The following is a 57671-nucleotide window of genomic DNA, read 5'->3' as shown; positions in this document are numbered from 1 at the left end:
TCTGATCGCGCCGGATCAGGCTGGGGATTTCTGAAAAGTAGTTGGGAATGAAGTCGACCCAACCGGCCTGCCCGCCCGCTCGGGTGGCCGCACCGTAAAACAGGGCCACGTGGCGGATGTGGTCCATGGTGTCGGGGTCCAGATAGGCGTATTTGCGAATCGCCAGAATCTGGGCCACCTTCACATCCAGCAGACTGCGCCTGATCTCCGACAGCGCAGTCAACAGCGCGGGCGGCTCGCCCACGCCAGTTGGCACCACAATCATGTCACCGTTTTTGACCAGCCGGACCGCATCGCTGGCGGCCATCTTTTTCTGTGCATACAGCTGCTGAACACTCATGTTGTCTCCCGTTGAAGGCTTAGGTGAACGAAACGTGCTGGCCACGACGCCTGTGTGCCAGGGCGTGTGTTGGGGCTGCCGATGCGGACATCGGGAGCTATATCTTACATAGCAATATACCCTTACTAAAATTGGGCTAGAATCCTATTTCTTACTCAAGTAGCTCAACACGCCCTGCCCCGCCTTGGCGCCACTGGCCAGGCAAGCAGTCAGCAGGTAACCACCGGTGGGAGCCTCCCAATCCAACATTTCACCTGCGCAGAACACACCTGGCAACGCTTCGAGCATCAAGTGGTCGTCAGCGGCCTCGAACAACACACCTCCAGCGGTGCTAATGGCCTCGTCTATCGGCCGGGTTGCCTGCAGCGTGATGGGCAAGGCCTTGATGGTTTGCGCCAGCACAGCCGGGTCGTGCATCTGCTCTTTGGACAGGGTTTCGTGCAACAACGCCGCCTTGATACCTTCGATATGCAGGCGGCTCTTGAGGTGGCTGGAGAGTGATCGGGTGCCACGCGGGTAAGCCGCCTGCGCCAACACCCACTCGGGCGAGCGATCCGGCAACAAGTCCAGGTGAAACGTGGCTTGGCCGCTGGCAATGATCTCGTCTCGCAACAGATGGGATGCGGCGTAGATCAGGCTGCCTTCCACCCCGGTGGCCGTAGCGACAAACTCGCCCCGTCGCTGGAACTGCACACCTTGCGAGGTGGTCAGCGAGATCGCCACCGACTTGAACGGCTGCCCGGCAAAATGGCTGGCAAAGTGGTCGCTCCAGCCACCCAACACGTCAAAACCACAGTTGGCAGGCAACAGCGGCGCCACCGCCACACCCCGGTCGCGCAACCAGGGCACCCAGGCGCCGTTGGAGCCGAGCCGCGCCCAACTGCCGCCCCCCAGCGCCAACACCACTGCGTCGGCCTGCACCTGCACCGGGCCGTGAGGCGTGTCAAAGTGCAGGTTGCTCAAGGCGTCCTCGCCAGTGTTCCAGCCCGTCCAGCGGTGGCGCATCTGAAACTGCACCGCCGGGCCGTTCGCCGGATGGCGCAGACGGCGCAGCCAGGCCCGCAACAAGGGCGCAGCTTTCATATCGACCGGAAAAACGCGGCCCGAACTGCCCACAAAGGTCTCAATCCCGAGTGAACTGGCCCAGCTGCGCACGTCGCCCGAGTCAAAGGTCTCAAAAATCGCCTCAATCTGCTGGCGACGTTGCCCATAACGAGAGGCAAAAATATCCGCGGGTTCGGAGTGGGTCAGATTCAGCCCCCCTTTGCCCGCCAACAGGAATTTGCGCCCCACGCTGGGCATGGCGTCATACAGGCAAACCGCCACGCCAGCCCGTGACAAGACCTCGGCCGCCATCAACCCGGCCGGACCGGCGCCAATCACACATACATTTTTCATAGAGACCTTAACTTTCTTTTGCGGATATTTACAGGCCTGCTAGCCACATGGCTAAGGCAGGCGGTGACGGTGAGCCGGGGATATTTCTGTCACAATTTCGCTATTAATTATTTTTTTAAAAATCTGTAACAGGAACAAACATGGCTAGTGAACTGATCAAACATGTGTCCGATGCCTCTTTCGAGACCGATGTCCTCCAATCCGGCGTACCGGTGCTGGTCGATTACTGGGCTGAATGGTGTGGCCCCTGCAAAATGATCGCGCCGATTCTGGACGAAGTATCGACGGCTTACGAAGGCAAAGTGCAGATTGCCAAAATGAATGTGGATGAAAACCGTGACATCCCGGCCAAGTTTGGCATTCGTGGCATCCCGACCCTGATGCTGTTCAAAAACGGCCAGCTGGCAGCCACCAAGGTGGGCGCCCTGAGCAAGGCCCAACTGACCGCTTTTATTGACCAGCAACTCGCCTGAGTTAACGTGGTAGCGGGCCGCGCTGCGCCCGCGTTTTCCTGCAGCGCAAAACCCGGTTTTTTCCTGTCATAATCCGAGCACTCGCCAATCGCCCCAGTGGGTTGGTCAGAGTCTCCGGCAGAGGCTAACGCGACTTCTCACAACAAGTCCGGCCGTCAAATCCTCCCCCACATTTGCTTTTCACATTGATTGCGTCAATCCATGCATTTAAACGAACTCAAGGCACTGCACGTGTCAGAAGTCCTCAAGCAAGCCGAAGATCTTGAGATTGAAAACACCGGGCGCATGCGCAAACAGGAGCTGATGTTTGCGATCATCAAGAAACGCGCCCGCGCCGGGGAACAGATTTTTGCCGACGGCGTGCTTGAAATTCTGCCCGATGGCTTTGGCTTTTTGCGCAGCCCGGACACCAGCTACACCGCTTCGACAGACGACATTTACATCAGCCCAAGCCAGGTGCGGCGCTTCAACCTGCACACCGGCGACATGATTGAAGGCGAAGTGCGCACACCCAAAGATGGTGAGCGCTACTTTGCCCTGAACAAGCTCGAAAAGGTCAACGGCGGTGGCCCCGAAGAAAACAAACACAAGGTGATGTTTGAAAACCTGACGCCGCTGTTTCCCAAAGAGCAGATGCGTCTTGAGCGCGACATCAAGGGTGAAGAAAACATCACCGGTCGCATCATTGACATCATCGCCCCCATCGGCAAAGGCCAGCGCGCCCTGCTGGTGGCCCCGCCCAAGAGCGGCAAGACGGTGATGATGCAGCACATCGCCCACGCCATTTCGGCCAACTACCCCAACAGCCACATGATGGTGCTGCTGGTGGATGAACGCCCTGAAGAAGTGACCGAAATGCAACGAACCGTCAAGGGCGAGGTGATTGCCTCCACCTTTGACGAACCCGCTGCCCGTCACGTGCATGTGGCTGAAATGGTGATTGAGCGCGCCAAGCGCTTGGTCGAACTGAAAAAGGACGTGGTGATTCTGCTGGACTCGATCACCCGTCTGGCACGTGCCTACAACAACGTGGTGCCCTCCTCAGGCAAGGTGTTGACCGGTGGTGTCGACGCCAATGCACTGCAACGCCCCAAACGCTTTTTGGGCGCCGCCCGCAATGTGGAAGAAGGAGGCTCACTTACCATCATCGCCACCGCGCTGGTGGACACTGGCAGCCGCATGGACGAAGTGATTTTCGAAGAGTTCAAAGGCACCGGCAACTCGGAAATCCACTTGGACCGCCGTCTCTACGAAAAGCGGGTGTTCCCGTCGATCCAGCTCAACCGCAGTGGCACACGCCGCGAAGAGTTGCTGCTGCAGCCAGAAATTTTGCAAAAAACCCGCATCCTGCGCCAATTTCTCTACAACATGGACGAGATCGAATCGATGGAGATGGTCTTGAAACAGATGAAAGCCACCAAGAACAATTCCGAGTTCTTCGACATGATGCGTCGGGGTGGCTAAGCTCAGCTGGTCTATAATCCAAGGCTTTTCGCGAAAAGTACGAGCGGCTTTGAATTGCACATCGGGTTTGTGCAAGGGCTGACGCGGCTAACGCAACTGATGGAGAACATATGAAAAAAGGCATTCACCCCAATTACCGCGAAATTTGCTTCCAGGACATGTCCAATGGTTTCAAATTCGTCACCCGCTCTTGTGCCAGCACCAAGGAAATGATCACTTTGGAAGATGGTCGCGAATTGCCTTTGTACAAGCTCGATACCACCAGTGAATCGCATCCGTTCTACACCGGTACACAAAAGTCGGTGGACAACATGGGTGGCCGTGTCGAGCGTTTCCGCAACCGCTTCGGCAAAACCGCTGCCAAATAAGCATTTCTTGCGTTCTGCCAAAGGCAGCCGGGTCATTCCGCGCTGCCTTTTTCTTTGCGCAAAACATCCATTCCATCTGAGCTGGCCCCTACTGTGAATCTCCCCACCCCGGCCATTGTTGCCCAGGATGCCGTACGCCGCCTGCCGCGAGTGGCACTGTGGTTGTTTTGTTTGGCCTATGTGTTACCCGGGTTCCTGGGGCGTGGACCCTGGAAGCGCGAAGACATCACCACACTGGGCTACATGGCCGAACTGGCCAAAGGCTCAGCAGACTGGTTACATCCCTCGCTGGGCGGTCTGGCCCCCGAAGTGCATGCCTTGCTTCCCTACTGGTTGGGGGCTTGGGCCATGCAGTTGGCACCCGCCTGGGTATCGGCGGACTGGGCAGCACGTTTGCCCTTTGTGTTGCTACTGGTCGCCACGCTGCTGGCCACCTGGTACGGCACCTATTACCTGGCACGCAGTCCACTGGCACAGCCGGTGGCGTTTGCCTTTGGTGGTGAAGCCAAACCCACGGACTACGCCCGCGCCGTGGCAGATGGCGGCTTGCTGGCCTTCATCGCCTGCCTGGGTTTGGCCCAACTCGCTCACGAAACCACACCGGCACTGACGCAGCTGTGTTTCACCGCACTGGTGTTTTACGCCACGGCGGCCCTGCCCTACCGTGTTTTGATGCCGGGCATCGCAGCGGTGGCCGGACTGCTAGGCATGACCCTCTCAGGTGCACCGAGCATGGCCTTGGCGCTGGGCGTGGGTTGTGCTGCCATTTACCTGCTGGAATCCAGCCACAACAGCAATGAAACCGGTACCCGCAAACTCAGGGCGGCTGGTCTGCTGGTCATCACTCTCGTGTGCGCAGCGCTGTCGACCTGGCTCAGTCTCTGGCAATGGCGGATCGACTTGCCACACGCCAGCTGGCACGAGTGGCAAAGCCTGGGGCGGCTGTTTTTGTGGTTCACCTGGCCAGCCTGGCCGCTGGCACTGTGGACACTTTGGCGTTGGCGCCACATGCTGCTGGGTGAGCGTTTTGCCAGCCGACATCTGTGGCTGCCTCTGTGTTTTGCTCTGGTGGCCAGCGCAGCGACCTTGACCACCCATGCGGCGGACCGATCGCTGCTGTTGGGTTTGCCAGCCCTGGCGGCACTGTCGGCATTTGCCTTGCCGACGCTGGGGCGCAGTGTGGCGGCCTTGATTGACTGGTTCACACTGATCTTTTTCAGCGGCTGTGCGTTGATCATCTGGGTGGTGTGGATCTCCATGCAGACCGGATTCCCCGCACGACCAGCGATGAATGTGGCAAAACTGGCACCAGGGTTTGTGCACAGCTTCTCAGCAGTTCCTTTTTTGATAGCAATAGGTGCAAGCTTGACATGGGCTTGGCTCGTCTACTGGCGTGTAGGTCGGCACCGCGCGGCGCTATGGAAGAGTGTTGTCCTGCCGGCGGGTGGTGCTGCCTTGTGCTGGCTGTTGTTGATGACACTGTGGTTGCCCTTGCTCGACTTTGCCCGCAGTTACGTTCCGATGGTGCAACAAGCCACCAGGTTGCTGCCTGACAGCCCAGGCTGCGTGTCTACGCTGGGTCTGAGCCGCAGCCAGACCGCCGCCTTGCAGCTGCATGGTCAGCTCACCCTCATGCCCTCCAGCTCTGGGGTCAAATGCGCCTGGCTGATCGCCAACGGAGAGAATCCCAGCACCACGGCGGGCTTTGTACCCGGCAAACCCTGGCTGCTGCGCGGCAGCATCCACCACCCGGCCACCCCTGACGAAAAGATCTATATCTTTGAACGTCAAGCTCACTGATGTGTGACACGCAGGCGGGTCGCCGGGAAAGTGATGCGAAATCGTGCCCCCTGACCCAGCTTGCTCTCGATCACCAGATGGGCGCCGTGGCGTTGAGCAACGTGTTTCACAATCGCCAAGCCCAGACCGGTGCCACCGGTTTCGCGAGAACGACTGCGATCAACACGGTAAAACCGTTCGGTTAAACGCGGAATGTGTTCGGGTGCGATACCTGGACCCGCATCCACCACCTCAAACTCGGCCTGCCCATCTGGCAACTGCCTGAAGCTGACCCCGATGTGACCACCCGGCGGTGTGTAGCGAATGGCGTTGCTGACCAGATTACCCATGGCACTGTGTAACTCAGTGGCCACGCCGGCGATCTCGCCTTCAAAGGCACAGTGAAAGTCCAATGCATGCACCTGCTGCTCATTGAGGTTGACCACCGCTGTCAGGGCACGCGCGTCTTGTTCCAGTTGCCGCATCAAGGTCGGCACAGAGCTCCAGGTGTCCACACTGGGTGCCGGACTGCCCTCGAGTCGCGACAGCATCAACAAATCACTGACCAGGCTTTGCATACGCATCGATTGCTGCGCCATCAGCGTCAGGTAACTGTCACGCTCTTCAGCGGCCAGCTCCAGGGTTTGCAAGGTTTCCACAAAACCAGCCAACACCGTCAGGGGTGTGCGAATTTCATGGGACACATTGGCCACAAAGTCACGCCGCATGGCTTCGGCCTGTTCAACCGCGGTGACGTCACGCGACAACAACAAGAGACGCCCCCCACCATAGTGATAGAGCTGTACCGAGAGGCGAACCGGGCGTGTTGCCGTGCTCTCGCGCCCGGCCATCAGCAATTCATGGTCAAAAGCCCGCCCGGACAGGTAAGCCGCAAAGGCTGGGTCACGCACCAGATTGACCATGTATTGCTGCAGATCACGCTGCGCATCGAGACCAAAGTGCACCGCAGCTGTCTGGTTGCACCATTCGATGCGAGATTGGTTGTCCAGCAGCATCACGCCGTTGGGAGACGCCTGCAGCGCGGACAGAAAATCATGGAGGCGGTTTTCACCCTCTTCAATAGTCCTGCGTTGCGAGCGCAACAGCCGCTGCGCCCGCTCCAGGACTTCGCCCCACAACCCCCATTTGATCGGGGGCGAGTCTGCGCGCTCTGGGCTCAACCAGTGCAGCGCCTGGGCAGCGCGGGTGGTGTCAAGCACCAGCCACAACGCCGAACCACCCAGGGCGCCCAGCAAGGCATCCACCAGCTGACTCAGCCCCGTCAGGCCAAGAAACCAACCCAGAACCGCGCCTGCCAACTGGAAGGCGACAAAGCCGCAGATTCGCAAAAACATCAATAATTCTTCTCGGCAGACTATGCCACAGCAGAGGAGGTACCAGTGCTCTGATTCTGGGTGGTGATGCGGTAGCCGGCACCGCGCACGGTTTCGATCATCGCAGCCGCGCGTTCGCCCAGCGCTTCACGCAGCCGCTTGACGTGGACATCCACGGTGCGTTCTTCGATAAACACATGGTCACCCCAGACCTGGTCCAGCAGCTGCGAGCGGCTGTGCACACGTTCGGCGTGGGTCATCAGGTAATGCAACAGTTTGAATTCCGTCGGACCCAGCTTGAGCGCCTGGTCGCCAAAGCTCACCCGGTAGGTGGCGGCATCCAGACTGAGCTGACCCATGGTGACCAGCGTGGCTTCCTGCTCGGGGGCACGGCGGCGTAGCACGGCGCGAATCCGGGCCAACAACTCCCGTGTTGAAAACGGTTTGCTGATGTAATCATCAGCACCAGCATCCAGACCAGCCACGCGGTCTGGCTCATCACCACGCGCGGTCAACATGATGATGGGCACATCTTTGGTGCGAGGATGGGCACGCCAACGTTTGGCCAGGGTCAACCCTGACTCACCGGGCAGCATCCAGTCCAACAGGATCACATCTGGCAACACCGAGTCGAGTTCGGCCTGAGCCGTTGCGCTGTCCATCGCCCAAATCGGACGGAACCCACTGTGGCGCAAATTCACCGAAATCAGCTCGGCGATGGCGGGCTCATCCTCGACGATCAGCACACAGGGGACTCGCCTCATTTCACCACCGACTCAATCTCGTCCATGGCCGCGTGCCGCACATCAGCCCCTTTGACGATGTAGATGATCAGCTCGGCGATGTTTTTGGCGTGGTCACCAATACGCTCAATGGCCTTGGCCAAAAACAGCAGATCCAGACTTGGCGAGATCATGCGCGGGTCTTCCATCATGTAGGTGATGAGTTTGCGCACAAAGCCGTCGAACTCCTTGTCAATCAAGTCATCTTCCTTGAGGATGGACAAGGCAGCCGAGGTGTCCAGACGGGCAAAAGCGTCCAATGCTTTTCTGAGCAGGCCGGAGGCCAGATCAGAGGCTACCCGCAGCTCCAAGGAAGGCAATGCGCGCGGTGCACCACTGCTGATGATGGACAACACCATACGCGCAATTTTTTCCGCCTCATCACCCACACGCTCCAGGTTGGCGGTGGCTTTGGAAATGGCGATCAGCAGTCGCAAGTCACGGGCTGTCGGTTGACGCCTGGCGATGATGCTGGAGAGTTCCCGGTCAATATCGACCTCCATCGCATTGACCTTGGCCTCAGACGTGACCACCTGCTGGGCAACTTCCACACTGAACTGCGACAAGGCATAAATGGCTTGGCGGATTTGCGATTCCACCAGCCCCCCGAGTTCCATGACACGGGTGGAAACGGTACCCAGCTCGCTGTCAAATTGGGACGATAAATGTTTTTCAGGCATGAGATTCCTCGGTGTTGACTAACCAAACCGGCCAGTGATGTAGTCTTCAGTTTCCTGACGGTTGGGCTTGAAGAAGATTTGCTCGGTGGCGCCAAACTCGACCAGGTCACCGAGGTACATATACGCCGTGTAGTCGCTACAACGTGCAGCCTGCTGCATGTTGTGGGTGACGATGACCACGGTGTAATCCTGTTTGAGTTCGATGATCAGCTCCTCGACCTTGGCGGTAGAGATCGGGTCCAGCGCAGAACAGGGTTCATCGAGCAGGATCACCTCGGGCTTGATGGCCACACCACGGGCGATACACAGCCGCTGTTGCTGACCACCCGACAGGCTGGAGCCACTTTGCTTGAGCTTGTCCTTGACTTCATTCCACAGCGCCGATTTGCGCAGTGCCCACTCCACCCGCTCTTCCATATCGGTGGGGCTCAACTTCTCGAACAGTTTGACACCAAAAGCGATGTTGTCATAGATGGACATGGGAAAAGGCGTGGGTTTCTGGAACACCATACCGACTTTGGCGCGCAGCAGTGCCACATCTTGTTTACTGGTCAACAGGTTTTCACCGTCGAGCACAACCTCACCCTGGGCGCGTTGTTCCGGGTACAGCTCGAACATGCGGTTGAACACCCGCAGCAGCGTAGACTTTCCGCAACCAGAGGGGCCGATGAAGGCCGTGACCTTCTTCTCGGGAATGTCGAGGTTGATGTTCTTGAGTGCGTGAAATTTGCCGTAGAAGAAATCCAGGTTCTTCACCGCAATCTTGGCGGACTGTGTTTTTTCAGTAGTCATGGTCATGAAGTTGTTTGAGGTGTGTCTACGGGTCTAGTTCTTTTGCCGTGTCAACACACGCGCCAGAATATTGAGGCCCAGAACCGCCAGGGTGATCAAAAACACGCCAGCCCAAGCCAAGTTCTGCCAGTTTTCATAAGGGCTCATGGCAAATTTGAAGATGGTGACTGGCAAGCTGGCCATGGGTTCACTCAGGCTCGATGTCCAGAACTGGTTGCTCAAAGCCGTGAACAACAAAGGTGCGGTCTCACCAGCAATGCGCGCCACCGCCAACAAAATCCCTGTCACCACACCGGCCCGTGCCGAACGCATGGTGATGCTCAGAATCACTTTCCATTTGGGTGCACCGAGTGCATAAGCCGCCTCACGCAGGCCCGGTGGCACCAGTTGCAACATGTTTTCGGTGGTGCGGATCACCACCGGAATCACAATCAGGGTCAGTGCCATGATGCCCGCATAGGCTGAGAACGATTTGAAGCGTGTCACCACCACCGCATACACAAACAGGCCAATCACAATCGACGGTGCCGACAGCAAGATGTCGTTGACAAACCGTGTCACATTGGCCAGCCAGCCCTTGGTATCGAACTCGGCCAGGTAAATGCCGGCCATGATGCCAATGGGTGTGCCCACAAAGGTGGCCAACATCACCATCAGGAACGATCCGTAGATGGCGTTGAGCAAGCCCCCTTCGTCATTGGGTGGCGGTGTCATCTGGGTCAACGCGGCCCAATTCAACCCGGCAGTCCCGAGCCGAACGGTTTCAAACAAAATCCAGAACAACCAGAACAAACCAAAAGCCATGGCCATCATCGACAAGATCAAGGCGATGATGTTGACCCGTTTGCGCGCGGCATAACGGGTGGCCCGCATCTCGTTGAGCTCTTTGGCTCGGAGCAGAGTTTCAGCGGTGCTCATGACTTGGTTCCTTCGCTCTTCTTAAGTTGTGAAAGCAACAGCTTGGACAACGAGAGCACCACAAAAGTAATAAAAAACAAGACCAGCCCCAGGTACATCAGCGACGCCTGATGCAAACCTTCACCCGCTTCGGCAAACTCATTTGCCAAGGCCGAGGTGATGCTGTTGGCCGCCTGGAACAGGCTCAGCGAATCCAATTGGTTGAAATTGCCGATGACAAAGGTCACGGCCATGGTCTCGCCAATGGCGCGACCCAAGCCGAGCATGATGCCACCCACCACACCCGCTTTGGTATAGGGCAACACCACGGTGGAGACCACTTCCCAGGTGGTGGCGCCCAGGCCGTAGGCCGACTCTTTGAGCAAGGTGGGAGTCACCTCAAACACATCACGCATCACCGCCGCAATGAACGGGATGATCATGATGGCCAGAATGATGCCGGCCGACAAGATGCCAATACCCACCGGAGGGCCAGAGAACAGCGCCTCGAAGTAAGGCACACCCTTGAACAGTTTTTGCAAGGGTTGCTGCACATAGGTCGCCAAAATGGGACCAAACACCAGCAAGCCCCACATGCCGTACACAATCGACGGGATGGCTGCCAGCAGCTCAATCGCAGTCCCCAGAGGGCGCTTGAGCCACGCTGGCGAGAGCTCCGTCAAAAACAGGGCGATGCCAAAACTGACCGGCACCGCAATCAGCAGCGCGATGAACGAGGTCATCAGCGTGCCGTAAATCATCACTAGGCCGCCAAACTCTTCCTTGACGGGGTCCCAGGTGGTAGAGGCCAAAAAGCCCAAGCCGTATTTGCTGATGGCAGGCCAAGCACTGACCGTCAGGGACAGCAGAATGGCGATCAGCAAGCCCAGCGTCAACCAGGCCGCACCCTGGGCCAACCAGCCAAAAAGGCGGTCAGCCAAGGGTCCCGAACGTGCTGTCTTGACAGGAGGAAGTCTGTTCATATCACGCGCGTCAGTGGTAGATGAAGGGATGGTGTCATCCCGCGCAGAAAGTGTAGCTGACACGTGTGGCTCTCCTGCTGTCAAATAAACGGGCTGGGACGGTGATTTACTTCAATGCCACAGGTTTGCCGGAGGCATCCTTGACGTTGGCCCATGACTTCTCGATGGTCGAAATCACCGCATCAGGCAGCGCCACGTAATCCAGGTCGGCAGCCGCTTTGTCACCGTTTTTGAAGGCCCAGTTGAAGAACTTGAAGGTCTCGGTGGCGTTGGCCGGTTTGTCCTGCACGTTGTGCATCAGGATGAAGGTGGCGGTAGAAATAGGCCAAGTGCCTTTGCCTGGCTGGTCAGTGATCAGCTGGTAAAAGGATTTGTTCCAGTCAGCGCCGGCAGCTGCGGCCTTGAAAGCATCTTCGCTGGGTTCCACAAAAACGCCGTCCTTGTTTTTCATCAAGGTGTAGGTCATCTTGTTTTGTTTGACATAAGAGTACTCAACATAACCAATCGAGTTGGGCAGGCGGTTCACAAACGAGGCCACACCTTCGTTGCCTTTACCACCCGCACCCACTGGCCAGTTGACCGCTGTGCCCTCACCGACCTTGGCTTTCCATTCGGCATGCACACGACTCAGGTAATTGGTGAAATTGAAAGTGGTGCCAGAACCGTCAGCGCGGCGCACCGGGGCGATGTCTGCGTCCGGCAAAGCCAGACCAGGGTTCAGTGCCTTGATGGCAGCATCGTTCCATTTGGTGATCTTGCCCAGATAAATGTCACCCAACACTTGGCCGTCAAGCTTCATCTGGCCCGGACCAATGCCCTTGATGTTGATCACTGGCACCGTGCCACCAATCACAGTGGGAAACTGGAACTGGTTTTTGGCTTTCAAAACATCGTCAGTCAACGGCATGTCGGAAGCACCAAAATCCACGGTTTTGGCATCGATTTGTTTGATGCCTGCGCCAGAACCCACCGACTGGTAGTTCACCTTGACACCGGTGGCTTTGTTGTAGTCGGCTGCCCATTTGGCATACAGTGGTGCGGGGAAGCTGGCGCCCGCGCCAGTGATTTCTTGTGCACTGGCGGCGCCCATGCCGATAAACGCGAAGGCGGTGGTGGTCAAAATGGTTTTGAACGTGTTGGTCATCATGTAGAACCCTTTCAAGGTTGAAGCAGAAAAACGGGAATGCCTGCTGAACGAACCGTAATTTAAGACATGAATATGTCAGTACCGTGACAACCACTGTGACAGCTTGTGGCCATTGGCCTGGTTTGCGCGACTGTCACACGACCGTCATCAAAATCAACCCCTCACTGAGATACCCTAGAAGCTGAGCCATGCGCTGGGCGCTGGCGACGACATCAAGCGGGCCGCCAACAGCGGCCCGCATTCACTCTACCTACGGAAAGAAGCTACATGCTTGCGATCAAGAAAGCCCGCAAACTCATCGAAACCAACCCCAGTGATCCGGCTGCGCAAATCATTGCCCGCCTGGTGCTGGCGTTGGAAAGTGCAACCAGCATTTCGGTGGCGCAGCTTTACCAACTCGACGACAAACGGTTCGAACTGGCGCTGGAAATACTCGACGAATGGCGGCTTGACCGGCATTACGCCAGCAAACTTCGCCTGCTCGACTCCAGCAACCTGGCGCAGGAACTGGAAGCCTCTGCGATCAATCCACAACTGGCCCCGACCGCGTAAGCGCGTGCAAGCAGCGGCAGACTGACCCTGCCACAGGCCTCACACAGCGGCGCAAACAGCCCGCTGTGCGAGGCAAGTCCGGACCTCCAGCATCAATATTGATAGCTGTCAGCCCTTATGAATCGAGGGCTAGAGGCCAAATATCCTTAAAAGCCAAACAACCGGATTGACCGGTCGCTGTGCGTGGCCCTGCCGACCTGCAGCCCTCCGCCAAATAGCAGCTGACAACACAATTCAGAGTCACTGAAATGTCTTGTACTTGCCATCAACACGTCACATGCTGGCGTCACCATCACGTATCCAAACTGCGGAGCGTGACATGCAAGCACTGCCTCAACCCACTTTGTTCCCGGCAGAGCAGGCGCTCTTTGAAGCCTTGCGACGTGTTGACAACGGTCTGATACCTCCCTCCCCCCTGCCTCTTGGCCACGAACCTACAGAGCCCGGCCACACCCATTACCGCGCCATTTTTATTTCTGACCTGCATCTGGGCACACCGGGCTGCCAGGCCCAGGCTTTGCTGAGCTTCATCAAGGCCAACCGCAGTGACTACCTGTACCTGGTGGGTGACATCGTGGACGGGTGGCAGCTGCGGCGGCGCTGGTACTGGCCGGAATCACACAACGATGTGGTGCAAAAGCTGCTGCGCCGGGCGCGTAAAGGCTGCCGCATCATTTATGTACCCGGCAACCATGACGAGTTTGCGCGCGGCTTTTTTGGCCACCAGTTTGGTGGCATCGAGGTTTCTGACGACACCATCCACACCACTGCCGACGGCCAGCGGCTTTGGGTGACACACGGTGACGCCTTTGACGGTGTGATCCAGTGCGCCAAATGGCTGGCCTACCTGGGTGACAACCTGTACGAGTTCACCCTCAAACTCAACCGCTATCTCAACCATTGGCGTACCAAGCTGGGTCTGCCCTACTGGTCCTTGTCGGCCTACCTCAAACACAAGGTCAAAAAAGCCATGATGTATGTGGCCGATTTTGAAGAAGCTCTGGCCCACGAGGCCAAACGCCGTGGTCACCACGGCGTGGTGTGCGGCCATATCCACCGTGCCGAAATGCGTCAGATTGATGGCATCCTGTATTGCAACGACGGCGACTGGGTGGAGAGCTGCACCGCCCTGGTGGAACACCACAACGGACGGCTGGAACTGGTGCACTGGGCGCCCTCGGCGGTGTCTCAGAGCCAAGCGGATACAACAACGGCCTGCCAAACCGTGTAAGCCTTTGGCCAAATCGTCACAGAAATGTCATGCGCGTTTCATAAACTGCGCCGCTGGCCCACGGCTCCTCCATCTTGATGAACGACTTACACGTATTGACGTCTTTTTTGCCACCTGTCGCACAGTTCCATGCGAGGGGAAGCCGCTGTGCCGCCTCTGAGCCTCTGACGCCTGTTCTGAGTTCCAACGCGGTACGGCGTGGTCGTGGCACCCTGGCGACTTTGCTGCGGCGCAAAATGCTGTACCCGGTGTTTCAGCCAATCGCCTCTCTCGAAGACGGCAGCATCTATGCCCATGAGGCGCTGATCCGGGGGCCCGAAGGCTCTGCGGTGCACACCCCAGACAAACTCTTGCATGCGGCTGAGCTGGAAAACTTGAACTTCGAGTTCGAGAACCAATGTGTGCTGACCGCCATGGCACGCTGGGGCAGTTTGCGTGAGGCTGGACGCCTGTTCCTCAACATCAGCGCGGACGCACTGATCCAGGCACTGGCGCAATGTGAGTTTGAGGGTCTGATGACCATGGCCAACACACTGGGCATCTCGCCACGCATGCTGGTGCTCGAGATCACCGAGTACGAGCGGGTGGCAGACATGGACCAACTGGCCGTGGCGGTGCGCCAGATCCGCGCTGCGGGTGTGAGCCTGGCGCTGGACGATTTTGGGGATGGCCGTTCGAGCTTGCGCTTGTGGTCCCAGATCAAGCCTGAGTTTGTCAAGATTGACAAATACTTCACCAAGGACATCAGCCAGTACGCCGACAAACTCAAAACCATCCAGGCCTTGCAGCAGATCGCGGCCATTTTTGGCACCTCGCTGGTTGCCGAAGGCATTGAAACCGAAGAGGATCTCCATGTCTTGCGCGACCTGGGTATTCCGTATGGGCAAGGTTACCTGCTGGGGCGCCCGGCCCAAGTGCCACGCTTCCAAATTGAACCCAAAGCCCGGGTGACCTTGCGCGACCGCAGCATCGCCGTGTTTCCTGAGATGCGACGCACGGCCAGCGCGGGCTCAATCAGCCGCCTGGCGGTGATCAAGGCGCCGACAGTGAGCCCGAGCGCCACCAACGACGAGTTGGCGCGTGTGTTTTTCAGCCATCCCAAGCTGCATGCCATCGCTGTGGTGGATGAGGTCCGCCCGGTGGCCATCATCAACCGCACCACCTTCATGAACGAGTACAGCAAGCTGTATTACCGCGAAATTTGGGGGCAAAAATCGTGCATGAGCCACGCCAACCTGGAGCCCCGCGTGGTCGAGCGTAACCACAGCGTGGACGACCTGGTCGGCATCCTGACCTCGGACGACCAGCGTTATCTGGTGGACGGCTTCATCGTCACCGACAACGGGCGTTATGAAGGCATGGGAACCGGTGAACAACTGGTGCGTTCGGTGACCGAAACCCGTATCGAAGCGGCCCGCCATGCCAACCCGCTGACGTTTTTGCCCGGCAATATACCGATCTCACAACACATTGAACGGCTGTTGGCCAGCGGTGTGCCGTTTGTGGCGTGTTACGCCGATTTGAACAACTTCAAACCCTTCAACGACCAGTACGGCTACTGGCGCGGGGACGAAATGATCCGACTGCTGGCCAGCCTGTGCCAGGCACATTGCGACCCACGGCGGGATTTTGTTGGCCATGTGGGTGGGGACGATTTCATCTTGCTGTACCAAAGCGACAACTGGCAGATGCAGTGTGAAGCCATCATTGCGGAATTTGCGCAGCAGGCCCAGGCCTTGTTTGACGAAACTGCACGCGCAGCAGGTGGCATCCAGGCCGAAGACAGGCACGGCGTGCCACGTTTTTTCCCGCTGACCACCTTGTCCATCGGTGCCGTCATCATCCACCACGACGAGTTCACCAATGCCGAACAGGTGGCCTCGGTCGCGGCACGTGCAAAACACGATGCCAAGACCAGCGAAAAAGGCCTGCAGATTCGTATCAACAAAGGCATGTTGTTATCAATTTTGTAGCAATCAGCCCTTAATTAATAAGGTCTGGAAGCACTTTTTACCAATAAGCACGGCACACCAGGCCGATCTCAGAACAAGGCCACTTCCTGCCCCAGCATCACCCGGGTGACCAGGGTCACCCCACCGGCTGTCACATGAAAACGCTTGGCGTCTGCCACCGGGTCCAGGCCAATCTGGGTGCCCTCCGGCACGGTGCAATTCTTGTCAATGATGCATTTTTTCAGGATGCAGTTGGCACCCACCTGGACATTGGACAAGATGATCGCGTCCTCCACCAGGCAATGGTTGTGGATACGCACGTCGGAGAACAACATGCTGCGCCGCACCGTAGCGCCGCTGATGATGCAGCCACAGGCCACCAGAGAATCCAGGGCCGTGCCTTGACGGCCGGGTTCGTCGTGCACAAACTTGGCGGGCGGGCTGTGCGGCTGCCAGGTCCAGATCGGCCACTCGTTGTCGTACAGGTTCAGATGCGGCGTGACCTGAACCAGATCCATATTGGCCGCCCAATACGCGTCCAGACTGTGCACATCTCGCCAGTAGGCAGGTTTTTCCAGGTCTCCCACACGGCTGTCTGCGTAGTTCTGCGCATACACCCGATGCTGGTGCACACAATGGGGAATCACGTCTTGGCAAAAATTGTGGCTGGAGTTGGGGTCATCGGCATCCCGCTGCAACTGGGCGTACAAGAAGTCGGCGTTGAAGACGTAAATGCCCATGCTGACCATTACCGAGGCGCTCGCGCCACTCTGGGGCTGCTCGGTGGCGTTGCCCAGCCCCACCACACGCTGCGTGTCATCCAGCACCAGCGACGCAAAACGCTGCGCCTCACTGGCTGGCACTGGCATACAGGCCAGGGTCAGGTCGGCCTGGCGCTCCACATGCGCGGCCAGGATGCGACCATAGTCCATGCGGTAGATGTGGTCCCCCGAGAGCACCAGCACATAACGCGGCGCCGCCCGGCGGATTTCGCGCAGGTTCTGGAACACCGCATCCGCACTACCCCGGTACCACTGCGACTCGTTGAGTTGCTGCTGGGCCGGCATGATCTCAATGAACTCGCCCAGGCGGCCATCCAGAAAACTCCAACCCAGTTGCAGATGCCGGATCAGGCTTTGTGCCCGGTACTGGGTGGCCACACCTACGCGCCGCACCCCGGAGTTCACACAGTTGGACAACACAAAATCGATGATGCGGAACTTGCCGCCAAAAGCCAGCGCCGGCTTGGAGCGCCAGTCGGTCAGCTCGTGCAGGCTGCCGGCATGGCCGCCCTCCAGGACCATCGCAAAGGTGTTGCGGGTGACCTGGCTGACAAAACGTGGTTCATGGCGGCGCCCGCTGCGCTCGTCTTGCTCTGGCTCGAATGTCATGGTGTGTCTCCTGGTTTAGACCAAGCGCCAGCGCCAACAGTCTCAGGTCAGCAACAGCGCCGAATTGGGCAATCTGAACTGGGCGGCCACATCGCGCAGCCCTGCGGCCTGGTCCTGCAGGTTCTGCGCCGCTGCGGCCGACTCTTCGACCACCGCCGCGTTCTGCTGGGTCAGGCTGTCGAGCTGGGTCACCGCCTGGTTGATGTTGGTCATGGTGCCGCTCAGGGCCTGACTGCCAGCATGGATCTCGCCAATGGCCGCCGAGACACGTTTGACCGAATCCACCATGTGCACCATGGTGTCAAGCGCTTGTTGGGCCTTCTGGGTACCGAGTTCGATCTTGCTGGCAGAAGACCCGATGAGTGACTTGATCTCACGGGCCGCCACCGCAGACCGGTTGGCCAATGTCCGCACCTCGGCCGCCACCACCGCAAAACCACGTCCTTGCTCACCGGCACGCGCTGCTTCCACGGCGGCATTGAGCGCCAGAATATTGGTCTGAAAAGCAATGCCATCAATCACGGAGATGATCTCCACGATCTGGCTGGACGAGGTGTGGATGTCTTGCATGGTCTGCATCACTTCGGCCATCACGGCGCTGCCCTGGGTGGCCTCCAGACTGGCTGATTTGGCCAGCGCATCACCCCGGCTGGCGGCCTCCAGCGAGCTATGCATGTTGGCCACCACATCCTCAATGGAGGCAGCTGTTTGCTGCAAATAGGACGCGGCCGTCTCGATCCGGCTCGACAAATCCAGATTGCCAGCGGCAATCTCGGTGGAGCCTTGGGCCACGCTGTGGCTGGCGGTCTGCACCTGGTGTACCAAGCTGTGCAAAGACGTTTGCATGCGGCTCAGGGCAATCAGCAGTCGGCCGGCCTCATCGCGGTTGTGGCCGTCAAAATGGTGCGTCAAATCGAGCGAGGCCACCCGGTCGGCGGTGTCCACCGCCAGCTGGATCGGTGTTTTGATGCTGCGAATCAGCCAGACCGACAACACCGCACCAAGCAACAAGGCACACACGCTGAAGACCACCAGGCCCCAGCGTGCGCTCAGGCTCAGTCCAGCAATCCCCTGCGCCGAGGTGTCGATCTTGGCCCGCTGGGCATCACCGAGTTGTTTCACTGCAGCCTGCAACTCACTGGCTGCGGGTGTGAACTGTTCGGTGTAGGCCTGCTCGATCTTGGCGGTGACGCCACCGTCACGCGCCGCAATCAGATCCTGCAGTGATTTGGCGAACCGGGTGTTGGCAGCTTGCATGCGCGCCAGGGTGGCCTGGTCTTCTGGCACGGTGAGTTTGTCACCGAGTTGAACCAGCAAGGCCGCCACCTGGTCGGCCGTCTGTTTGATCTCAGGCATCAGGGCGTCACCAACCTGGGGCTCGGAACTCAGGGCCAAACCTTTGGTCCGGGCCACATTCACCAGAATATGGCGCTGCAGGTCAGCTGCCAGGCGCTCGGTGGCCATGACCTCACCCACCATGCGCTCGGTGTCCCCACTGACACGTTGCAGCGACCAGAACCCAATGCTTGAGCCCAACAAAGCCACCGCAAGAACCAGCGCCAGAACGACCGCTATCTTGCGCGAAAACGAGCCCGTGGCCCTGGTGGCAGACGCGTCATAACGATGTGACATGAACGACTTCTCTTTCCGAATCATCGACCTGTGCTGGCCAGACAAATGACGTCCCAAGACCAGCACTGAGCCTGTAGAAAGTATTGTGTGTCACTGATATTTCAGCGCTGTGACAGCCACTGCGCCACACGTGCCAAGACCCAGGGACCATCGTCCAGCGGCAGATCGTGCCCGGCGCCAGGATGCACTTGCAAGGGGCATTGCCACACCGCCGCCAGGCGGCGTGAACAGGCCACACTGACAAGCTGGTCCAGCTCGCCAGCCAACAACAGACTGGGCACAGCCAAGGGGCCAGCAGGCGCAGAAAAGCGGGCCGCCGCCCACAGCTGGCACAGGGCATTGCGGCCCGAGACCGGGTTGGCACGACGCAGCGCCAGCCACTGCGGCAACACCGAAGTATCCTGCCGACGGCTGGTGATGCGCAAAATGGTGTGCTCACACAGCTCGGCCGAGGTACCAGGCCAAGCCAAACGCAGCAGGCTGAGGTAGTTGGCGGGTCGCAGCCGCTGGTAAAACGGGTTGAAGGGCCGCATGCTGGTGTTGATGAGCACCTGGGCGGCCACCTCCTGCGGGTGGCTGTGTGACCACGCCACGGCCACCATCGCACCCAGCGACATCGCCAACAGATGGTAGGGTGGCGCTATCTGGCGCTGGACCAGCTGAGCGCGGCAGTCCGCGACCAGGCCCTCGACAGTCGTTGGGCTGCGCTGGTGGTTCAGACGCCCATTGCCAGGCAAGTCCAAGGTCACCACCCTGGCCTCTGGAAAAGCCTGTTGGAACAGGCCCGCAAAGTCACCCCAATGTCGGCTCTCCCGAGTCAGTCCACGCAACAAAATCCAGGTGGCCATGGGTGTTCAGTACCAGTCTTGCAAAGCTTGGGCATGGTGTTGCGCCCGGGTCTCTGCGGTGGGCAACCACAGGCGACAACCACAGGCCGCACGCGACAAAAAGTCCAACAGCAACTGGTGCTGGCGCAGCACACGCTGCTGGCGATGCTCGATCAGCGGGTTGAACATGCCGTGGCGCGAAAACAGCTGACGCGGATTTTTCTTGACCCACAGCCAGGAGCCCATCTCCAGCGTCAACGGCAGAAAAACCCGATCTGACTGCGCACAGGACTGCAGATACAAGTGATCCCACACATCGCCATGTGCCAGATACTGCAGACTTTGCGGCTCGATCAGGTAGCGGTGATGGTTGTTGGACTGCACAAAAATGTGTTTGAGAGCTTGCATTTCCGCCAGGTGTGCCATGGGCGCACGTTTGTGCGCAAACGGAAACCAGACACGGTCACGCGCACCAAAGCCGGAGTGGCAGTCAACCGAAACACTGAAGTCGCGCGTCAGCAGTTCAGCCGCCACCACCTCACACAGCGCCTGGTTTTCAATCTCCATCAACCCGCTTCTGGGGCCGCGATACCAGGGCAGTCCCGAACTGATGCGCTGCCCACCCACCAGGAACGGCACCGGCTCGTGGGCGTTGACCGGGGCATTGCGCATCAGGTCCACCCCGTTGGGGTTGGCCCGCGTGCCCAGCGCCATGCCACCTGGGTTGATGATTGGCATAAACACCAGGCGCACGGTTTCGAGCTGCCGGTGCAAGGCACTGTCCCACTGTAGCCGCATCACCAGGCTGTGCAGGTACGCAATCACCACTTCAGCCCCAATGCGCTCCAGACCATGCACCCCCCCAAAATAGCCTACCCCAGGCACAGCCACATCGGGGTTGCCAAGGCAGATGACATGCACCGGGTAGCTGCCCCCACCGGGCAGGCTCACCTGGCACACCACGCGGGACGACAGACGCCCGGCACCCAGTTCGATGACACGCTCCAGCGCATCCAGCTCAGGCAACTTGGGTGCCGTCACGGAGTTTGTGGACCAAGGGGGCGTTGTGCAGGCAACATGCGACAAGAGGCTAGTAGACAGACATGTCAACAGCGTGACAAAAGGCAGACCCAGCTGTTGTGAACCCTGTCACACGGTCGTCACACAGGGTGGATAACTTCGTCACCAGACCGCAACCCTGACACCCCCACACCATGCCCCTCAAAGCCAATTTTTTTCGCCTGTTGGCCATACCTGCCTGCCTGGTGTGGGGCATCCTGGAACTGATTTCGCTGCAGCGAGCACGTCGCTTGACCAAACGCTGAGCGCTTCACAGCAGCCAGGCATGGCGCCTTGGGATCACCGCACCAGCCCAGCGGCTCACAGCCTCTTGACGCGGGTCTGTCGACTTTCCAGATGTTTGAGTGCCAGAAACGTGATGACGCCGATCAGTACCGCCCCACCCAGAAACGCGCCATAAGCGATCGGCCAGGGAATGCCTTGGGTCATCATCGAAAACTCGGACATGCCACCCATGCCCGCCAGAATATTGATGGGTGTGAACACCACACCAAACACCGTCAGCTGGTTGATGCGCCGGTTCTGGTTGATGTTGATGAAACCAATGGTGGCATCCATCAGGAAGTTGATCTTGTCAAACAGAAACGAGGTGTGGCTGTTGAGTGACTCGATGTTATGCAAAATCTGCCTGGCGTCCTCCCCTTGTGAGGTCGACATGATCTTGCTGCGGATCAAAAAATGGATCGCGCGCTGGGTGTCCAGGATGTTGCCCCGGATGCGGCCATTGAGGTCCTCTTCCTCGGCAATGTCGCCCAGAATGGCGGCGGCCTCACGGTCGGTGATGACCTCGCTGAGCACCTGGCGCCCGACCTCACCCAAGGTGGCGTAAATGTCTTCGAGTGAGTCGGCCGAGTACTCCACATCAGCGCCATACAAATCCAGCAGCACATCGGTGCAGTCAGACACATAACCCGGCTGGGTCAGGGTGCGCCGACGTTGTAATCGGAACACCGGCAACTCCTGGTTGCGCAAGGTGAACAGGACCCCCTGGTGCAACACAAAACTCACCGGAACACTGCGCGACTTGCCCTCGCGGTCCAGCAAAAAGTTGGAATGCAGGTGGATGTCACCGTTGTCTTCAATACGGTAGCGTGAACTCGCTTCCAGGTCGGTCACATCATCGGGGTCCGAGAAGCTCAAGCCAAAGTGCAGACCAACAAAATTACGCTCGGCTTTGCTGGCACCCAGCAGGTCAATCCAGATCGGCTGCAGACCTTCCAGACTCTTGCGACCTTCCACGGCAATTTGCCGCAGGCGGCCATCCACCAGCACAAAGGCGTTGATCTGGCTTTCGTTGAACGCAGGCTCCCGGTTGTCGGCCAACAGCCCACGGAGTGAATCGGAGATTTCCCACAGAACGTCGTTTTGCCGCTCGGCAGACAGCTGCGCCCACAACAACATCGCCTCGTCTACCGGCAAAGACTCCAGGATGGTGCCAATCTCGCTGGCAGGCCATGGGGACAGCAGATTGTGCAGCTCGGCCAGATGCTGGCGCTGAACCAGCGTTTCCACGATGGCCTGGCGCGGCATGCTCTGGTTGTGGACCAAACTCTCAATGCGCTTTTGCTTCTTGAGCAGCTCGGACACCTTCTCTGCGGGCACACTCATGCAGCCCGCGCCTCAGACCAGCTCACCTTCGGGTGTGCCGCATGAATTCGCTGTTCTGATCCTTGATCAGATGGCGATAGGGAACATTCCAGTCTTGCTGCAGACCGGTGATCGGCTCGACCGCCTTGCTGTCCTCAAACTCCACTTGCGCTTGTCGACACAGCGGGTCATCGGGGCCATAACGGCGGTAGAGTTTGTGAAAAAGTCGTTCGAGATTGTCCAAGTGCCTTGTCATGATGATTCCAAGCTTTCAGACCCTAAACACGCAGACATATTAGCCAATGGACAAGTCACCCAGATGACAAAGCGCCAAAGTTTTGACCCAAGGCAACAAGCGGCCAATTGCCAGCAAACATCGCAGCCATCCGGCCACACTGTCATCAAGATTTCACATAACAAGCTTAGGAAATTCATCCCATCCACAGGAGATGACGGCTTGGACGCCCCGATGGCCGTGCCGCGTTGGGTGCTATGCTGACACCCGTCAAAAAAAAGCAATCACCAACATGCAAGATGGAATGCGCCTGGCGGCAGTGGATTTGGGCTCCAACAGTTTTCGCCTGGAATTAGGCCATGTCGAAGGCGGCAGGTTTTGCCGCAGCGACTACCTCAAAGAAACGGTGCGACTCGGCAACGGGCTCGACCAACAGTCCAGATTAACGCCACAGGCCATGCAACGGGGCTGGGACTGTCTGGGCCGCTTTGGTGAACGTTTGCGCGACTTTGCCCCGGACCGGCTCAGCGCGGTCACCACCCAGACCCTGCGTGAGGCCCACAACCGCGACGAGTTCCTGACCCAGGCAAGCAGCTTGCTGGGCCATGCCATTGTGGTGATCTCGGGCGAGCAGGAGGCCCGCCTGATTTACCAGGGTGTGGCGCAGGCCCTGCCCGACAACACCGACGAGCGCCGTCTGGTCATCGACATTGGTGGGCGCTCCACCGAGTTGATCATTGGCTGCGGCAACCAAGCCCTGCAGATGGCCTCTTACCCGGTAGGCAGCGTCGGCTGGTCGATGCAGTATTTTCCGGACGGTGAACTCATCGCGCCCGCCTTCGCTGCCGCAGAACAGGCTGCCAAGACGGTGTTGGCGCCCGCATTGGCTTTTTGCGGCCCCCACCAATGGGACAAGGCCTACGGCTCAGCGGGCACCGTCAACGCGGTGGTGGATGTGCTGGCGGGCGCGGGCTGGCCACCAGGCCACGTCAGCCAGGACGGCCTGGACTGGCTGCTGGAGAAGTTGCTGGCCGCGCACAGCGCGGGCCAACTCAGCATGATGGGACTGCGTGAAGACCGCAAAGCCATCATTGGCGGCGGCTTGAGTGTGATGCGGGCGCTGTTTGCCCTCTTGGGTATCACGCGGCTGGAGCAGTCACTGGGTGGCCTGCGCCATGGCCTGCTGATGGACCTGATGCGCGAACCAGCCTGAGCCTCACCCGGTCTCTGGCGCCCACAAAAAAGCCCGACGTTTGCCGGGCTTTTTTTATGAATCACACACAGCCCAGGGGCTGTGGCAAGTCACTCACATGTGGTCGATCATGACCTGGCCAAAGCCCGAGCAGCTCACTTGGGTTGCACCTTCCATCAGGCGGGCGAAGTCATAGGTGACCTTCTTGCTCTTGATCGAGCGTTCCATCGACTTGATGATGGCATCGGCCGCTTCAACCCAGCCCATGTGGCGCAGCATCATTTCAGCGGACAGGATCTCGGAACCGGGGTTCACATAGTCCTTGCCAGCGTACTTGGGGGCTGTACCGTGGGTGGCTTCAAAACAGGCCACCGAATCCGACAGGTTGGCGCCCGGGGCAATACCGATACCACCGACTTGTGCAGCCAGCGCGTCAGACACGTAGTCGCCATTCAGGTTCAGGGTGGCAATCACGCTGTACTCGGCCGGGCGCAACAGGATCTGTTGCAGGAAGGCGTCGGCAATGCTGTCCTTGATGGTGATTTCTTTGCCGGTTTTCGGGTTCTTGAACGAGCACCATGGGCCGCCGTCGATCGGCACCGCGCCAAATTCTTTTTGTGCCAGACCGTAGGCCCAGTCACGGAAGCCACCTTCGGTGAACTTCATGATGTTGCCCTTGTGCACAATGGTCACGCTGGGTTTGTCATTGTCAATGGCGTATTGCACAGCCTTGCGCATCAGGCGCTCAGTGCCTTCGCGCGAAACCGGTTTGATGCCGATACCCGAGGTGTTGGGGAAACGGATCTTGGTGACACCCATTTCCTCTTGCAGGAACTTGATGATTTTTTTGGCTTTGTCGGACTCGGCCTCAAACTCGATACCGGCGTAGATGTCTTCCGAGTTTTCGCGGAAGATCACCATGTTGGTCTTGTGTGGCTCTTTGACTGGGCTGGGCACACCGTCAAAGTACTGGATGGGACGCAGGCAGACATACAGGTCCAGCTCCTGGCGCAGTGCCACGTTGAGCGAACGGATGCCACCACCCACGGGGGTGGTCAGCGGGCCCTTGATCGACACCACATACTCGCGCAGGGCAGCCAGGGTTTCTTCGGGCAACCAGACGTCGGGGCCATAAATCTTGGTGGATTTTTCACCGGCATACACTTCCATCCAGTGGATCTTTTTCTTGCCGCCGTAAGCTTTGGACACAGCTGCATCCACCACCTTGATCATCACCGGGGTGATGTCAAAACCGGTGCCATCACCTTCAATGAACGGGATGATCGGCTGATCCGGCACGTTCAGCGAATAGTCGGCGTTGACGGTGATTTTTTGGCCTTCGGAAGGCACCTTGATGTGCTGGTACATGAATATAAGTCTCCGTGGATGGATCAAAAACAAGGCTCACCCACTCGGAATGAACCAGAATTTCATTCTAGACGCAATACTTGACTATTTTCCTCCTAATCACCTGCAAGTGCATGCCTTGCGCCTGCATCCAGCGACAACACATCACCCGCGCCGTGCCATCCACTGCAGCATTTGCGTGAAAATAAGGCCATGAAAAAACTTCTCCTCACCCTCTTGTGCTGGGCCGCCGCCAGCGCCAGCCTGGCCCAGAACGCACCCCAAATGGACCTGCCACGTATCAAGCTCAGCGCAGGCATGTACCTGATCGACACCCAGGTGGCAAGCACCCCCGAGCAACGCGAGATCGGCCTGATGTTCCGCCAGCAAATGCCCCAAAACGAGGGCATGTTGTTTGTGTTTGGGTCACCCGCCGAACAATGTTTCTGGATGAAAAACACCCTCTTGCCACTGACCGCTGCCTTTGTGGCCGACGACGGCAGCATCGTCAATCTGGAAGACATGAAACCGCAAACCACCGACTCCCATTGCTCGAAAAAACCGGTGCGTTATGTGCTGGAGATGAACCAGGGCTGGTTTGCCAAAAAAGGCATCAAGGCCGGGACCAAGCTCGGTGGTGAGCCCTTTGCCAAATAGACTACTGGATTGATAGCTATCAGCCCTTGAAAGATAAGGGCTAGAGGCAGATTTTACTTATAAAAAAAGCCACCGCGAAGGTGGCTTTTTTGTTGACAAAGACGCGTTGATCAGGCGAAGTTGGCCTGGGCAAACGACCAGTTGACCAGCTTGTCGAGGAAGGTTTCGACAAACTTCGGACGCATGTTGCGGTAGTCGATGTAATAAGCGTGTTCCCACACGTCGACCGTCAGGATGGCGGTGTCGCCGGTGGTCAGCGGGGTGCCAGCTGCGCCCATGTTGACGATGTCAAGCGAGCCGTCCGCCTTCTTCACCAGCCAGGTCCAGCCCGAACCGAAGTTGCCAACAGCCGACTTCACAAACGCTTCGCGGAAAGCCGCGTAGCTGCCCCACTTGGCAACGATGGCTGCCGCCAAAGTGCCGGTGGGTTCGCCGCCACCGTTGGGGGTCATGCAATTCCAGAAGAAGGTGTGGTTCCAAATTTGCGCGGCGTTGTTGTAGATGCCGCCGCTGGACTTCTTGACAATCTCTTCGAGGGTGAAGTTTTCAAACTCGGTGCCTTTTTGCAGGTTGTTGAGGTTGACCACATAAGCGTTGTGGTGCTTGCCATGGTGGAATTCCAAGGTCTCTTTGGAATAGTGGGGGGCCAAAGCGTCGATGGCAAAGGGCAAAGCGGGCAAGGTGTGTTCCATAATTTCCTCAGAGTGGTTTTGCGAAAAATCAAATTGTAGGAAGTTTCAGGTGATTTGGTCGGTCACGGTCAATTCAACCGTGCCGTCCATGAGGGTGGCAGACAAGGCCTGCCCGGCATGGGTCTGGCTGACACGCGTCACCGCCTGGCCTTGTGCATCACTGAGCCAGGCGTAACCCCGCTCCAGCACCAGATGGGGGTCCAGCAAACCCAGGCGCAGCTCGGCGCGCTCCAGCCGCTGGGACTGCGTCTGTAAACCACGGCTCAAGGCCACCGGCAGCTGCGCGGCCAGACGCTGCAGATGCTGGCTGCGCAATTGCAGCGTATGTCGGGTGCCACTTTGCAAACGCTGGGCACAGGCACTCAGGCGCAGCTGCTGGCCCGCGAGTTTGGCCGAGGGCCGACCCAGCCGTGTCAGCGCGTTGTCCAGGCGCTGGTGTTGCCGGTCCAGGTGCCGCTCCAGGGCGTCTTGCAGACGACGCTGCACCGCGTCCAGCGCGCCCAGCCAGGCCTCACGCGGCTGGGCCACCAGTTCGGCAGCGGCGGTGGGGGTGGGGGCACGCAGGTCAGCGACAAAATCGGCGATGCTGAAGTCGGTTTCATGGCCCACACCACAGACCACCGGCACCGGACTCTGTGCAATGGCCCGGGCCAGCGCCTCGTCGTTGAAGGCCCACAGGTCTTCCAAAGCGCCACCACCGCGCACCAGCAGGATCACATCGACCGGCGGTGGTGGCGCCACCCCACGCGCCCGTTTATATGGCAAATCGGCCTCTAGCCCTTGTTCTACCTGGGCCAGACGGTACAAAGTTGATAGTGACTGGATCAGCTCTGCGGGTGCCGCCAAACCCTGCACCGAGGCCGGCGCCAGCACCACCGGGATGTGGGGCACACGTCGGCGCAGCGCCGTTACCACATCATGCAAGGCCGCCGCACCCAGCGAGGTGACCAGCCCGATGGCGCGTGGCATGACCGGCAAGGGGCGTTTGCGCGATGCATCAAACAGACCCTCTGCCTCCAGCTTGGCCTTGAGCAACAAAAACTGCTCAAACAGGTTGCCCTGCCCGGCGCGGCGCATGCTCTCGACAATCAGCTGCAGGTCACCACGCGGCTCATACACCCCGAGTTTGCCCGTCACCTCCACCAGCTCACCGTCGCGTGGCGCAAAGTCCAGCCCGGTGGCGGCACGCTTGAACATGGCGCAGCGCAACTGGCCGCTGGCATCTTTCAACGTGAAATAACAGTGGCCACTGGCCGCGCGCGAAAAGCCCGACAACTCGCCGCGCACCGTCACCGGGTTAAAGCGCGCCTGCAGCGCATCGGCAATCGCTCTGCACAAGGCCCCCACGGCCCACACCAGGGGTTTACCCTGTGTATTTTTTATATCAAACATGACACAAACCCGTTGACAAATGGCGTGAGCCGGAGACGCCAAATACAAGTCGTCCACAGTTTGGTGAAACTACCCGGGACCCAAAAACAGGAGCGAAGAATCTCGCAACTTCGGTAAAGACCATTGATTTCATTGAATTTTTTACTGCCTAATTTGTCATCAAGGTGTCAGGATCCAAGCTGCACGCGGCTTGCAGCCACTTGCACCAGGGCTTCTCCACAAAGTTATCCACAGAAATTGTGGGCAGTCGGTGCGCTTCACGGCACAAGGGCTGCGCCATAATTGCCCGGCTATTCTCACGAGCGGAGTCCCAATTTGTTTTCCATCATACAAGCCGCAGGCTGGCCGATCTGGCCCTTGATCGCCTGCTCCATCCTGGCGCTGGCCCTGGTGATTGAGCGTTTTCTGAGTCTCAAAGTGGCCAAGGTGGCGCCCCCCAGTTTGCTCGACGAGGTGATGACGGTGACCCGCAACGGTGTGCCCGGTGCCGAAGTCATCAACCAGCTGGAGAAAAATTCGGCCTTGGGTGAGGTATTGGCCAGTGGCCTGCGCACCCTGACCCAGAACCCGCGCTGCAGCGACGATGAGTTGCGCGCCGGCATGGAAAGCACCGGCCGCCTGGTGGCGCACCGGCTGGAGCGTTACCTGAGTGCGTTGGCCACCATCGCCTCGGCCGCACCACTGATGGGCCTGTTTGGCACGGTGATTGGCATGATCGAGATTTTTGGCTCACAAACCCCCAGCGGCGCCACCGGTGGCAACCCGGCGCAGCTGGCGCACGGCATTTCGGTGGCCTTGTACAACACCGCGTTTGGCCTGATGGTGGCGATCCCGGCGCTGATTTTCTGGCGTTATTTTCGCGCTCGGGTGGATGAGTATTTGCTCACGCTGGAACTGGCCGCCGAACATCTGGCACGCCACCTGATCAGTTTGCGCAAATGAACCCCCACGCTTGCCATTTCATGTGCTGCGCTGCCCCCCGAGGGGGCCTTCGCGCCTTGGGGCGGCCCGGCGGCGCTCAACCGCATTTCTAAAAGACCGTATGAATTTTCGCTCCCGCCCCAAGGAAGAGCCCGAGATCAACCTGATCCCGTTCATCGACGTGTTGCTGGTGATTCTGATCTTTCTGATGCTCTCCACCACCTACAGCAAGTTCACCGAATTGCAACTGCGTCTGCCAGTGGCCGATACCGAGGCGCAGCGTGATTACCCCAAAGAGGTGCTGGTTTCGGTCAGCAGTGAGGGCAAGTTCAGCGTCAACAAGCTGCCCGTGCTGGGCCGCAGCGTGGCGGAGTTGGCCGACGCTTTGCAGACGGGCGCCAAGGCAGGTGCCGAGTCGGTGGTGATCATTTACGCCGATGCCGCAGCACGCCACCAGTCGGTCATCACGGTGATGGAGGCCGCCAAACGCGCTGGCCTGTCCCACATCACCTTTGCCACCCAGTCGTCCGGCGCCAACTAGCGCGCCGGTGCCAGCAGCAGCCTGGACACCCCCCTTTTTTCTCAGACCCACTGTCGGCCCCATGCCTCCCTCACCCACCCCTGCCTGGCAGCAGACCTTGTTACGCGCCTGGACACAACGCGGGTTACTGGCCTGGGCGCTGTGGCCGCTGTCCCTGCTGTACCGGCTGCTGATTGGGCTGCGTGCTGCCTTGTTCCACACGGGCCTGTTGGCGACACGGCGTGTGGCGGTGCCGGTGGTGATTGTGGGCAATGTGGTGGCGGGTGGCGCTGGCAAAACCCCGGTGGTGATCGCGCTGGTGGAGCATTTACAGCGACGCGGCTTCCGGGTGGGTGTGATCTCGCGTGGTTATGGTCGCAGCCAAGCGGGTTGCCAGGAAGTCACCCAACAGCGCGCAGCACAAGAGGTGGGGGACGAGCCGGCACTGATCCACCGGCGCACCGGTGCCCCCGTGTTTGTGGCCGAGGAACGCGTGCACGCCGCCCAGGCCCTGCTGGCGCGCCACCCGCAAACCCAGCTCATCCTGAGCGATGACGGGCTGCAACACCTGGGCTTGCACCGTGACCTGGAGATTGGTGTGTTTGACGAGCGCGGTGTGGGCAACGGCTTTTTGCTGCCAGCCGGGCCTTTGCGCGAACCTTGGCCGCGTCGGCTGGACCTGGTGCTGCGCTCAGGCACAGCGCCCACGTTTGATGGTTTTCGCATCCGGCGCACACTGGCTGACCATGCCGTGACGCAGGACGGCAGCCAGATCCCGCTGCGTGAGCTGGCGAGCCAGCCAACTGCACCCCTGTTGGCGCTGGCCGCGATTGCCCAGCCCGAGGTGTTTTTTGCCATGCTGCGCCAGCAGGGTTTGACACTGCAGAGCACCCTGGCGCTGCCGGATCACTACGATTTCAAGAGCTTTTTAACCAATGAATACAAGGGCTACAGGCTGATTTGCACCGAAAAAGACGCGGTCAAACTGTGGCCGCTGTGCCCTGATGCCCTGGCCGTGCCGCTGATGGCGGTGTTGCCAGACGAGGCCTGGCAGGCTTTTGACAGCCGGATTGAGACCCTGTTGGCCCCCGCCACGCCCCCCTGAGAAGCTATCATCACGCCATGGACACACGACTACTTGAACTGCTGGTTTGCCCGGTCACCAAAGGACCGCTTGAATACAACCGCGAGACGCAGGAACTCACCTCGCGCAGTGCCCGTCTGGCCTACCCGGTGCGCGACGGCATCCCGATCCTGCTCGAAAACGAAGCCCGCACACTCACCGACGAAGAACTCGGGCTCTGAGCCCACACGCCACCACTGCACCGAGGAGTTTTCCCGTGAGTTACACCGTCTTGATCCCGGCCCGGATGGCCTCCACCCGCCTGCCCAACAAACCCCTGGCCGACATTGCCGGTGTGCCAATGGTGGTGCGGGTGGCGCAACGCGTGATGTCACTGACCCAATCGCAGGAAGCGGTGCGGGTGGTGGTGGCGACCGACAGCCCGGAGATTGTGGCGGCCTGTCAGGCCCACGCGGTGGACGCCATCCTGACCCGCGCCGACCACCCCTCGGGCTCAGACCGCCTGGCCGAGGCTTGTGGCCTGCTGGGTCTGGCCGATGACGAGATTGTGGTGAATGTCCAGGGTGACGAACCACTGATGGCGCCCACCCTCGTCACAGCTGTCGCGGCCTTGTTGCAAAACACGCCGCAAGCCCATATGAGCACGGCAGCCCATACTATTGATACGGTAGCGGACTTCCACAACCCGAACTTTGTCAAAGTGGTGCTGGATGCGCAGAACATGGGCCTGTATTTCAGCCGCTCACCGATCCCCTACCCGCGTGACAATCCGGCCCAGTTGCCCAACCCGCTGCCACTGCGCCATATCGGCATTTATGGTTATCGCGTGGGTTTTCTGCGCCAGTTCCCGCAGTTGGCGCAGGCACCGCTGGAGGTCACCGAGGCGCTGGAGCAACTGCGGGCCTTGTGGCACGGCTATCGGATCGTGGTGCATGTCACCGAACACGCCCCTGGCGCGGGGGTCGACACCCCGGAAGACCTGGCGCGGGTGCGTCAGGTTTTTGACCAGGCATCGGCCAAGCTGTAAGCCATCCGGCAGCTGGCCCATGCTATTCTGAACCACCCACGTTTCGTGCTTTGGACCCGTCCAACTGAGCAGAGAACGGTTTTGATTTTTTTACAACTTCCCGAGGACACGCATGAAACTGATCTTGTTGGGCGCACCTGGCGCTGGTAAAGGCACCCAAGCCACCTTCATCTGCCAGAAATACGGCATTCCACAGATTTCCACCGGCGACATGTTGCGCGCCGCTGTCAAGGCCGGCACCCCGCTGGGCATCCAGGCCAAAGCCATCATGGACGCCGGTGCCTTGGTCAGCGACGACCTGATCATCAACCTGGTCAAGGAACGCATCACCCAGGCCGACTGCGCCAACGGCTTTTTGTTCGACGGCTTCCCACGCACCATCCCGCAGGCCGACGCGATGAAAGCCGCCGGTGTCAAGCTCGACTATGTGCTGGAAATCGATGTACCGTTTGACGCCATCATCGAACGCATGAGTGGCCGCCGCTCCCACCCGGCCTCTGGCCGAACCTACCATGTCAAGTTCAACCCGCCCAAAGTGGCCGGTGTGGACGACGTGACCGGTGAGCCGCTGGTGCAACGCGTCGACGACCAGGAAGAAACCGTCAAAAAACGCCTGGAGGTCTACAGCGCCCAGACTCGACCGCTGGTGGACTACTACTCGGCCTGGGCCAAGAGCGAGCCCGCAGCCGCCCCCCAATACCGCGCCATCAGCGGCACCGGCAGCGTCGAGGACATCACGACCCGGGCATTTGCCGCATTGGCCAGCTAAAACCGTTTGCCTCCGCACCCCACAGCCTGATGCCCAGCCTGGGCCTCAGGCTTTTTTTATGCTCTGTGCCTCGCCAAAGAGGCTACTGGCCTCAAAAACCCGGTAGCTTCTGTGCTCAGACCCGGTGCCAACCGACACCGAGTCAACCTCCGAGCCGCCCACCCGGAAGCTGAACCGGCTGCCAGCGTGCCCGGGGATGAGTTCCACCACACGCTCAACCAACACAGCGCGCAAGCCCACTGCCACCTGCAAAACCATGATTCGCAGCTCAGCGCTGTCCTGCGACGCAGCCTGGCCCTGCGCCAAACGCATGTCCACCAATGGCAGAGACTGCTCGCGCCACTCCAAAGCGCCTGGCAAAGTCTGGTGTTCACGCAGCTGTTGACGCAGGCTGTCACTGGGGCGGATGATTTCGCGCAGCTGCAGCATGGGCGCAGCCCAGAGCTGATTACTGTGAAAAACCACCCATGACCCGGTACTCGCTGCGCTGTGGTTCTTGATCAACAGAGGAGACGCTGCGCTTTGATCTTGCGCCAACTTGGCCTTGGCAATGGCGTGGCTCAGGGGAACCAAATCGATGAGTTTCTTGGCATCCAGCAGGTAGATGCGCGCACCCTCAGCGTCAAGCAGACTGCCAGTGGCCACGGCCTGCAGGGCACTGCGCAAGGCGACCTCCGTTTGAACCGATGCCGCTGGAAACGACCCGACCGAGACCAGGTCCTGCACGTCAAAAGCCAGTTGGCGGTTGGCAAGACTCAGCACCAACAGCCAAGACGGTTGCGCTCGGTCAAGAGCAGGCAAGCCCAGCATCTGGCTCAAATCAACCACCGGCACATCGTGGTCACGCCAATGCGCCATGCCAAGAAAGCCACCACCTAGTCCTGCCATGGCTTGTATCGGCAATGGCATGGCCACTTCACCAATCACATCAGCAGGCAGTGCCAGCTGTTGGCCGCCAACACGCAGCACAGCGCATACCGGGGTTTGCTTCAGGTCGGCATCACGACCAAGCAGCGCTTGCACTTCTTGCCCGCTTGTGCCGTCGGGTCCAAGCACATCGCTCCAGATGTGTGTGAGCGCCGCCAGACGCAGCGGATCGAGCAGCGCCAAGGGGGCTTTGCCGCCGCCCACCTCCACCACGCTGTGGAACAGCTCGGTCGAATCACGGTCATGGCACACCGGGTGCACGGCATCGTCTGTGGTACGCAGCAGCCCTTTGACCGCATCGACCCGGACTGCGAGCAACTTGCTGTTGGCCCTGAGCACCAACAGTGTCATGAGCGCTGCCTGACCTGGGTCGGAGGCAGAGCAACCCATCCACTGTGCCAGGTCGATCACCGGAACCATCTGGCCACGGTGCGAAAAAACGCCGTACAAGGCGCCCTGGGTACGGGGAACGCGGGTGAGATCTGCAGGCTCTACCAGGGCATTCACCACATGGCAACAGGGCACACCAAAACACTGCGCGGCCACTTCAAACAGGGCAATGTCGATGTTGTTGTTCATCGTGCGAAAACCGGACGAGGTGGTTCGGCAGCGGTCAGCGAACCTGAATGCGTTGTTGCAACTCGGCCAACAGCGTGGTCACATTGCGGGTGGCGTTGGCCTGTTCTGCCGTCGCCTCGGTGATCAGACCGACCGATGTGGAGGTGCTGCCCACCGAGGTCACGATCTTGTCGAAGGCCACATCCACCTGCGCGGAAACGTGGCCGCCGTCATCCACCCGTTGCACGGTTTCACGGATCAGCTTGGCGATCTCGCGCGCGGCCAGGGCCGACTTTTCAGCGAGTTTGCGCACCTCATCAGCCACCACCGAGAAGCCCAAGCCGTGTTCGCCGGCGCGCGCAGCTTCGATGGCCGCGTTGAAGGCCAGCAAATTGGTCTGGCTGGCGATCTCGCCAATGGTGTCCACAATCTCCTGCACACTTTGCGAGGACTTCTGAATTTGCGCGATGGATTCTCTGGACTTGGCCAGCAACAAGCTGCCTTCACTGGCATCTTGCTGCGTTTGCTGGGCCAGCTTGCTGGACTCGTTCGAGTTCTGGGAGATACGCTCGATGGAGGCGGACAGCTCATCGAGCACCGAGGTGATGGCTGCAATCTTCTCTTGAACCTGTTCCTCAGCGTTGACCCGCTCGGTGATGTCCGTGGCGAACTTGACGATCTTGTAGGGACGCCCTTTCAGGTCAAAAATCGGGTTGTAGGTGGCCTGGATCCACACCTCGGCGCCATGTTTGCCAACCCGCCTAAAACGCCCGCTCTGAAACTTGCCCTCAGCCAGGTCAGCCCAGAAATGGCGGTAGGCCACCGACGTCAGCAAGGCCTGGTCGCAGAACATTTTGTGGTGCTGCCCAACAACTTCCTCTGCGGTGTAGCCAAAGGTGCGCAGGAAATTGGCGTTGGCCTGCAATACGTGGCCGCGCATGTCGAACTCAATGATGGCTTGCGAGCGTGAAAGAGCTTGGATTTTTTCTTCAAACTCGGCGTTGCGAAGCTTGGCCTCGGTGATGTCGGTGGCAAATTTAACCACTTTGACCGGCACACCCTCTGGATTAAAAATCGGGTTGTAAGAGGCCTGTATCCACACGTCCTTGCCCGTCTTGCTGACCCGAAGGTATTCACCCGCATCAAATTCGCCTTTGCCCAGACGCTCCCAAAACATCAGGTAGTCCGAGGTGCGGGTGTAGGCCGGGTCACAGAACATGCGGTGGTGCTGGCCCACGATCTCGTCTTCGGTGTAGCCAAACGTATGCAGGAAGTTCTGATTGGCATGAAGGATGCGGCCCTGCAAATCAAATTCGATGATGGCCTGAACCCGGTGGATGGCCGCCACCATGGCGATCAATTCCGTCTGCTGTGTGTCCTTGGCCAAAGCGGCGTTGTGCATGTCTTTCTCCCTTCAGGCTGCTGAAGCAGTCACAAATTCTGGACGCTTGCGGCGCGGAAACACCAAAACAAGCGCATGCCGCCTTGGCTTGAAATTCAGGCCAAGCGGTGTAGTGCTACAGCGTTTGCAGCACTTCGGTTTTTCAACACTTGGCTTCCAAGCGACTCAGACCTCTAGCCACGACCTGAGACCACAGTCAGATGTCAAAAGCTTTCCCACTCATCACCGCCCGCCTTGGCTGGGCTGTTGTGGCTCAAGGCCGCAGCTGGGGGCGTTGCCTTGGCCACGACCTTCTTGGCTGAGGCCAACGGCTTGGATGTGCTGTGGTTCAGTGGTGCGGAGGGACGTGCAGCGGGCGCTGAGAAAGCACCTTCTTGCCCCGCCGCGAGTTTGAACACGGCCACCGTACCCACCAGGTCCTGTGCCTGGCTCTTGAGGCTGCTGGCCGCTGCGGCCATTTCCTCGACCAGTGCTGCGTTTTGCTGGGTGACTTGGTCCATCTGTTGGATGGCTTCACCAATCTGGCCCACACCCTGGCTTTGTTCGGTGCTGGCCGCACTGATCTCGCCCATGATGTCGTTGACGCGTTTGATCGAGGTCACCACCTCGGTCATGGTGGCACCGGCCTGGTCGACCAGGGTCGTGCCTTGTTCCACCCGCTCCACACTGGTGCTGATCAAGCTCTTGATTTCTTTGGCGGCTTCGGCACTGCGGCCAGCCAAGCTACGCACCTCGCTGGCCACCACCGCAAACCCCCGACCCTGTTCACCGGCACGGGCTGCTTCGACGGCGGCGTTCAAAGCGAGGATGTTGGTCTGGAAGGCAATACCGTCGATCACGCTGATGATGTCGCTGATCTTGCGTGAGGCTTCGTTGATGCCTTTCATGGTGTCGACCACCTGGGCCACGACTTCACCACCCTTGACGGCCACACTGCTGGCGCTTTGGGCGAGTTGGTTGGCCTGGCGGGCGTTGTCGGCGTTTTGTTTGACGGTGGAACTCAACTCTTCCATGCTGGCGGCGGTTTCTTCGAGCGCGCTGGCTTGTTCTTCGGTGCGTTGGCTCAGGTCGTTGTTGCCTTGGGCGATTTCGGCGCTGGCAGTAGCGACCGATTCGGAGCCTGTGCGCACCGTAGAGACCACGCCAATCAGGGCGGTTTGCATGCGATCCAGTGCCTGCAGGACCAGACCCGTTTCATCTTGGGAGGTGATGTTGATCTTGCCAGTGAGGTCGCCGGCAGCCACACGGCCCGCTGCTTCCACGGCCTGGGTCAACGGTCCTCTGATGGAGCGGATCAGCCAGAAACCGGCAAGCAAGGCCAGCACCAGACCCACCAGGGCAGCGCCAATCATCATGTTACGAGCAAAAATGTCCGCTGCATCACTGGCCTTGCCCTCGGCCACCGAGCCCTCGTGGTTGTAGTTGATAAGCTTCATCAAGGTGGCAGAGAAGCTGTCATAGACTGGCTTGCTTTCTTTGTCGAGGATGGCCCGGGCACGCTCGGTCTCGTTTTTGCGCGAAGCATCAAGCAACTGCTCGTGCATCTGCAAATACACCTTCCAATCTGCGACAAAGGCGTCATAGAGTTTGCGTTCTTCGTCGCTGCTGATCAGTTTGGCATAGGCATCGTGGTTCTTGTCGAAGTCTGCCTTAACTTTGGCCATGTCCTTCTCGATAGCTGCCATTTCCTGCTGGTCGGTGCTGAGCACATGGCTGATTTCGGTGATGCGGTAGTCCGAGGTGTTGGTGTTCATCATGTTGATGAACTCCACACTGGGCATCCAGTTGGTGGTGATCTGATGTGTGGAGGCGCTCATCACCCCCATTTGCCACATGGCGAGTCCGACAATGCCAAACAGCATGGCGGTCATGAAGCCCAAAATCACCTTCAGGCGGGTGACAATTTTCAGGTTGTTGAAAAAATCCATGGCTTTCCCCTTGTGTTAAACGACAGATGACAGCTCAATGCAGCCAACTTGAAACCGGACCCACAGCTGCGCTGGGCATGCGCTTCTTGAGCAGCAGGCGCTGATCACCAGTAACCGATGAAAAGTCGGGCACCGGGCGCCGTTGCCCTGGCGCGAAAATGATCTGGCCAGACACCTTGCCCATCACCACTCCAAAGACCTGTTCGTCAAAACTCAGACTGATCGGCGCCTTCACACCAAGCAGGTTGGCGTCAACCAGGATGGGTGCGGGTGGATTGGCCAGATCGGTGGGCTGCTCAAAGCAGCGGATACCGTACACCTGCAAGTTATCGATGTCGTTGTCCTCGTCACGCCGCTCGAAATCCCAAATTTCACTGAATGCCAGCTCCTGCTTGTCGGCTGGAGAGGCCACTGTGCGCCTTGTGCTGCTACGCACTGTTGCTGTTTGAACCATGTCATCACCTTAGTCAGCAGCACAAAACTACATTATTTGTCAAAATTATATATTTTTTTAAAACTTTCCTGCACACCACCGACCGAAACGTCGTGTCCATGGGTGCTGTAGATTTGAATGTCCCCAGGTTCCTCAGAGGCTTGGTACAAACCCTTGGCGCAAGGATTAACTATCCCCAGCACGGCGCGATGCCCCTTGCGCACGGGTTGAGTGGCGCAGACAAGGTGAGACTTGGGCTATCGGTCGGCACCAACATGACAGGTGAAGCCCCAAAAAAGAGGCACCATCTAGCGGCAAAGCCGCCAAGAGCGCGAACTCAACTGACGGGGTTCACCACACAAGCAGCCCCAGAGCCGACTTCAGGCGCTCAAAAGCGACAGCAGCAAGGCCACCCGTGCTTTGACCGGAGACAGCCCCTGCGCATGGGGAAATTCGCTCTGGGTGGTCGCCAACACACGGCCCTGGGCGCAGCGGGTGGAACGCACAACCGTCACTCCGGCCAACACCGCGCGGCGCAGCGCCGCTTCCAGATCGTGGTGCATCGTGCCGTTGCCGGTGCCAGCCACCACCAGGCCACGCAGTGGCGCAACACCTTCACGTGGGTACAGCAAGGCATCCACCACCTCACCACCACAACCGGCATAGTTCATCACAATCTCGACACGTGGCCAGAGCGCTGCATCTGGTATATCTTTGATAGCTATATGCCCTTTATCCATAAAGGCTAGAGGCCAATTTTTTACTATCCTGACCTGCCCTTCCTCCACGTACGCCAGCGGGCCTGCGTCACCGGAGTTGAAAGCATCTATCTTGTAGGTGTGTGCCTTTTGCACGTCCAGGCCGCTGTGCACCGTGCCCGCACATACCACCACCACCCCGTGGGCGCCGGGCGTCAGGGCCACGGCCGCCGCATCCATCAGGTTTTGCGGGCCATCCGGCGACTGCGCCGAGGCCGGTCGCATGGCGCAGGTCAGCACCACCGGCTTCTCATTGATTAAGGCAGGGGGCAAGACCGCGTGTAAAAAATAGGCTGTTTCCTCCAAGGTGTCGGTGCCGTGGGTGATGACCACCGCGCTCACATCGGCCTGCGCCAAGTGATGGACAACCCGTTGCGCCAAGCTCAGCCAGACGTCGAAGCGCATGTCCTTGCTGTCGACCTGAGCCACCTGCTCACTGACCAAGTCATGGTCGCGCAACACAGTTTTCAGGGCGGGCACTGCCGCCAGCAACTGCGCCACACCGACCTGGGCGGCGGTGTAGCCAATGTTGTCGGCCGGGTTGCTGGCGGTGCCGGCAATGGTGCCGCCCGTACCCAGCACCACCATTTTTTTGGGAATTAATTCAGATACCACTTGCACACTTTCAAAAACTGATTAAAAATACAGTTACTGGATAAGAAAACAGTACCACCCACAAGGAGTCACCATGCTCACCCGTCCCAAACTGACCGACCGCCAGCAACAGATCCTGGATCTTATCCAGAGTGCCATAACACGCACAGGTGCCCCACCTACACGCGCCGAGATCGCTGCAGAGCTGGGCTTCAAATCCGCCAACGCAGCCGAAGAACATTTGCAGGCACTTGCCCGCAAAGGTGCCATTGAGCTGGTCAGCGGTACCTCACGTGGCATCCGGCTGCGCAGTGATGACTTGCGCTCCATCAACGAGTCGCGCCATGCCCAGCTGGCGTCGCCCCTGGCGGCGCTGGCCCAGTTGGCCTTGCCATTGATTGGCCGGGTGGCTGCTGGCTCGCCGATCCTCGCGCAAGAACATGTGGACAGAACCTATTACGTCGAAAACAGCCTGTTCCAGCGCAAACCCGACTACCTGCTGAAGGTGCGTGGTATGTCCATGCGGGACGCCGGCATCATGGACGGTGACTTGCTGGCGGTGCAAACCACCCGCGATGCCAAAAACGGCCAGATCGTGGTCGCCCGTCTCGGTGAAGAGGTCACCGTCAAACGCTTCATGCGCAACAAAAACATCATCGAACTGCACCCAGAGAACCCGGACTACCAGACCATTGTGGTTGAACCCGGTGAGCCGTTCGAGATTGAAGGCCTGGCCGTGGGCCTGATCCGCAACACCATGCTGATGTGAACCCGCTCCTCCACCCTGCACTTCACCCCTGAACCACCTCTGTGAAAGCACGCACCATGAACCACGCATCCACCACATCGTCTGTTTTGCAATCGTTCAAGGTGCTTTGGCAGTGGCTGATGGCCAAGCCAGGGCAACCACTGCCACGGGGGTCCGTGCCAAGCACAACCTCAGAAAGAGCCGCTGCACTCACCAGGACAGATGCCAGCACATCGGACACTCCAACCCACACCACAGAGGCCAACAAGCAACCGGTGCGATCCAGTCGACCCGTGCGAGTGCTGCAGGTGATGGAGTCAGGCCAAAACCCCAGCCAGTCAGGACGATTGCGGATTTCCGGGCGCATGGCCGACGTGTGTGCCGAACTTGACCGACTGGCAGCCCGTGAGGCACTGCAACACTAGGCCTGGCTGACACGCTCCCGGCGCAGCTGGCCAGGCGGGTAAAAGTTGGTAATTCAGGATCACTGATTCCATCGGGTTGTCCCCGCCGAGGCACAATCGGTGGCATGAATATTGTGATTTTGGACGATTACCAAGACGTGGTGCGCAAGCTGGCATGTGCAGCCAAACTGGAGCCCCTTCAGGCCAAGGTGTACACCAACACCGTCAAAGGACTGGGGCAATTGACGGTCAGACTCAAAGACGCCGATGTGATTGTGCTCAACCGTGAGCGTACCCACTTGTCTCGTGCCGTGATTGAGAAGTTGCCCAAGCTCAAACTGGTGGCACAAACGGGTCGGGTCGGTACCCATCTGGATGTCGGTGCCTGCACCGAGCGCGGTATCGCGGTAGCCGAGGGTACCGGCTCACCGGTGGCACCCGCCGAACTCGCTTGGGCATTGATCATGGCGGCCATGCGCCGCCTGCCGCAATACATCGGCAATCTCAAACACGGCGCATGGCAACAATCTGGTTTGAAGTCCAGTGCCATGCCGGTCAATTTCGGTCTGGGTACCACCTTGAAAGGGCGCACGCTCGGGATCTGGGGTTATGGCCGCATTGGCCAGTTGGTCGCGGGTTATGGACGGGCTTTTGGCATGCGGGTGCTGATTTGGGGCCGAGCTCCGTCACGAGAGCGCGCCGTGCTCGACGGGTTTGAGGTCACCAGTAGCCGAGAGGAGCTGTTTGAGCAAAGTGATGTGTTGTCCCTGCACCTGCGCCTGAACGAGGAGACCGCTGGCGTGATCAGCGCAGAAGATTTGTCCAGAATGAAACCAACTGCGCTGCTGGTCAACATCTCACGCGCCGAGCTGATCCAGCCCGATGCGCTGCTGGGTGCACTCAACCGGGGTCGCCCTGGCATGGCCGCCGTGGATGTCTACGAGTCAGAGCCGATCCTGCAAGGCCACGCTCTGTTGCGCTTAGAAAATTGTGTGTGTACACCGCATATCGGTTATGTCGAACTCGACAGTTACGAAATGTATTTTGGCGCCGCGTTCGACAATGTGGTGAACTTCATCAAGGGGCGCCCCACCAACATCGTGAATCCCGGCGCCCTACAGGTCAGGCGCTGAACACCTGCGCAGTCGTTTCTGCGCGACTGTGCTGAGCAGCCATTTTCAGAAAAGGTACGCTGCCAATCCATCAAAAATAGCTGTTGTGCGAACGGGCCAAAGTCACGCAGAATACCCTTGCACCGTTGTTGAACCGAGATTAGGCTGAGGCTGTACATATTTGAAGCTCTCGCTTTTTGTTGCCTTGGTTTGAGGCCAATCGATTGGGCGGCACAGCTATTGCTTACAGCCATGCTTCGTTTCTTCTATTTTCGGAGTACCCAATGAAATTCGAGTTATTGATGCGCCGCCTGAGCATCCGCATGCGTATGTGGGGTGCGATAGGCATGGTGAGTACCGCACTATGCCTGATTGGCGGCATCGGCATCGCTGCTCAGCTGTACGCCAACAGTATCACCGTCCATTTGGTTACCCGTGACGTAACCTCCATGACCGAGGTGGGGCACCTTCAACAAGCCATGCGTGATTTGCGAATCAACGAGAAAGACATGGTGATCCAGTATGAAAACTCGGTCGAAGCCTCAAAACACAAGGAAGCCTGGACAGCCGCTTATGCACAAATCGAGAAGTCGGCGCAAACATTGTCCCCTTTGCTTCCTGAAGAGGAACAACGCCAACAGTTGACAGTGATCCTCAATGACATGCAGCAGTTCAAGACCGAGTTTGCCCCCATGGCGACACAGCTTGAAAACATGGGTTTCCCCTCTGCACAGGTGGCAGCGGCGACCATTGGCAAACTGCAACCCATCATTGATCGAGCCAATGCCAGCCTGACCGCATTGGCCTCGGAACTGCAAACTGCCACAGAAACCAACCAACAAGAACTACAGGTGACCCTGAACAAGGTGATCTGGCTGATCGTTGGCATGACGCTGTTGGTGCTGGCCATCATCATTCCTCTGACGCTGGCCAACATGAACTCCATTTGCCACCCGATTGACCAGGCCGAACGCATGGCACGCGCCATTGCCACTGGCGACTTGACACGGCAACAGATCGACACCGGAGGAAACGACGAAACCACGCACCTGCTGGTGTCCTTGTCCGACATGCAGACTGCACTCACCCAGTTGGTCGGGCAAGTACGCAACACCACCGATAGCATCGCCACCGCCAGCGCTGAGATCGCCAGTGGCAATCAGGATTTGAGCGTCAGAACCGAACTGACCGCCAACCAGCTGCAACAGTCGGCTTCCAGCATGGACCAACTTACGGCCACGGTGCGCCAATCAGCGCAAGCCTCACAACAGGCTAACCAACTGGCGGCCTCCGCTGGCCAGGTGGCTGCACGTGGTGGCCAAGTGGTGGCCCAAGTGGTCAGTACCATGAACGACATCCAGGTCAGTTCCAGGAAGATCAGCGACATCATCAGTGTCATTGACGGCATCGCTTTTCAGACCAATATCCTGGCACTGAATGCGGCAGTCGAAGCCGCACGAGCGGGTGAACAAGGGCGCGGTTTTGCAGTGGTTGCCAGTGAGGTCCGCAGCCTGGCCGGGCGTTCAGCAGCAGCAGCCAAGGAAATCAAGGGGCTCATTGGTGCAAGTGTGGAACGCATTGACGCTGGCACGCGCCTGGTCACCGATGCAGGTCAGACCATGGAAGACATCGTCGCGTCGGTTCAGCGCGTGACCGATATCATGGCCGACATATCGAGGTCGTCTTCAGAGCAGGATCGTGAAATTCAGGGGGTTAACGCGGCTGTTGCCAATCTGGATGAAATGACACAACAAAATGCCGCCTTGGTGGAACAATCTGCCGCTGCGGCTCAAAGCATGCGTGAACAGGCACAAGTGCTGTCCACGCTCGTGGCTACTTTCAAATTGAACGACATCATCCAGGACACCCCCCGACTCGTCGGATCACCAAGCTTACTGACCATGTAGGCGATCTGTAACCCAGCAGCTCAGAAACTGTGCGCCCCGGAACCAAGTGACGCACAGGAGTCAGTCAAGCTTAACGTGACAGATGACTGAGCCCCGACCATAAAGCATTGAGGTCCAGAAAGTTCCACTGTGCAGGGTCTTCGCGGTTGACGATCTTCTCCTGTGTCAACGGGTGCGACAAGTCAACCACGAAGGGCACGATGCGCATATTGGATTTGGTGGAGAAGAAGGCTTTGATGATGGGCATGGTCAGCGACTTGGGTGACTGTTCGATCACCACACCAATGCGTCCGGACTTCAAACGCACCAGCGAGCCCACCGGATAAATACCCATGCTTTTGACAAACGCCTGAAACACCTTGGGGTCAAAGTGTCCGGCCCATTCGGCCATGCGGCGCAAGGACTCGGCCGGATCCCAGCCAGATTTGTAAGGTCGGTTGGATGTGATGGCATCGTAAACGTCACACACCGCAGCCATCTTGGCATAGAGGCTGATGCCGTCGCCGTCCAAACCTTCAGGATAGCCACTCCCATCCATTTTTTCGTGGTGGTGGAGTACCACATCCAGTGACACGGCATCCACAGCACTGCTGGCGGCGAGTATCTTGTAACCCTCGGCGGGATGGGAGCGTATGACTGCAAACTCGGCATCGGTCAGCTTGCCAGGTTTATTGAGCACTTTGACGGGCATGGCCACCTTGCCCATGTCGTGCAACAGACCCGCCATGCCGCACAGTCGTGTCTGAGTGTCATCCAATCTCAGCTGTTTCGCCAACGCCACCATCATGGCGCACACTGCCACCGAGTGCATGTAGGTGTAGTCATCGGCCGTTTTGAGACGAGCCAGGCTGATGATCGCCCCAGGGTTGCGCGCGATCGAGGCAGAAATCTCTTCAACCAGTTGCAGAGCACCACCCACGTCAACGGCTCTGCCCATCCGAGCCTCTTGAAACATGGATACCACAGCAGCTTTGGAGCGTTGGCAAATGAGCGCGGCACGCTCCAACTCCTGGCTGGCCGGCACCGTGTTGGCGTGTTGTGAAGATGGAGACGGGAGTTCAACAATGGGTTGCGGAGCAACTGGCGCCGATAACACATCTTGCCCGGCGCCTGCAGTCACACCAAGAGGCACATCCAAACCCTTGCTGCAGTCGATCATCACCTCTTTGACGCCGCTGGCCAAAATCAACTCAATGTCTTTTGGGTCCTTGAGCACAAACTCTGTCCGCCAAAACGGATGATCTATCCAGGAGCCACAAAACTCCTTGAGGTGCATTCCCAACTTGAGTTGATCAACTTGAATACGTTTAAGCATGTTTTGAAGTTGCCAGCACCCACCCATTATCGGATGAGGCTGTGACAGTGCGACTCAATGCACTTGCCTTGTCAAAAGAGTTTGCCACAGACGCAGGAACAACACCGAGATGCTGGATGTAATGTACTTGGGCACCCACCACCCTGTTACGCGGCACTGACCTATAAGACCGTCGGTCAGACTAATGTAAATGACGGGGTTTGCGCCCACCCCCATGACCCATGCCACTGGAACCACCACCCGAACCACGTGGCGGCTTGCCCAACTGCAAGGAGTTGACCAAGTCGTCAAATCGCTGGCTGAACAAACTGTCGATGGCGGCAACAACACCGCCAAGTTCGGCACCATCAAAGTGGCGCTCCATCAGATTGACCACATCCTGCACCAATAAATCACGTTGAACCTGCATGATGGATGCTGGGTCTGGTCCAACAAACAGCATCACAAAATCATCGCGTGACTCGGCATCGGAGGCATCTTCTTCGTCTTCGTCGAACTCGGTGTCGTAAAAGGTAACCTCGATGGCGGCACCGGATTGCGCCACATCGTTGAGGTTCATACACATCTCATCAAGCGCTTGGCGAAAGTCGTCGTCACCCTCAACAGTCCAGCACATTTGCAACAAATGCTCCTGGGCATCAAACCTGATACCTGGTTCATCTTCGTAAAAACTGCCAGACGCAGCAACCAAAGATTTGGCACCAGCATATTTCCACAGGGGCTTGAGTGCATCCTGCAGATTGTCAAACGTCACATCGGTGCGCAAAGCCACCTGACCATGGACATGAATTTCAAAAGGGGCGTTATAACGTGCCATAGCGCTGGAGTTTAAGTGGTGCCCGAGACCGGAATCGAACCGGTACGCCCGTTATTCACGAAGCGGCGGATTTTAAGTCCGATGTGTCTACCTATTTCACCACTCGGGCACGGGTCTATTGTGAAACAAAAAAGCCCCGCACATAGAACTTGCGAGGCTTGCTTGAGCATTTTTGAGCCCGTATCTGGAGGCGCGACCCAGAGTCGAACTGGGCTAGACGGATTTGCAATCCGTTGCATAACCGATTTGCTATCGCGCCAAAACCTTGACAAAAAAGGGAAGCGGTCGCTTCCCTTTTCAAATATCTGGAGCGGGAAAAGAGTCTCGAACTCTCGACCTCAACCTTGGCAAGGTTGCGCTCTACCAACTGAGCTATTCCCGCACGGATGCGAACATCAGTCCACATCAAATAAAAAAACCTGGAGCGGGAAAAGAGTCTCGAACTCTCGACCTCAACCTTGGCAAGGTTGCGCTCTACCAACTGAGCTATTCCCGCGTTGCAAGCCCATGAGTATAAGATAAAAATGGACTCGGTTAGCCTGAAAAACAAAAAAGTTTATCAGTGTTTCACAGCACCTGACAATTGTGCGGGTTCAATCACCACCTCAGTTGAGGCGGCAGCCACAGGTTCTTCTTCGGGCAGCGGTGTTGGCATGCGCTCAAGCGCAATCTCCAACACCTTATCGATCCATCGTACCGGCACAATTTCAAGCCCATTCTTGACGTTCTCAGGAATGTCTTGCAAGTCCTTGGCATTTTCTTCTGGAATCAACACGGTCTTGACGTTGCCCCTCAAGGCTGCCAACAGTTTTTCTTTCAAACCACCAATGGCCGTGACTTCGCCCCGCAAGGTGATCTCACCAGTCATGGCCACATCGCAACGTACCGGAATACCCGTCATGGCAGACACAAAGGCGGTGGTCATGGCTGCGCCCGCACTCGGACCATCTTTGGGCGTTGCACCATCTGGGACGTGGATGTGGATGTCCTTTTTCTCAAAAAACTCATCCTTGATACCCAACCTGCGAGAGCGACTGCGCACCACCGTACGCGCCGCCTCGACCGACTCTTTCATCACATCGCCCAAAGAACCGGTGCGAGTGATCACGCCTTTGCCAGGCATCATGGCCGCCTCAATGGTCAACAAATCGCCACCGACCTCGGTCCAGGCCAAACCCACCACCTGACCCACCTGATTCTTCTTCTCGGCACGGCCATAGTCATACTTTCGTACGCCCAGAAAATCGTTCAGATTGGCACCGTTCACCGTGACCAGACCCGACATTTTCTTAAGCTGTAAACCCTTGACAACCTTGCGGCAGATTTTTGAAATTTCTCGTTCCAGAGAACGTACACCCGCCTCACGTGTGTAATACCGCACGATGTCGCGTACCGCTTCTTCGGTCACCAGCAGTTCAGACTCCTTCACTCCATTGTTCTGGAGCTGCTTGGGCAACAGATACTTGATAGCGATATTGGTTTTTTCATCCTCGGTGTAACCCGCCAAACGAATGACCTCCATGCGATCCAGCAGCGCCGGTGGAATGTTCATGGAATTCGATGTCGCCACAAACATCACATCACTCAAATCAAAGTCAACCTCGACGTAGTGGTCGCCAAACTTGTGGTTCTGTTCTGGGTCAAGCACCTCGAGCAGCGCACTCGACGGATCACCACGGAAGTCTGTGCCCAGTTTGTCAATTTCATCCAGCAAAAACAAAGGATTGCGTGTGCCTACCTTGGACAGGCTTTGCAGCACTTTGCCCGGCATGGCCCCGATGTAGGTGCGTCGATGCCCCCGAATTTCGGCCTCATCACGCATCCCCCCCAGCGCCATGCGCACATATTTGCGCCCAGTGGCCTTGGCAATAGATTGCCCCAGCGACGTCTTCCCTACGCCCGGTGGCCCGACCAAGCAAAGGATAGGCGCCTTGACCTTATCCACCCGTTGTTGCACCGCAAGGTATTCAAGGATACGGTCTTTGACCTTGTCCAGCCCGTAATGGTCTTCGTTCAACACAGCCTCGGCATTGGCCAGGTTGTGCTTAATCTTGGTCTTGGTGGCCCAGGGCATACCGGTGAGCACATCAATGTAGTTGCGCACCACCGTTGCTTCGGCCGACATGGGCGACATCAGTTTAAGCTTTTTAAGTTCAGCCTCAGCCTTCTTCAAGGCCTCTTTCGGCATCTTGGCTGACTTGATCTTCTTCTCGATCTCTTCAATGTCAGCGCCGTCTTCACCTTCACCAAGTTCTTTCTGAATGGCTTTGACTTGCTCATTCAAATAAAAATCACGCTGGTTCTTCTCCATCTGCCGCTTGACCCGGCCGCGAATTTTCTTGTCCACATTGAGGATATCGACTTCGCGTTCAATCTGGCCATAGAGGTTTTCCAGACGATCCTTGATGCTGGCAAGTTCAAGAACGGCCTGTTTGCTTTCAAGCTTCAAAGGCAGATGTGCTGCGATGGTGTCCGTCATACGACCTGGATCATCGATGCTGGCAATTGAGGTCAGTATTTCTGGCGGTATTTTCTTGTTGAGCTTGACGTACTGGTCAAACTGTTGCATCACCGCGCGGCGCAGGGCCTCGATTTCACTGGCCTTGTTCTTGGATTTGCCTTCAGCCTCAGCAACAACCTCGACCGGTGTGATACTGGCCACAAAATAAGACTCACCATCGGCCACTTTGGTCACCACCGCACGTTGCTGCCCCTCGACCAGCACCTTGACAGTGCCATCGGGGAGTTTGAGCATCTGCAAAATGGTGGAAATACAGCCAACATCAAACATGTCCGTGACCAACGGATCATCCTTGGCTGCTGCTTTTTGCGCCACCAACATGATGCGCCGATCCACACTCATGGCTGCCTCAAGCGCTTTGATGCTCTTGGGACGACCCACAAAAAGCGGGATAACCATGTGAGGGAAAACCACCACATCGCGCAATGGCAGCAGCGGCAAGTCAAGAGAATCAGCAGGTAATGGTGTGTGGTCAGACATAAAACATCCTTTTGTTACCTGTTGGATATGGAGCGACGTGACCGCATTTCAAGCGGCCAGCCTATTATCTGCAGGTCATAAAAACGCGATGGGGGCAAAACCCCCCCGAAGACAGACCAAATCAAGCCTTTTTGGCCACTTCGCGGTACACCAGCAAAGGTTGCTTGTTTTCTTCGATGGTGGACTCGTCAAGCACCACTTTTTCAACGTTAGAGGCATTGGGCAAGTCGAACATGGTGTCGATCAAGGCCAGTTCCAGAATAGAGCGCAAACCGCGCGCACCTGTTTTACGAGCCAGCGCCTTTTTGGCAATAGCGTTCAAGGCCGACGGACGGATCTCGAGATCAACACCTTCCATCGCGAGCAACTTGCTGTACTGCTTGACCAAGGCATTTTTTGGCTCGGTCAGTATCTGCACCAGTGTCTCTTCGCTGAGTTCTCCCAACGTCGCCACCACGGGCATACGACCCACCAGTTCCGGGATCAAGCCAAACTTGATCAGATCTTCCGGCTCAACCTCCTTGAACACCTCGGTCAGATTGCGGTTTTGCTTGCTTTTAACAGCAGCACCAAATCCGATCCCTGATGATTCTGTGCGGTTATCGATGACTTTTTCCAAGCCCGCAAAAGCACCACCGCAGATAAACAGGATATTGGTGGTGTCAACCTGAACAAAATCCTGATTGGGGTGTTTACGCCCGCCTTGCGGAGGCACACTGGCCATGGTGCCTTCAATCAGCTTCAGCAATGCCTGCTGGACACCTTCGCCCGACACGTCGCGGGTGATCGATGGGTTGTCAGATTTGCGCGAAATCTTGTCGATTTCATCGATGTAAACAATCCCGCGCTGCGCACGCTCCACCTCGTAGTTGCAACTTTGCAGCAGTTTGAGGACGATGTTTTCGACGTCTTCACCCACATAACCTGCTTCGGTCAAGGTGGTGGCATCCGCCATGACAAACGGCACGTCCAGCATACGTGCCAAGGTTTGCGCCAACAGTGTCTTGCCGGAGCCCGTGGGGCCAATCAGCAAAATATTGCTTTTGGACAACTCCACATCGTCTTTGGAAGACTTTTCCTGGTGCTTCAGGCGCTTGTAATGGTTGTAAACCGCCACCGCCAAAATACGTTTGGCTGGCTCCTGACCAATCACATAATTGTCCAGATTGGCCTTGATTTCAGCCGGCGTGGGCAACTCGTTCTTGCCAACGGTGTCAGTGGACTGAGGCAACTCATCACGAATGATTTCGTTGCATAGCTCAATACACTCATCACAGACAAAAACCGAGGGGCCAGCAATCAGTTTCTTGACTTCATGCTGGCTCTTGCCACAAAACGAGCAATACAGCGTTTTTTCGCCGGAGGAGCCTTTTTTTTCGGCCATTTTGAACTACGCCCTTTTTGAGATAACTTGGTCAATCAGACCATATTCCTTGGATTCATCAGCCGACATGTAGTAGTCACGTTCGGTGTCGCGTTCAACACGTTCCAGCGGTTGCCCTGTGCGCTCTGCCAAAATTTTGTTGAGCTGTTCACGGGTTTTCAGAATTTCACGCGCCTGAATCTCGATCTCTGTCGCCTGCCCCTGGCTGCCGCCCGAAGGCTGGTGAATCATGATCTTGGAGTTAGGCAGTGAAAACCGTTTGCCTTTTTCACCTGCAGCAAGCAGAAACGCACCCATGCTGGCGGCAAAACCAGTGCACAGTGTGGACACCTGCGGCTTGATGAAATTCATGGTGTCGTAAATCGCCATACCGGCGCTCACGGAGCCACCTGGCGAGTTGATGTAGAACGAAATGTCCTTATCAGGGTTTTCGCTCTCCAAAAACAACAACTGCGCCACCACCAGATTGGCCACATGGTCATTAACCGGGCCGACCAAAAAAATGACACGTTCCTTGAGCAGACGCGAGTAAATGTCGTAAGAACGTTCACCACGGCCTGACTGCTCAATCACCATGGGCACCATGCCCAAATTCTGTATGTCCATTGCACTCCCGCGAAGGTTTGGGTTAGATCTCAAAAACTGGCTCTACTGTAGCTAAAAACACAAGCCAATAAATGAAATGGGGCTTGTTTGTCTGACTACAAGCCAGACCCAAGCCCCAATTTAAAGACCGACAGTGGCAAACGCTTAGTTTTGCGCCATCAGCTCGTCAAAGCCAACCGCTTTTTCAGTCACTTTGGCCTGGGACAACACAAAGTCAGTCACGTTGTTTTCCAGAACAATGGCTTCCACCTCGGCCAGACGCTTGTTGTCGCTGAAATACCAACGCGACACTTCAGCGGGTTTTTCGTAGCTGGCAGCCAACTCATCCACATGGGCCTTGATTTGCTCCATCTTGGCTTGCAAGCTGTTGGCACGCACCAACTCAGCCACCACCAGACCCAAACGCACACGGCGCTCAGCTTGGGGACGGAACACATCATCGGGAATCGTGACCTTGTCCGCATCTTTGATACCGCGTTGCTTGAGGTCAGCGCGGGCACCTTCGAGCAAACGGGCAATTTCAGCCTGAACGCTGGCATTGGGCAAATCGAGTTCAGCCTTCGCCACCAGCGCATCCATCACGGCGGTCTTGTTACGGGCCAGCAAGCGGAACTTCACTTCACGCTCCAGGTTCTTTTTAATGTCAGCGCGCAAACCTTGCACGGTGGCATCTTCAATACCGAGCGATTTGGCCAGCGCATCATCCACCTCTGGCAGGTGAGCTGCTTCGATTTTCTTGACCGTGACCATGAAGTCAGCAGTTTTACCCGCCACATCCTTGCCATGGTAGTCAGCAGGAAAGGCCAACGGGAAAGTCTTGCTCTCGCCCGACTTCAGACCCAGCGTGGCCTCCTCAAACTCCTTGAGCATTTGGCCATCACCCAGGATGAACTGAAAGTCTTGCGCCTTGCCGCCGTCAAACGGCTCGCCGTCAATTTTTCCTTCAAAGTCAACGGTGACGCGGTCACCCGTAGCGGCCTGGCTGTCATGGGCGCGCTGGGAGAAAGTGCGACGTTGTTTGCGCAGGATTTCCAGGGTCTTGTCGATGGCGGCGTCGGTCACCTCGGTGGTGATTTTTTCCACATCAGCGGTGCTCAGATCACCAATCTTGACCTCTGGATAGACCTCAAAAATGGCTTCAAATGCCAATTCGCCCTCGGGTGCACCGGCTTTTTCGTTGATCTTGGGCTGACCTGCCACGCGCAACTGCGCCTCGTTGGCGGCATTAAAAAACGCCTCGCCTACCTTGTCGTTCATCACTTCGTATTGCACGGAATAGCCGTAACGCTGGGCCACCACATTCATCGGCACCTTACCCGGGCGAAAACCATCCATCTTCACGGTGCGGGCCATCTTCTTCAAACGCGCGCTCACCTCTGCCTGAATGGTGTCCAGGGGCAGGCTCAACGTCATTTTGCGTTCGAGCTTCTCAAGAGTTTCTACAGCAACGGCCATCTTTCATCTCCAAAAATATGAGTGGTGCGCGGGGCGGGACTCGAACCCGCACACTGTTGCCAGCGTCAGGACCTAAACCTGGTGCGTCTACCAATTTCGCCACCCGCGCAAATTAATGGGGGCTGGTAAAAACCGCCCCCAGAAATTGGTCAGCCTCGAATTTTAACCTGAGGCCAAGCCCTCACCCGAGCGACCCCAGCGCTTAAATCTTGAGAAATTGCCGCAGCTCAGTTATTTGCTGTGGACAGTCACCCTGAACCAGGCTGCATACATGGCGGGCAAAGCCAACAGCGTCAGCACCGTGGCCACGATCAAACCACCCATGATCGCCACCGCCATCGGCCCCCAGAACACCGAGCGCGACAGCGGAATCATCGCCAGCACCGCAGCGGCTGCGGTCAGCACAATCGGGCGCAGTCGGCGCACTGCCGCCTCCACAATTGCCTCCAAGGGGGCTACACCGCGGGCGCGGTCCTGCTCGATCTGGTCAATCAGAATCACCGAGTTGCGCTGGATCATGCCCATCAACGCAATCACCCCCAAAAGCGCCACAAAACCAAACGGCCGATTCAGCAGCAACAACGCCACAGCCACACCCACAATGCCCAAGGGCCCGGTCAGAAATACCAGCACCGCCCGGCTGAAGCTGTGCAATTGCAGCATCAGCAGCGTGAAGGTGATGAACAACATGATCGGGATACCCGCCACAATCGCCGCCGATCCTTTGGCGCTCTCCGCCACCGCACCAGCGACCACAATGCGGTAGTCACCCTGCCCGGTCTGCGCCCATTGGGCCTCCAATGCCCTGAGCTGCGGCAGCAACGCCTGAGTCACGGTGGCGCCCTGTTTGCCATCGGCAATGTCGCTCTGCACGGTGATGGCGTAATCCCGCCCCTCGCGCCAGAGAACACCGGGCTCCCAGGTGAACACCGGCTTGGCGATTTGCAGCAGCGGCACCGACTGGCCCGAACTGGTGGGCACATAGGCATTGGCGATGTCGGTGATGGCGCTGCGCTCATCGAGCGGCTGGCGCAGCACGATGTCAATCAGTTTGTCTGCCTCGCGGAACTGGCCAATGCTGCTGCCGCTCAGCGTGGTTTTGGTCGCCTGGGCAATGGACTGGCTGCTGACACCCAGCGCACGCGCCTTGGTCTGGTCCACTTCCAGTCGCATGACCTTGATCGACTCATTCCAGTTGTCATTGACACCCCGGGTGTGCGGGTTTTGCCGCATCAGGGCCTTGACCTCGTCGGCACGACTGCGCAAGCCCTGCGGGTCTTGGCCGATCACCCGGAACTGCACCGGGTAGGCCACCGGTGGCCCGTTGGCCAGCAGTTGCACCCGCCCCCGCACCTCGGGAAACTCCTGGGCCAGCAGCGCCGGCAGCTTGTGGCGCAAACGCTCACGTGTCGCCAGATCCTGGGGCAACACAATCAGCTGCGACACATTGGTCTGCTGAAAAATCTGCTCCAGCGGCAGGTAAAAACGCGGCACGCCAGAACCCACCCATTGGGTCACCGACACAATGCCCGGCTCGGCCAGCAGACGCGCCTCCACCCGTTTGGCCACCTCTTCGGTGCTGGCAAAAGCGGTTCCCTCGGGTGACCACAAGTCCACCGTGATTTCCGGGCGCGCCGAATCCGGGAAAAACTGCTGCTGCACCTGGCCCATGCCCAGCAGCCCCAGCACAAACAGCAACAGCGTCACCGCGATGGTGAGCCAGCGTCGGCGCACACAGGCGCTCACCGTGCGGCGAAACCAGTTGTAAAACGGGGTGTCGTACATGTCATGCACTTCGCCTTGTGCCAGCACCGCACCACTCTCGGCATGGGCCACCACATGCGGCGGCGCAGTCAAGAGGCGCACACCGAGGTAAGGCACAAAATACACCGAGACGATCCAACTCAAACACAGCGCAATCACCGTCACCGCAAAAATTGCAAAGGTGTATTCACCGGTCATCGACTTGGCAATGCCAATCGGCAAAAACCCGGTCGCGGTGATCAGGGTGCCGGTCAACATCGGCATCGCGGTGATCTCGTAGGCGAAGGTGGCGGCGCGCACCTTGTCAAAGCCCTCCTCCATCTTACGCACCATCATTTCCACCGCAATGATGGCGTCATCCACCAGCAGACCCAGCGCAATGATCAGCGAGCCCAGCGAAATCTTGTGCAGCCCGATGCCCCAGTAGTGCATCGCCAGAAAGGTCATCGCCAACACCAGCGGAATGGTGATGCCCACCACCAGACCCGGGCGCATGTCGAGCGTCCAACGCTTGAAAAGCGGGTGGGTACCGGGGCGCTTGTGCAAACCCAGGCTCAGGAAACTCACCGCCAGCACAATCGCCACGGCCTCGATCAACACCCTGACAAACTCGTTCACCGAGTTGGCCACCGACTTGGGCTGATCCTGGATTTGCGCCAGTGTCACCCCCACCGGCAAGGTCTTCGCAATGTGTTGCGTGGCCAGGTCCAACGCCTTGCCCAGGGCAATGATGTCGCCCCCCTTGGCCATCGAAACACCCAAGGCCACCACCTCCTGGCCCTGAAAACGCACTTTCACCGCCGGTGGGTCCACATACGCCCGCCGGATGGTGGCAATGTCGCCCAGTCGGAGCTGTTTGCCAGCCACCCCGGGCGCACGAATCGGCATCGTAGCCAGCTCATCCACCGCGGTGAACTGGCCAGCCACACGCACCTGCACCACATCCAGCGGGGTTTGCACCGCACCGGCCGACTCCACCGCGTTTTGTTGTGTCAGTTGTGCCAGCACCGTGTTCATGTCCAGGCCCAGCTGAGCCAGCCGTTTGGCCGAAATCTCCACAAACAGTTTTTCCGCCTGGTCACCAAACAACTCGACCTTGGCCACATCGGGCACCCGCAGCAACTGCTGGCGCACCTCGTCCGCAAAGGTTTTGACTTCGGCATAACTGAAACCCGGCGCTTGCAGCGCGTAAATCACGCCAAACACATCCCCAAAGTCGTCGTTGAAAAACGGGCCTTGCACACCCTGCGGCAAGCTGTTGCGCATGTCGCCAATTTTTTTGCGTGTCTGGTACCAGACGTTGGCCACCTCGTCGCCGCGCGCATGCTCCTTGATCTGGAAGATGATCTGTGACTCACCCGGCTTGGAGTAGCTGCGGATCTTGTCGGCGTAAGGCACCTCCTGCAGCGTGCGCTCAAGCTTGTCGGTGACCTGCTCGGCCATTTGCTGCGCACTGGCACCGGGCCAGTAGGCACGCACCACCATCGCCCGAAAGGTGAAGGGCGGGTCTTCATCCTGCCCGAGCTGGAAGTAGCTGGCCGCGCCCAGCACCATCAGCACCACCATCAAAAATCGTGTCAGCGGCGCGTGCTCCAGCGCCCAGCGTGACAGGTTAAACCCTTGGTTGTTGTCCAGATCGGGCCTCGTCATACGCGCCTCACTGCGCCGGGGCCGACACGGCAGCGGCCGGGGCGACACCAATCGCCGCCAGTGGCGCTGCACCATTGATAGCTGTCTGCGCTTGACTGGTCAGGGCTTGAGGCACATTTGGCTTGTAAATCGTGACTTTCTGGCCGGGTGTCAACACATGCACACCAGCCGTCACCACCAGCATGCCGGGGCTCAGGCCGCTGGCCACCACCACCTCGTTGCCGTCGGCGGTGGCGATCTGGATCGGCTGCAATCTGACCGTCATCGTGCCGGTGTCCAGCAGCCAGACCACGGTGGCTTGCCCCTCCTGGCGCAAGGCGGTGGTCGGCAGCTTGATGGCCTGCTGGTTGCTGCGCTGCAAACCGGCAGGCAACACCGACACGGTGCTGCCCAGCGCCAGATCACTGGTAGCTGGCAGCGCCGCCTTGACGGTAAAGGTGCGTGTCACCGGGTCGGCACTGCCGGCCACCTCGCGTATCTTGGCGTTGTTTGAGCTGCTCGCCACCCAGCCACGCACCAGCACGCTGGCGCCCACCTGAATCCCGCCCAGTTTGTCCTCGGGCACGGCAAACACCACATCGCGCGCGCCTTCCTGCGCCAGCTGCACCACCGGTGTGCCAGCGGCCACCACCTGTCCCACCTCAGCCAACACCGCCGTCACCACACCGGACACATCGGCCAGCAGGGTGGCGTAGGCCGCCTGGTTGGCTTGCGCCGAGAGTTGCGCCTGGGCGGCGTCCAGCTGCGCCTGCGCGGCTTTCAGGCTGGTGTCGCGGCGCTCCAGTTCGGCCGCACTGATGAAGTTCTGCTCTTTGAGAGACTGGTAACGCTTGAAGTCAGCGGCGGCCAGGTCGCGGTTGGTGCGGGCTGCGGACACCTGGGCGCGTGCCGCATCCGCTGCCAGCTTGAGGTCTTGCGGGTCCAGCTGAGCCAGCACCTGTCCTGCCTTGACACGCTGGCCAGGCTCCACCGTGCGGCTGATCAGCTTGCCACCGACCCGAAAGCCCAGACGCGACTCCACACGGGCACGCACCTCGCCCGCATAGTCCAGCCCGGCCACCAGCGGCTGGACACCCACCGTCATCACCTTCACCGCACGCACCGGCTCCTCGGGGACCGCTGGTTTGGAGCAGGCCATCAGCAGCAGGCCCAAGGCTATAGTCAGGCTCAAACCCGGCCAACGGATGGTGGATGCTTGCAAGGGCATAAGACGGTACTTTCAAGAAACGAACACACTACTGACCAATTGGTTATTAATTTTAGGCCATTGCACTGCCCTGTCAATTCATCACTTGCCCCGCCACCTCGCCCCACTGTGACGCACTGAAACCGATCCCGCCATGAGCCCGTCAGCACCCACCCCCCCAGTCACCACCACACCGGCGCCGCAAGCCCTCACCCATTACGAGAACTTTCCAGTGGCATCCCTGCTGTGTCCGCCACACCTGCGCCCGGCCATCACTGCCATCTACCACTTTGCCCGCACCGCCGATGATCTGGCCGATGAAGGTGAGGTCGATGTACGCACCCGTCTGGCTGACCTGCAGGCCTACCGTGCCGACTTGCTGGCCAGCACCCACGGGCAAACCGACAGCGGCCGCTGGAGGAGCGTTTTTGCGCCTTTGCAACACATCGTGCAGACCCACCAGTTGCCGGTGCAGCTGCTCACCGACCTGCTTGACGCTTTTGAGCAGGATGTGCGCTACACCCATGAGCAACGCCGCTACACCGGCGAGACCGAGCTGCTGGACTACTGCCGGCGCTCGGCCAACCCGATCGGGCGGTTGCTGTTGCATCTGTATGGCGTGACAGACCCCTTGTCGCAGCAGCAAAGTGACCAGATTTGCAGCGCCTTGCAACTGATCAACTTCTGGCAGGACGTGTCAGTGGACGCCCAGCGCGGGCGCTGGTACATCACGCAGGCCTCGCTGGTCCGTTTTGGCCTGACCGAGGCCGACTTTTCACCAACCAGCCACAACCAGAATGCTGCTCTTTTAATAGCTGACAACGTTGAATCTGCAAGGGCTCTGATGCTCAGAGGTGCAGCACTCCCGATGAAGGTGCCAGGACGTGCGGGCTGGGAATTACGACTGGTGGTGCAAGGTGGGTTGCGCATCCTGGACAAGATCGAGGCTTTGGGTTGTGCCACATGGCGGCAGCGGCCCAAGCTGGGGCTTTGGGATGTGCCGGTGTTGCTTTGGCGGGCGATTTGGATGAGGTGAGTTTTCTATATTCCATTTTTGTTGACTGTCCCAATCGTCCCTCGTGCATTTTTGGCTTGCCAGCCGGGTGACTGACCCCCACTCACTCCCCCGCCCTCTCCCGCCCCACCGGGCGGAAGAGGGAGCTAACCGCCGTATCTGGCCAACACCTTGAGCCAGGA

General features: G+C 58.4%; 50 protein-coding genes and 5 tRNA genes (1 of these 55 running past the window's edge). 19 read left to right on the top strand and 36 right to left on the bottom strand.

Features of this window, described 5'->3' with window-relative positions; genetic code table 11:
- A protein-coding gene (locus tag KKO72_RS10400) for an acetyl-CoA hydrolase/transferase family protein (RefSeq protein ID WP_214937998.1) crosses the window boundary here: on the bottom strand, positions 1 to 340 show its beginning. The gene continues 956 nt to the left of window position 1, outside the view; only the first 340 of its 1296 coding nucleotides appear in the window; the start codon lies at positions 338 to 340; the stop codon falls past the left edge of the window.
- A gap of 144 nt (positions 341 to 484) precedes the next feature.
- Positions 485 to 1738 carry a TIGR03862 family flavoprotein gene (locus tag KKO72_RS10395; protein WP_214937996.1) on the bottom strand — a complete coding sequence of 418 codons (1254 nt, stop codon included), beginning with the start codon at positions 1736 to 1738 and terminating at the stop codon, positions 485 to 487.
- Positions 1739 to 1878: 140 nt separating this feature from the next.
- Here KKO72_RS10395 and trxA point away from each other — a divergent pair, with 140 nt between their 5' ends.
- From trxA to KKO72_RS10375, 4 genes are all read left to right on the top strand, one after another.
- Positions 1879 to 2211, top strand: a complete 333-nt coding sequence (gene trxA / locus KKO72_RS10390; protein WP_078363388.1) for a thioredoxin TrxA — start codon at positions 1879 to 1881, stop codon at positions 2209 to 2211.
- A gap of 201 nt (positions 2212 to 2412) precedes the next feature.
- Complete coding sequence (rho, locus tag KKO72_RS10385; protein WP_078363389.1) at positions 2413 to 3675, top strand: transcription termination factor Rho; 1263 nt, start codon at positions 2413 to 2415, stop codon at positions 3673 to 3675.
- 110 nt (positions 3676 to 3785) lie between these two features.
- Positions 3786 to 4043, top strand: a complete 258-nt coding sequence (locus tag KKO72_RS10380) for a type B 50S ribosomal protein L31 (protein ID WP_078363390.1) — start codon at positions 3786 to 3788, stop codon at positions 4041 to 4043.
- A gap of 93 nt (positions 4044 to 4136) precedes the next feature.
- The gene (locus KKO72_RS10375) at positions 4137 to 5843 is read left to right on the top strand and encodes a hypothetical protein (RefSeq protein ID WP_214937994.1); all 1707 of its coding nucleotides are present in this window, start codon (positions 4137 to 4139) and stop codon (positions 5841 to 5843) included.
- On the opposite strand, the gene phoR is transcribed toward KKO72_RS10375, so the two are convergent.
- The 7 genes from phoR to pstS form a co-directional block, all read right to left on the bottom strand.
- Positions 5837 to 7177, bottom strand: a complete 1341-nt coding sequence (gene phoR / locus KKO72_RS10370; protein ID WP_214937992.1) for a phosphate regulon sensor histidine kinase PhoR — start codon at positions 7175 to 7177, stop codon at positions 5837 to 5839. The two genes, KKO72_RS10375 and phoR, sit on opposite strands and share 7 nt — an antisense overlap.
- A 20-nt stretch (positions 7178 to 7197) precedes the next feature.
- Positions 7198 to 7920 carry a phosphate regulon transcriptional regulator PhoB gene (gene phoB, locus KKO72_RS10365; RefSeq protein WP_078363393.1) on the bottom strand — a complete coding sequence of 241 codons (723 nt, stop codon included), beginning with the start codon at positions 7918 to 7920 and terminating at the stop codon, positions 7198 to 7200.
- Positions 7917 to 8618: a phosphate signaling complex protein PhoU gene (phoU, locus tag KKO72_RS10360; RefSeq protein WP_214937990.1), complete on the bottom strand. Its 702-nt coding sequence runs from the start codon at positions 8616 to 8618 to the stop codon at positions 7917 to 7919. Before phoU ends, phoB begins: the two co-directional genes overlap by 4 nt.
- Before the next feature lie 18 nt (positions 8619 to 8636).
- Positions 8637 to 9410: a phosphate ABC transporter ATP-binding protein PstB gene (gene pstB / locus KKO72_RS10355; RefSeq protein WP_214937988.1), complete on the bottom strand. Its 774-nt coding sequence runs from the start codon at positions 9408 to 9410 to the stop codon at positions 8637 to 8639.
- 33 nt (positions 9411 to 9443) lie between these two features.
- Complete coding sequence (pstA, locus tag KKO72_RS10350; RefSeq protein ID WP_214937986.1) at positions 9444 to 10328, bottom strand: phosphate ABC transporter permease PstA; 885 nt, start codon at positions 10326 to 10328, stop codon at positions 9444 to 9446.
- Positions 10325 to 11290: a phosphate ABC transporter permease subunit PstC gene (gene pstC, locus KKO72_RS10345; protein ID WP_214937984.1), complete on the bottom strand. Its 966-nt coding sequence runs from the start codon at positions 11288 to 11290 to the stop codon at positions 10325 to 10327. Before pstC ends, pstA begins: the two co-directional genes overlap by 4 nt.
- 106 nt (positions 11291 to 11396) lie before the next feature.
- Complete coding sequence (pstS, locus tag KKO72_RS10340; protein WP_214938056.1) at positions 11397 to 12434, bottom strand: phosphate ABC transporter substrate-binding protein PstS; 1038 nt, start codon at positions 12432 to 12434, stop codon at positions 11397 to 11399.
- A gap of 270 nt (positions 12435 to 12704) precedes the next feature.
- Here pstS and KKO72_RS10335 point away from each other — a divergent pair, with 270 nt between their 5' ends.
- From KKO72_RS10335 to KKO72_RS10325, 3 genes are all read left to right on the top strand, one after another.
- Positions 12705 to 12989: a hypothetical protein gene (locus tag KKO72_RS10335; RefSeq protein WP_078363398.1), complete on the top strand. Its 285-nt coding sequence runs from the start codon at positions 12705 to 12707 to the stop codon at positions 12987 to 12989.
- Between the two features lie 319 nt (positions 12990 to 13308).
- A complete protein-coding gene (locus KKO72_RS10330) occupies positions 13309 to 14220 on the top strand; it encodes a UDP-2,3-diacylglucosamine diphosphatase (protein ID WP_214937982.1) in 912 nt (303 codons plus the stop codon).
- Positions 14221 to 14297: 77 nt separating this feature from the next.
- Complete coding sequence (locus tag KKO72_RS10325) at positions 14298 to 16193, top strand: phosphodiesterase (RefSeq protein WP_214937980.1); 1896 nt, start codon at positions 14298 to 14300, stop codon at positions 16191 to 16193.
- A 68-nt stretch (positions 16194 to 16261) separates the two neighbouring features.
- Here KKO72_RS10325 and glgC read toward each other — a convergent pair whose 3' ends face one another.
- The 6 genes from glgC to KKO72_RS10295 all read right to left on the bottom strand — a co-directional run bounded on the left by glgC (position 16262) and on the right by KKO72_RS10295 (position 22945).
- Positions 16262 to 17563 (bottom strand): glucose-1-phosphate adenylyltransferase, encoded by a 1302-nt coding sequence (gene glgC, locus KKO72_RS10320; protein WP_214937978.1) that lies wholly within the window; start codon positions 17561 to 17563, stop codon positions 16262 to 16264.
- Between the two features lie 42 nt (positions 17564 to 17605).
- Positions 17606 to 19195 (bottom strand): methyl-accepting chemotaxis protein, encoded by a 1590-nt coding sequence (locus tag KKO72_RS10315; RefSeq protein WP_214937976.1) that lies wholly within the window; start codon positions 19193 to 19195, stop codon positions 17606 to 17608.
- Between the two features lie 101 nt (positions 19196 to 19296).
- The gene (locus KKO72_RS10310) at positions 19297 to 20043 is read right to left on the bottom strand and encodes an alpha/beta fold hydrolase (protein ID WP_214937974.1); all 747 of its coding nucleotides are present in this window, start codon (positions 20041 to 20043) and stop codon (positions 19297 to 19299) included.
- A gap of 6 nt (positions 20044 to 20049) precedes the next feature.
- Positions 20050 to 21063, bottom strand: a complete 1014-nt coding sequence (locus tag KKO72_RS10305; protein WP_214937972.1) for a M14 family zinc carboxypeptidase — start codon at positions 21061 to 21063, stop codon at positions 20050 to 20052.
- Positions 21064 to 21402: 339 nt separating this feature from the next.
- Positions 21403 to 22710 (bottom strand): CorA family divalent cation transporter, encoded by a 1308-nt coding sequence (locus KKO72_RS10300; protein WP_214937969.1) that lies wholly within the window; start codon positions 22708 to 22710, stop codon positions 21403 to 21405.
- A gap of 22 nt (positions 22711 to 22732) precedes the next feature.
- Positions 22733 to 22945 carry a hypothetical protein gene (locus tag KKO72_RS10295; RefSeq protein WP_180127446.1) on the bottom strand — a complete coding sequence of 71 codons (213 nt, stop codon included), beginning with the start codon at positions 22943 to 22945 and terminating at the stop codon, positions 22733 to 22735.
- 271 nt (positions 22946 to 23216) lie between these two features.
- Between KKO72_RS10295 and KKO72_RS10290 the strand changes: the two genes are divergently transcribed.
- Positions 23217 to 24137, top strand: coding sequence for a Ppx/GppA family phosphatase (locus KKO72_RS10290; RefSeq protein ID WP_214937968.1), 921 nt, complete (start codon positions 23217 to 23219; stop codon positions 24135 to 24137).
- A 93-nt stretch (positions 24138 to 24230) separates the two neighbouring features.
- Here the strand turns inward: KKO72_RS10290 and icd are convergent, their stop codons facing one another.
- Positions 24231 to 25484, bottom strand: a complete 1254-nt coding sequence (gene icd, locus KKO72_RS10285) for an NADP-dependent isocitrate dehydrogenase (protein WP_214937966.1) — start codon at positions 25482 to 25484, stop codon at positions 24231 to 24233.
- A 192-nt stretch (positions 25485 to 25676) separates the two neighbouring features.
- Here icd and KKO72_RS10280 point away from each other — a divergent pair, with 192 nt between their 5' ends.
- Complete coding sequence (locus KKO72_RS10280; protein ID WP_214937964.1) at positions 25677 to 26120, top strand: DUF192 domain-containing protein; 444 nt, start codon at positions 25677 to 25679, stop codon at positions 26118 to 26120.
- Positions 26121 to 26230: 110 nt separating this feature from the next.
- On the opposite strand, the gene KKO72_RS10275 is transcribed toward KKO72_RS10280, so the two are convergent.
- Positions 26231 to 26812, bottom strand: coding sequence for a superoxide dismutase (locus KKO72_RS10275; protein WP_214937962.1), 582 nt, complete (start codon positions 26810 to 26812; stop codon positions 26231 to 26233).
- 45 nt (positions 26813 to 26857) lie between these two features.
- Positions 26858 to 28204 carry an exodeoxyribonuclease VII large subunit gene (gene xseA / locus KKO72_RS10270; protein WP_214937960.1) on the bottom strand — a complete coding sequence of 449 codons (1347 nt, stop codon included), beginning with the start codon at positions 28202 to 28204 and terminating at the stop codon, positions 26858 to 26860.
- Positions 28205 to 28519: 315 nt separating this feature from the next.
- Here xseA and KKO72_RS10265 point away from each other — a divergent pair, with 315 nt between their 5' ends.
- From KKO72_RS10265 to adk, 6 genes are all read left to right on the top strand, one after another.
- Positions 28520 to 29146 carry a MotA/TolQ/ExbB proton channel family protein gene (locus KKO72_RS10265; RefSeq protein ID WP_078363407.1) on the top strand — a complete coding sequence of 209 codons (627 nt, stop codon included), beginning with the start codon at positions 28520 to 28522 and terminating at the stop codon, positions 29144 to 29146.
- A 100-nt stretch (positions 29147 to 29246) separates the two neighbouring features.
- Positions 29247 to 29666: a biopolymer transporter ExbD gene (locus KKO72_RS10260; protein ID WP_214937957.1), complete on the top strand. Its 420-nt coding sequence runs from the start codon at positions 29247 to 29249 to the stop codon at positions 29664 to 29666.
- A 61-nt stretch (positions 29667 to 29727) separates the two neighbouring features.
- Positions 29728 to 30750 (top strand): tetraacyldisaccharide 4'-kinase, encoded by a 1023-nt coding sequence (gene lpxK, locus KKO72_RS10255; protein ID WP_214937955.1) that lies wholly within the window; start codon positions 29728 to 29730, stop codon positions 30748 to 30750.
- A 17-nt stretch (positions 30751 to 30767) separates the two neighbouring features.
- Positions 30768 to 30950: a Trm112 family protein gene (locus KKO72_RS10250; protein WP_075587109.1), complete on the top strand. Its 183-nt coding sequence runs from the start codon at positions 30768 to 30770 to the stop codon at positions 30948 to 30950.
- Positions 30951 to 30985: 35 nt separating this feature from the next.
- Positions 30986 to 31756 carry a 3-deoxy-manno-octulosonate cytidylyltransferase gene (gene kdsB / locus KKO72_RS10245; protein ID WP_214937953.1) on the top strand — a complete coding sequence of 257 codons (771 nt, stop codon included), beginning with the start codon at positions 30986 to 30988 and terminating at the stop codon, positions 31754 to 31756.
- A 112-nt stretch (positions 31757 to 31868) separates the two neighbouring features.
- Complete coding sequence (gene adk, locus KKO72_RS10240) at positions 31869 to 32525, top strand: adenylate kinase (RefSeq protein ID WP_214937951.1); 657 nt, start codon at positions 31869 to 31871, stop codon at positions 32523 to 32525.
- A 45-nt stretch (positions 32526 to 32570) separates the two neighbouring features.
- Here the strand turns inward: adk and KKO72_RS10235 are convergent, their stop codons facing one another.
- The 5 genes from KKO72_RS10235 to KKO72_RS10215 all read right to left on the bottom strand — a co-directional run bounded on the left by KKO72_RS10235 (position 32571) and on the right by KKO72_RS10215 (position 39119).
- On the bottom strand, positions 32571 to 34031 hold the full coding sequence (locus KKO72_RS10235) for a chemotaxis protein CheW (protein ID WP_214937949.1): 1461 nt from the start codon (positions 34029 to 34031) through the stop codon (positions 32571 to 32573).
- Between the two features lie 34 nt (positions 34032 to 34065).
- Complete coding sequence (locus KKO72_RS10230) at positions 34066 to 35412, bottom strand: PAS domain-containing methyl-accepting chemotaxis protein (RefSeq protein WP_214937947.1); 1347 nt, start codon at positions 35410 to 35412, stop codon at positions 34066 to 34068.
- Positions 35413 to 35615: 203 nt separating this feature from the next.
- Positions 35616 to 37340 (bottom strand): methyl-accepting chemotaxis protein, encoded by a 1725-nt coding sequence (locus KKO72_RS10225; protein ID WP_214937945.1) that lies wholly within the window; start codon positions 37338 to 37340, stop codon positions 35616 to 35618.
- A 34-nt stretch (positions 37341 to 37374) separates the two neighbouring features.
- A complete protein-coding gene (locus tag KKO72_RS10220; RefSeq protein ID WP_214937943.1) occupies positions 37375 to 37794 on the bottom strand; it encodes a hypothetical protein in 420 nt (139 codons plus the stop codon).
- A 359-nt stretch (positions 37795 to 38153) separates the two neighbouring features.
- Complete coding sequence (locus KKO72_RS10215; RefSeq protein ID WP_214938055.1) at positions 38154 to 39119, bottom strand: asparaginase; 966 nt, start codon at positions 39117 to 39119, stop codon at positions 38154 to 38156.
- Positions 39120 to 39219: 100 nt separating this feature from the next.
- On the opposite strand from KKO72_RS10215, the gene lexA reads away from it, so the two are divergent.
- The 3 genes from lexA (at position 39220) to KKO72_RS10200 (ending at position 43296) form a co-directional block, all read left to right on the top strand.
- A complete protein-coding gene (gene lexA / locus KKO72_RS10210; RefSeq protein ID WP_078363416.1) occupies positions 39220 to 39894 on the top strand; it encodes a transcriptional repressor LexA in 675 nt (224 codons plus the stop codon).
- A gap of 508 nt (positions 39895 to 40402) precedes the next feature.
- Entirely contained in the window at positions 40403 to 41410 is a 1008-nt protein-coding gene (locus KKO72_RS10205; protein WP_214937941.1) for a D-2-hydroxyacid dehydrogenase family protein, read from the top strand.
- Between the two features lie 263 nt (positions 41411 to 41673).
- Positions 41674 to 43296: a methyl-accepting chemotaxis protein gene (locus KKO72_RS10200; RefSeq protein WP_214937939.1), complete on the top strand. Its 1623-nt coding sequence runs from the start codon at positions 41674 to 41676 to the stop codon at positions 43294 to 43296.
- A 70-nt stretch (positions 43297 to 43366) separates the two neighbouring features.
- Here the strand turns inward: KKO72_RS10200 and KKO72_RS10195 are convergent, their stop codons facing one another.
- The 13 genes from KKO72_RS10195 to KKO72_RS10135 form a co-directional block, all read right to left on the bottom strand.
- Positions 43367 to 44611 carry an HD-GYP domain-containing protein gene (locus KKO72_RS10195; RefSeq protein WP_214937937.1) on the bottom strand — a complete coding sequence of 415 codons (1245 nt, stop codon included), beginning with the start codon at positions 44609 to 44611 and terminating at the stop codon, positions 43367 to 43369.
- A 181-nt stretch (positions 44612 to 44792) separates the two neighbouring features.
- A complete protein-coding gene (locus KKO72_RS10190; protein WP_214937935.1) occupies positions 44793 to 45428 on the bottom strand; it encodes a DUF6806 family protein in 636 nt (211 codons plus the stop codon).
- 16 nt (positions 45429 to 45444) lie between these two features.
- Positions 45445 to 45537: transfer RNA gene (locus KKO72_RS10185), tRNA-Leu, on the bottom strand.
- A 76-nt stretch (positions 45538 to 45613) separates the two neighbouring features.
- Positions 45614 to 45687 (bottom strand) — tRNA-Cys (locus KKO72_RS10180).
- A 47-nt stretch (positions 45688 to 45734) separates the two neighbouring features.
- Positions 45735 to 45810, bottom strand: a tRNA-Gly gene (locus KKO72_RS10175).
- A gap of 38 nt (positions 45811 to 45848) precedes the next feature.
- A tRNA-Gly gene (locus KKO72_RS10170) sits at positions 45849 to 45924 on the bottom strand.
- A 63-nt stretch (positions 45925 to 45987) separates the two neighbouring features.
- On the bottom strand, positions 45988 to 48429 hold the full coding sequence (gene lon, locus KKO72_RS10165) for an endopeptidase La (RefSeq protein WP_214937933.1): 2442 nt from the start codon (positions 48427 to 48429) through the stop codon (positions 45988 to 45990).
- A gap of 121 nt (positions 48430 to 48550) precedes the next feature.
- Positions 48551 to 49813 (bottom strand): ATP-dependent Clp protease ATP-binding subunit ClpX, encoded by a 1263-nt coding sequence (gene clpX / locus KKO72_RS10160; protein ID WP_214937931.1) that lies wholly within the window; start codon positions 49811 to 49813, stop codon positions 48551 to 48553.
- A gap of 6 nt (positions 49814 to 49819) precedes the next feature.
- The gene (clpP, locus tag KKO72_RS10155; protein WP_304621513.1) at positions 49820 to 50419 is read right to left on the bottom strand and encodes an ATP-dependent Clp endopeptidase proteolytic subunit ClpP; all 600 of its coding nucleotides are present in this window, start codon (positions 50417 to 50419) and stop codon (positions 49820 to 49822) included.
- 144 nt (positions 50420 to 50563) lie between these two features.
- Entirely contained in the window at positions 50564 to 51874 is a 1311-nt protein-coding gene (tig, locus tag KKO72_RS10150) for a trigger factor (RefSeq protein ID WP_214937929.1), read from the bottom strand.
- 22 nt (positions 51875 to 51896) lie between these two features.
- Positions 51897 to 51983: transfer RNA gene (locus KKO72_RS10145), tRNA-Leu, on the bottom strand.
- 122 nt (positions 51984 to 52105) lie between these two features.
- Positions 52106 to 55288: an efflux RND transporter permease subunit gene (locus KKO72_RS10140; protein WP_214937927.1), complete on the bottom strand. Its 3183-nt coding sequence runs from the start codon at positions 55286 to 55288 to the stop codon at positions 52106 to 52108.
- Between the two features lie 7 nt (positions 55289 to 55295).
- A complete protein-coding gene (locus KKO72_RS10135) occupies positions 55296 to 56495 on the bottom strand; it encodes an efflux RND transporter periplasmic adaptor subunit (RefSeq protein WP_214937925.1) in 1200 nt (399 codons plus the stop codon).
- 133 nt (positions 56496 to 56628) lie between these two features.
- Here KKO72_RS10135 and hpnC point away from each other — a divergent pair, with 133 nt between their 5' ends.
- Positions 56629 to 57510, top strand: coding sequence for a squalene synthase HpnC (gene hpnC, locus KKO72_RS10130; RefSeq protein WP_214937923.1), 882 nt, complete (start codon positions 56629 to 56631; stop codon positions 57508 to 57510).
- Positions 57511 to 57671: the final 161 nt, after the last annotated feature.

Origin of the sequence: Rhodoferax sp. U11-2br (assembly GCF_018619435.1) — a bacterium.
In the GTDB taxonomy this organism is placed as follows: domain Bacteria; phylum Pseudomonadota; class Gammaproteobacteria; order Burkholderiales; family Burkholderiaceae_C; genus Rhodoferax.
This window is presented reverse-complemented; position numbering and strand designations above follow the sequence as displayed.

Excerpts from the sequence above, each read along its gene's own strand:
- KKO72_RS10395 (WP_214937996.1), bottom strand. The coding sequence starts at position 1,738 with ATGAAAAATGTATGTGTGATTGGCGCCGGTCCGGCCGGGTTGATGGCG.
- trxA (WP_078363388.1), top strand. The coding sequence starts at position 1,879 with ATGGCTAGTGAACTGATCAAACATGTGTCCGATGCCTCTTTCGAGACC.
- rho (WP_078363389.1), top strand. The coding sequence starts at position 2,413 with ATGCATTTAAACGAACTCAAGGCACTGCACGTGTCAGAAGTCCTCAAG.
- KKO72_RS10380 (WP_078363390.1), top strand. The coding sequence starts at position 3,786 with ATGAAAAAAGGCATTCACCCCAATTACCGCGAAATTTGCTTCCAGGAC.
- phoR (WP_214937992.1), bottom strand. The coding sequence starts at position 7,177 with ATGTTTTTGCGAATCTGCGGCTTTGTCGCCTTCCAGTTGGCAGGCGCG.
- phoB (WP_078363393.1), bottom strand. The coding sequence starts at position 7,920 with ATGAGGCGAGTCCCCTGTGTGCTGATCGTCGAGGATGAGCCCGCCATC.
- phoU (WP_214937990.1), bottom strand. The coding sequence starts at position 8,618 with ATGCCTGAAAAACATTTATCGTCCCAATTTGACAGCGAGCTGGGTACC.
- pstB (WP_214937988.1), bottom strand. The coding sequence starts at position 9,410 with ATGACTACTGAAAAAACACAGTCCGCCAAGATTGCGGTGAAGAACCTG.
- pstA (WP_214937986.1), bottom strand. The coding sequence starts at position 10,328 with ATGAGCACCGCTGAAACTCTGCTCCGAGCCAAAGAGCTCAACGAGATG.
- pstC (WP_214937984.1), bottom strand. The coding sequence starts at position 11,290 with ATGAACAGACTTCCTCCTGTCAAGACAGCACGTTCGGGACCCTTGGCT.
- pstS (WP_214938056.1), bottom strand. The coding sequence starts at position 12,434 with ATGACCAACACGTTCAAAACCATTTTGACCACCACCGCCTTCGCGTTT.
- KKO72_RS10335 (WP_078363398.1), top strand. The coding sequence starts at position 12,705 with ATGCTTGCGATCAAGAAAGCCCGCAAACTCATCGAAACCAACCCCAGT.
- KKO72_RS10330 (WP_214937982.1), top strand. The coding sequence starts at position 13,309 with ATGCAAGCACTGCCTCAACCCACTTTGTTCCCGGCAGAGCAGGCGCTC.
- KKO72_RS10325 (WP_214937980.1), top strand. The coding sequence starts at position 14,298 with ATGAACGACTTACACGTATTGACGTCTTTTTTGCCACCTGTCGCACAG.
- glgC (WP_214937978.1), bottom strand. The coding sequence starts at position 17,563 with ATGACATTCGAGCCAGAGCAAGACGAGCGCAGCGGGCGCCGCCATGAA.
- KKO72_RS10315 (WP_214937976.1), bottom strand. The coding sequence starts at position 19,195 with ATGTCACATCGTTATGACGCGTCTGCCACCAGGGCCACGGGCTCGTTT.
- KKO72_RS10310 (WP_214937974.1), bottom strand. The coding sequence starts at position 20,043 with ATGGCCACCTGGATTTTGTTGCGTGGACTGACTCGGGAGAGCCGACAT.
- KKO72_RS10300 (WP_214937969.1), bottom strand. The coding sequence starts at position 22,710 with ATGAGTGTGCCCGCAGAGAAGGTGTCCGAGCTGCTCAAGAAGCAAAAG.
- KKO72_RS10295 (WP_180127446.1), bottom strand. The coding sequence starts at position 22,945 with ATGACAAGGCACTTGGACAATCTCGAACGACTTTTTCACAAACTCTAC.
- KKO72_RS10290 (WP_214937968.1), top strand. The coding sequence starts at position 23,217 with ATGCAAGATGGAATGCGCCTGGCGGCAGTGGATTTGGGCTCCAACAGT.
- icd (WP_214937966.1), bottom strand. The coding sequence starts at position 25,484 with ATGTACCAGCACATCAAGGTGCCTTCCGAAGGCCAAAAAATCACCGTC.
- KKO72_RS10280 (WP_214937964.1), top strand. The coding sequence starts at position 25,677 with ATGAAAAAACTTCTCCTCACCCTCTTGTGCTGGGCCGCCGCCAGCGCC.
- KKO72_RS10275 (WP_214937962.1), bottom strand. The coding sequence starts at position 26,812 with ATGGAACACACCTTGCCCGCTTTGCCCTTTGCCATCGACGCTTTGGCC.
- xseA (WP_214937960.1), bottom strand. The coding sequence starts at position 28,204 with ATGTTTGATATAAAAAATACACAGGGTAAACCCCTGGTGTGGGCCGTG.
- KKO72_RS10260 (WP_214937957.1), top strand. The coding sequence starts at position 29,247 with ATGAATTTTCGCTCCCGCCCCAAGGAAGAGCCCGAGATCAACCTGATC.
- lpxK (WP_214937955.1), top strand. The coding sequence starts at position 29,728 with ATGCCTCCCTCACCCACCCCTGCCTGGCAGCAGACCTTGTTACGCGCC.
- KKO72_RS10250 (WP_075587109.1), top strand. The coding sequence starts at position 30,768 with ATGGACACACGACTACTTGAACTGCTGGTTTGCCCGGTCACCAAAGGA.
- adk (WP_214937951.1), top strand. The coding sequence starts at position 31,869 with ATGAAACTGATCTTGTTGGGCGCACCTGGCGCTGGTAAAGGCACCCAA.
- KKO72_RS10235 (WP_214937949.1), bottom strand. The coding sequence starts at position 34,031 with ATGAACAACAACATCGACATTGCCCTGTTTGAAGTGGCCGCGCAGTGT.
- KKO72_RS10230 (WP_214937947.1), bottom strand. The coding sequence starts at position 35,412 with ATGCACAACGCCGCTTTGGCCAAGGACACACAGCAGACGGAATTGATC.
- KKO72_RS10225 (WP_214937945.1), bottom strand. The coding sequence starts at position 37,340 with ATGGATTTTTTCAACAACCTGAAAATTGTCACCCGCCTGAAGGTGATT.
- KKO72_RS10220 (WP_214937943.1), bottom strand. The coding sequence starts at position 37,794 with ATGGTTCAAACAGCAACAGTGCGTAGCAGCACAAGGCGCACAGTGGCC.
- KKO72_RS10215 (WP_214938055.1), bottom strand. The coding sequence starts at position 39,119 with ATGGTGGTGCTGGGTACGGGCGGCACCATTGCCGGCACCGCCAGCAAC.
- lexA (WP_078363416.1), top strand. The coding sequence starts at position 39,220 with ATGCTCACCCGTCCCAAACTGACCGACCGCCAGCAACAGATCCTGGAT.
- KKO72_RS10205 (WP_214937941.1), top strand. The coding sequence starts at position 40,403 with ATGAATATTGTGATTTTGGACGATTACCAAGACGTGGTGCGCAAGCTG.
- KKO72_RS10200 (WP_214937939.1), top strand. The coding sequence starts at position 41,674 with ATGAAATTCGAGTTATTGATGCGCCGCCTGAGCATCCGCATGCGTATG.
- KKO72_RS10195 (WP_214937937.1), bottom strand. The coding sequence starts at position 44,611 with ATGCTTAAACGTATTCAAGTTGATCAACTCAAGTTGGGAATGCACCTC.
- KKO72_RS10190 (WP_214937935.1), bottom strand. The coding sequence starts at position 45,428 with ATGGCACGTTATAACGCCCCTTTTGAAATTCATGTCCATGGTCAGGTG.
- lon (WP_214937933.1), bottom strand. The coding sequence starts at position 48,429 with ATGTCTGACCACACACCATTACCTGCTGATTCTCTTGACTTGCCGCTG.
- clpX (WP_214937931.1), bottom strand. The coding sequence starts at position 49,813 with ATGGCCGAAAAAAAAGGCTCCTCCGGCGAAAAAACGCTGTATTGCTCG.
- clpP (WP_304621513.1), bottom strand. The coding sequence starts at position 50,419 with ATGGACATACAGAATTTGGGCATGGTGCCCATGGTGATTGAGCAGTCA.
- tig (WP_214937929.1), bottom strand. The coding sequence starts at position 51,874 with ATGGCCGTTGCTGTAGAAACTCTTGAGAAGCTCGAACGCAAAATGACG.
- KKO72_RS10140 (WP_214937927.1), bottom strand. The coding sequence starts at position 55,288 with ATGACGAGGCCCGATCTGGACAACAACCAAGGGTTTAACCTGTCACGC.
- KKO72_RS10135 (WP_214937925.1), bottom strand. The coding sequence starts at position 56,495 with ATGCCCTTGCAAGCATCCACCATCCGTTGGCCGGGTTTGAGCCTGACT.
- hpnC (WP_214937923.1), top strand. The coding sequence starts at position 56,629 with ATGAGCCCGTCAGCACCCACCCCCCCAGTCACCACCACACCGGCGCCG.